The sequence below is a fragment of the Methanolobus sp. genome (assembly GCF_016278385.1).
Classification (GTDB): domain Archaea; phylum Halobacteriota; class Methanosarcinia; order Methanosarcinales; family Methanosarcinaceae; genus Methanolobus.
Genome location: NZ_JADQBY010000002.1, coordinates 73,097 through 130,767 on the forward strand (window position 1 = coordinate 73,097; position 57,671 = coordinate 130,767).

The window sequence follows — 57,671 nt, forward strand, 5'->3', positions numbered from 1 at the left end:
ACTGCCATAGTCAGCATTATCACTGTAACTAAGGGTATCGCCAGTATCAGCATCAATAGCCTCAAGAGTAATGGTGACAGTAGCACCCTCGCTTACAGTAACTGGGCTGATAGTTGAAAGATCAGGAGCTGAATTTACAGTTATTGAACCACCGTCAACAATACTAGGTGTAGAGGTAAACCCGTCTTCAAGGATAACAATATCCTCAAGACCAAGGATTGAGGTACCACCACCAACAGCATCAAAAACTACATCGATAACCGGAACCGAGCCGGAATTAGTGAGATTGGGTAAATCCCTGAGTTCTATCGTAATAGCTTCTACAGACCCACCAGTAATTACAGAGTGACCGGATGCAACACTAGTATTTGGTGAAACGCTAATAAATGATACAACATCGGAATCATACACCAGGATCAAATCCATGCCTGTGACGTTAACACTATCCGTAATAGAAATCTCTACTTGTGCACTATCACTCTGACCTATGGGGTCCAGAACCGAGCTAATAGAAACGGTCTCGGCTGAAGCCGCACTGGCTATGATCATTGGGTTAAAAACCGAAAGAACTATCGAGAGCGATATAAATATTCTAAAATATTTCAATACTATGTTTTGTTGACTGTTTTTTATGAATGGACGCATAACCTACCAACCCTTGAACTACTGTTATCTGAGTCCGATTAATTAAATTAACAGCAAGTATACACGCGAGTATACAACTACTCATACTTGCTTGCAGACATACAGCTCTACTACTGATGCCCCCACATTACTCCAATTATCAATATATCATGATATATTATAAAAGTATTCAATATATGAGGTTTTATAATTTCATATAGATTAATATAGTAATAGATAATATACTAAATCGAGATATATATGGAGATGAATAACAACATCCGAAATAATCTAAATTCAAAAATTATATCTAGCATGTATATGTTAAACTTGCCATTCAGTGTAATTAGAGATGAAACTTTTTGGATGGAAAAACAGTTTTAGGAAAAATCAGGCAAAACCTTTGCCAATGGTTGCAGAACGAATCACTTATATCCAACTCACAGGCACTTGTCATTGGTGTCTTCACTGGCCTAACAATCGTCTTTTATGATAGGCTTATCGAATTTAGCAATCATTCTTTTTTCGGATCGCTACCTGGATCTTCAAGACTTCTAGTAATAATAATTCCGGCATTGGGCGGACTCCTTGTAGGAATAATAACACATGTCTTCATACACGAAAGACGCTATGACATTGAAGAGGTCATCGAGGCGACCGCTCTTCGTGGCGGCATGATGTCACCACGAAAAGCATTCTTAGAAGTCCTTTTGTCCACGATCTCAATCGGCTCCGGAGGATCAGTAGGTAAGGAGGCACCCGTAGTCCTTGCAGGTGCCGGAGTAGGAGCATGGTTCTCACAGAAATTCAACATACATGGCAACAGGGTCAAGATCCTGATAGGATGCGGTGCTGCAGGAGGTTTTGCAGCTGCATTTAATGCACCCCTTGCTGGCGTCGTTTTTGCAGTTGAAGTGATCCTTGGAGAACTTGAGGCAAGTTCTTTCATTCCAATAGTCATAGCAGCTGTCTTTGCAACAATGGTTTCAAGCACACTATTCAACGTTCAAACTTTTGATGTTTCTACATACGAATTCGTTAATCCATTCTATGAATCATTCCTGTACCTATTCCTGGGAATACTGGCAGGCATATTATCAGTGATACTATTACGTTCTCTTTTTGCTACACGAAAAATCTTTGATAATATGAAAATACATCCTGCATTGAAACCCGCTATTGGTGGTCTATTCGTAGGGTTCATAGGCTACTTCTATCCACAAGTATTCGGCGTGGGATACGACGTCATCTCTGGTGCTCTGACCAACGGTCTTGCACTTAAGGTCATGTTGATACTTATCTTTTTGAAAATAATAGCATTCTCTTTTACAATGGGTTCAGGAGGGTCAGGCGGCTCTATTGTACCATCACTTTTTGCAGGTGCAATGCTTGGAGGGGCCTACGGATCAATAGCCCACAGCATGTTCCCGGCAATTACAGCAGAACCCGGAGCATATGCTATGGTAGGCATGGGAGCAGTATTTGCAGGCACAAGCAGGGCACCACTTGCATCAATACTCATTCTTTTTGAACTGACAAGGGAATACAACATGATACTACCAATAATGCTTGCCTGTGTAGTAAGCAATGTGGTATCGAGTTCCATCAACAGTGAATCAATATTCACAGAAGGATTACACAGCAGGGGTTTCACAATCAGAAAAGGCAGGGAAGTCGATATAATGGAATCACTTCTCGTAAGAGATGCAATGAAACAAACCGTTCAGACAGTATCTGAAAACAAAAATGTGGGTGCATTGATCGCTCTCATGCAATCAAGCAGGCACGCAGGATTTCCTGTTCTTGATTCAAACGGTAAACTTTGCGGAATGGTCACACTTAAAGATGTAAGGGACAAGGTAGACCATGACGACCTTGACAAGACAATCAATGAAATATCCAGCAAAAATGTTGAAGTGGCGTATCAGGATGAAAGCCTGAACACCGTACTAAAACGCCTTGCTGCAAAAGATATTGGAAGACTTCCAGTCGTCTCAAAGACAGACCGGACAAAGCTGCTTGGCATAATTACCCGCAGTGATATCGTGAAACTATACGACAAGAAGATACTCGATAAAGTACAGAGACTTCAGAGAGAGCAATCTGTACCGGATCCCGAACTAAATTAAATCAAAAGAGAGAGTAATTACCCCTGACTCACGATCCTTCCAAGAAAATAACCAGGAGTGGTATCGTATATTTGAACACGACATGTTATACCAGGCTGCACTTCACATTCAGGAATAACAACCGGCTTATATGAATCGGTACGTGCCATCATACCCTTCTGTTTTGCAGGTTTTGAAAGAAAAACATCAAGTTCCCTGCCTATCATGCCATCTCTTGAATCAAGTTTTACAGTCTCACAAACATCATGCAACTCATTTGACCTTTTCACTACTATACGGGAATCTATTTTTCGCAGGTCCCAGGCTTTTGTGTGCGGTCTTGGAGTGAAGCGTGAAATATTGACCTTTTCAGGTTTGTACTCTTTCACCCATTCAACAGTCTTTTTGAAATCCTTATCCGTTTCACCTGGATAGCCCACAATGATGTCCGTGAAAAGTGTCATGTCAGGAAAACGAGACCTGAAATTGTCAATAATATTGTTTGCTTCGGATATTGAATGATACCTGTTCATACTGTGCAGAACATCATCTGATGCAGATTGTATCGGCAGGTGCAGCAACTTATATATTTTCTCACTCTCAAAGGCATCAAGCAGGTCGTCAAGAATTGGCGTCACTGAAAATGGATTCATCATTCCCACCCTTATCTTGAACTTCCCGGGAATGCGACATATCATATCCAGCAACTGAGGAAGTAAGATCTCTTTGTCAGTTCCATATTGCCCATTATCTTGTGATGTCAGCCAGATCTCACGGCAGCCTTCGTTGACCGCCCTACTGATATCCTCTACTATTTCTTCCGGCTCAAAAGAGCGCAGACTGCCACGGGCAATGGTCACTATACAATACGCACATGAATAATTACATCCCTGAGACAGCTGACATATATGAATATTAGAATTAAAACGGATTCGTGGGACAACCTGGAAACCCTCTGGATCTTCAAGAAATACTTTTAAGCTACTCTGTGACGAATCAAGGGAATTAAGCATTTGACCCAACCGTGAGATGGAATTAACACCCAATATATGGGCATTGGGATTCTGATGCATAATAACATCAAGCTGTACTTCAGGCATGCAACCTGAAACTATGACCGTCGTTCCCTTCTCACCAAATTCCCGAATCTTGTGGAGAATCTTCTGCTCGGTTGTATACTTCACAGTACAGGTATTGATAACAACTACATCAGCATCTTTCTCAGATACAAGCTCATGTCCACTGTCCCTGACACTTGCCTTCATAATCTCAGCCGATGCCTGGCTTGCCGAACAACCGTAAGTTGAGATATGTACTTTCATTTTAGAGTCAGGAACAATTACACAAACCTGAGAGGAGTTCTTTCCTTGTCGTTTATGTAAATAGTATCTGTGAACTTGACAACACCTGAACTGCCCATTGTAAGACTGTTAACCCTTGAATCACCCTCACCAAAAAGACTTACGCCTTTGAGGAGTAAACCAGGAGTCACACCTGTTGCAGAGAAGATTATGTCTTTGCCAGGAGCCAGTCCTTCTGTATCCAGTATGTCATTGATATTCGCTTCAGTAATACCCATTTTCTCAAGTCTTGGCATTTTCTGTGCCTTTTCCTTTGCAACCTCTTCAGGTGTGCCGCCATTGGCCACTGTTGGAAGCACAAGCCTTGCAAGGATTTTGCCGCCAAGGATCTTAACAGCTGCTGCAGTAAGCACAGCTTCCCCAGAACCACCTGCACCGAGAACCATATGAATGCCCGAACCACGGATCGCAGTTGCTACTCCGGGCATGAGATCGCCATCACTTATCACGTTAACCCTGGCACCTGTTTCCCTGATTTCCTTTATTTTGCCCTTATGTCTTTCCCTGTCAAGGATAACTACAACAAGCTCATCCACTGTCCTGTTGAGAGCCTTCGCAACTACTCGGAGATTGTGAATTACCGGCGCATCAAGATCTATTTTTTCACCAGGATGCTCCCTCTCATACTTTACGACCTCAGAACCGACAACTATCTTGTCCATATATATGTCAGGACCGTGGAACAAGCCGCCCCTCTCTGCCATAGCCATTACAGAAATTGCACCTGGAGTTCCATCTGCTGCCAGGTTGGTTCCTTCCAGAGGATCTACAGCAATGTCTACTTCAAGGTCACCTTTTCCCGTACCTACTTCTTCACCGATAAAAAGCATAGGTGCTTCGTCACGCTCCCCCTCTCCGATCTTGATGATACCTTTCATATTAAGATTGTTCAGCGTTCTGCGCATAGCTTCCACGGAAACCTTATCTGAATAATCTTTATTACCACGGCCCATCTGATAGGAAGCTGCAATTGCTGCTGCTTCTGTGACATGTAATAATCTGGGCAAAAGGGAACGCTCAATAGGTCCCGCACACTTAATCATCTCTTCAGCTGTTTTAGGATGAGGCATAATTATCATTTCCTGATTTATTTCCTGACTATAAAGGATTTAATGACACATGTATTAATGGTTTCTATATTAGAGTTTCGAAGGATGTGATACACTTGCAGACCTACTTTAAAACATCAACCAAAGCTACTCTTTCAAGAACAAGTGCCGGTATCATATCTTCACCGGCTGCTATTATCTCTTTATTTGTTATCGAGAATTGTTCGATTATCCCTGCTCTTTTAGAATCACTGTATTCTATAACATGTGCATCTTCAATGATGGATCTTAATTTCTTAACAGAATTATCTAGATTTTCTTTTTCCCCAAGTAGAACAAATACCACATTCATATGTCCTTCACGGACCCCCATAGAAAATGCTTCTTCAATCTGCCTTTTACCTGAGGCATACCGCATTATCTCTATACCCTTGTCACGTGCCACATTAGAGTTGTTCTCTATTGCGCGCAGCGCTTTGCTTATAGCAAAAAACACATGCTCCTCCCCGGCTATTCGGTCGGCGTTCATTGCCTGTATTGTAGTATCATGGACAGAAGATATAGACCTCACCATATTCAAAAAATCGGGCACCTGTCCTATGTAGACAGATCCACCTGTTATCCTGAATTCCATATACCAAATACGGGATTCCCAGAGAATAAGTATAACGGTCCTAATATGTTAGCAAATGTGCAACTAGTTAACTATATCACACTAGAAACCAATTAGGATATAAAATGGGGGAGCATGAGCAAAATATACGATACCCATAAAGAAAGGAGCTACAAATGTCATAACTGTGGTTATTCCAGAGAAGTTACGATTCCCTGTAATAACTGTGGAGATATGGATGTTTGTTGCCCTTTCTGCGGTGAAGTAATGATGAAAACATGGCAAGGATATAACGAATAGAATATCCATTAAAGCGGCTTTGTCCATAGATATTCACATTTGTTTTCCGTGTGTTTTATGTAGGTTGTTATTTATTACCACATAAAACACTACTGAATAAGCGATTGATGTATCACCTGAAGCTTGCTTGCTAATATTCTCAATGTGTTCCGGCACTAAAGGAGACAAGATAACTGCCTTTCAGGATGAATACGGAAACTTAATATTTGACCTGAATGAGTTTATGTAATGAACTTTTGCGGTTATTTATGTCCGGTGTGAGAGGTGCTAACAATGGAACAGGATTATGATGCACAAAGAATAGAGAACAAATGGCAAAGCCGTTGGAATGAGAGCAGGATATTCGAGCCAGAACCTGATGAAAGGGAAAAATACTTTATAACCATCCCTTACCCATATTTAAACGGCAATTTACACGCCGGGCACACAAGAACCTTCACGATCGGAGATGTCATTGCCAGGCACAAACGGATGCTTGGATACAATGTGCTATACCCTATGGGATTCCACGTAACCGGGACCCCTATAGTAGGACTGGCAGAACTCATTGAGAGTAAAGATCCGCAAACAATGGATGTTTACTCCCGTCTGCACAGGATTCCTGATGATATCCTTGAAACGCTTACAACTCCTGAGAGAATAGTTGAGTATTTTAGCGTTGAAGCAGAAAAAGCTATGCGCTCAATTGGTTATTCGATCGACTGGAGACGCAAGTTCACAACTACCGACGATACTTATAAAAAGTTCATTGAATGGCAGTTCAATCTTCTTCATGACAAAGGGCTTATCGTCAAAGGTGCACACCCTGTTAAATGGTGCCCTAACGACAACAACCCTGTGGAAGACCACGACATTCTTCACGGTGAAGAAGCCACGATAGTTGAGTTCACTCTTATTAAATTCCAGTATGATGGAATAATACTCCCATGTGCAACCCTCAGACCTGAAACAATTTTCGGTGTTACCAACCTCTGGGTGAACCCTGAGATAGAACATGCAAAACTTAAGGTCACAAAGGATGGCCGCGAAGAAATATGGGTGGTAAGCCAGGAAGCTTACAGGAAGCTGACTTTCACTGACAGGACTGTGGAATTCATAGAGAATGTGCCTGGAAAAGACCTGGTTGGTATCAAAGTCACAAATCCACTCTCAGGAAAAGAAGTTATAACACTGCCTGCATCCTTTGTTAAGCCAGGAAACGGCAGTGGCATTGTCATGAGCGTACCGGCACATGCACCTTATGATTACCTGGCGCTTAAGGACCTCTATGACAAAGACATGTCAGAATATGGTATTACAGAGGACCTTAGAGACATAAAACTGATATCACTTATACAGGCTAAGGAATTTGGAGATTTTCCGGCTGTAGAAGCTGTGGAACAGTTTGGTGTTAAAGATCAGAATGATCCAAAGGCTGAAGAAGCCACAAAGATTGTCTACCGCCGTGAGTTCCATGGTGGTGTTCTGAAAGAGAATACAGGCAAATATGCAGGTGTTGCCGTTTCTAAAATCAAGGACATACTTACACGAGACCTGATAGAAGAAGGCATCGGAGAAATATTCTACGAATTCAGTGAACCGGTAGTGTGCCGCTGTGGAACCAAATGTGTTGTAAACATGGTTAAAGGACAATGGTTCCTTAATTATTCTGACCCTGCATGGAAAGACAAGGTCTACAAATGCATAGAAGGTATGGACATTATCCCTGAAGAGATCAGGGTCGAATTCAACAACAAGGTAGACTGGCTGAAAGATAAGGCATGTGCCAGGAAAAAAGGACTTGGTACCAGACTTCCGTTCGATACTAACTGGCTTATTGAGTCACTTGGTGATTCGACAATTTACATGTCATACTACATCACTAACAAATTCTTTGCACAGGGTATCGACGTCGACCAGTTAAAACCATCACTCTTTGATTATGTGCTTCTCGGAAAAGGTTCAGTTCAACAGACAGCAATTGATACAGGACTTCCGGAAACACTTATTGCAAACATTAAATCAGATTTTGACTACTGGTATCCTGTTGACCTGAGATCATCAGGAAAGGACCTTGTGCCAAACCACCTGTTGTTCTTCCTGTTCCACCACGTTGCAATATTTGAAGAGGACAAATGGCCGCGCGCTCTTGCAGTAAACGGATTCGTTTCCCTTGAAGGCCAGAAGATGAGCAAGTCCAAGGGTCCGATACTTACCCTCAGGGAAGCTGTTGACACCTACGGTGCCGATGTATCCCGTATGTATATTCTCTCCAGCGCAGAGCAGACACAAGATGCAGACTGGAGAAACATTGACGTTGAAAGCTCAAAAAAGCAGGTTGAAAGGTTCTACAAACTCGCAAAGGAGATCATTGATTCGGGTGCTACATCCGGAATTGAAGCTGAACTCAAGCTCATTGACCGCTGGATGCTCAGCAGACTTCAGCAGTGTGTTAGGGAAACAAACAATGAGATGACATCCATCAGGACAAGAAGTTCACTCCAGAACGCATTCTTCCTGCTCTACAATGATGTAAAATGGTACCAACGCAGAGGTGGAACCGCACTTCTCTACGATGTACTTGATGTATGGGTACGCCTGATGGCCCCATTCACGCCCCACATTTGTGAGGAGATATGGTCTGAAATGGGCCATGGTGAAGGAGATTTTGTCTCTCAGGCAGCATACCCTATATTCTGCCCCAGATTCGTAGACAATGATGCTGAGCTTGCAGAAGAACTGATGTGTAGCACGCTTTCAGACATTGAGGAAATCATTAAGGTCACGAAGATAAAACCGAAGATGGTAGTCCTCTACACTGCTCCTGACTGGAAGAGCAAAGCATTCAGGATGGCACTTGAGATGAAGAATGAAGAGGACCTTAATCCAGGTAAGCTCATCAAGACACTTATGTCCGATCCTGAGAACCGCAAGTATGGAAAAGAAATTCCAAAATATATTCAGAAGCTTGTACCTGACGTATCCAGCATGAAAACTGAAAGGTTCGAAATGCTGCTTGGAATGACACTGGATGAGATGACAATACTCAAAGAGAATATAGGCTGCCTTTCAAATGAGATAGGCTGCCCAATACAGGTTTATACTGCCGATAATCCGGAGTATGACCCGGAGAGCAAGTCAAGGTTTGCGGCTCCGCTCAGACCTGCCATATATCTCGAGTAATTAATATTGCTGGCACCTGAAGCCAGCCTTTTTTCCATTGTTGCATATTACCCCTGCATATAAACAAATTTGTTACGATAAATATAAATTAGTAGCGAATAAAATAGAATAGAACTAATGCATATTGAATTAATGGAAGAATCATAATTCAAGAACAAAGCAGGATCACAGAAACAAACAGAAGTATTAAAGTCCTTATTGCGGCCATAATACTCAGCTCTTTGATCATTCCCTGTGCACAGGCAAATACCTCTGCAAATGTGGTGAAAGTCGGAGTATATCCAAATGTGCCTCTTGTTTCATTAAATGAGGATGGTATAGCTGAAGGTTTATATATTGAGATACTGCAAAACATTGCTTCAAAAGAAGGATGGGAACTGGAATATATACCAGGTACACGGGAAAAGTCCCTTGAAAGACTTGACAATGGTAGCATAGACATCCTGCCTGCGGTACCATATACACCTGAAATGGATGAACGTTACACTCTGACAACAGAAGCAGTATTTACAGACTGGGGAGTAGTCTACACATATGAAGGCTCAGACGTTCGTTCCATGAGCGACCTTGATGGAAAGAGAGTAGCCTACTACGATGACATCTTTTTTGAAAGCTTCAATGAAAGTCTCGGAAATTCAAATATCAGTTACCTATTTCTAGAGGCTGATAATTACATGGAAGTCTTTGAACTCGTACATGGAAGGGAAGCTGATGCTGGTATAATAGCAAGGTCCTATGGACAGGGTCATGAATCACAATACAATGTCGAAAAGATATCGTTTGTAATATCTCCAACAGATATGGTTTTTGCATTACCGGAAAATGCAGACACGAATATATCCATAATGATAGATGAAAATATTCGCCAGATGGTTAGCCAGAATGGCACCATACATTACATCACCCAGAAAACAGAGGAAACTAATCTGAATACATGGGAAAGTCCTTCGTGGCTTAAATTTTCAGTAGGAATTGGCGGCGGATTACTTTTACTATTTGTTGTACTGAGCCTGACCTTACGTAACAAGGTTGAGGAGAAAACCTATGAACTTAACTCCAAGAACAGGGAACTTGAAGTAGAAATCCGGGAAAGAAAAATTGTTGAGGAAAAATTAAAACAATATTCTTATGATCTAAAACACTCCAACGAATTGAAGGATCTCTTTACAGACATACTCCGGCATGACCTCATAAATCCGGCCACTGTTATTAAAGGATATGTTGAGTACCTCATGGAAGTTGAGGATGATAATCAGAAAATAGATGCAATTAACGCAATTGAAAGGAATAATAAGAAACTTATCAACCTTATCGAAAATGCTGCAAATCTTGCCAAGCTTGAGAACATGGACGAGCTTGATTTTGAAACAATTGATATGAAAGAAATTGTTGAAGAAGTAATTGATAATCTTAAACCAAAAATGGATGAAAAGGGAATGAAAGTGCACTTCAATCCCGCAGGCAAGTATCTGGCAGATGTGAATTCAACCATCGAAGATGTTTTTTCAAACCTGATAGGCAACTCTATAAAGTACAGTTCTTCAGGAACTACAATCACAATAAATATTGATAATCTTGATAATGCATGGGAAGTATCCATAACAGATGAGGGAGAAGGAATACCTGACAAAGATAAACCCCATATCTTTGATAGATTCAAGAGAGCACAAAAACTGAATGTTAAAGGTTCAGGACTTGGACTTGCCATTGTCAAACGCATAATAGAACTGCACGAAGGAAGCGTGGAAGTTAAAGACGGGCCTGATGGAAAAGGAACAACGTTCAAGGTAAATCTGCAAAAGGCAAAGCTTTAGGGAATATACTGACACATCAGTATAGTTCTGGCCTCCTGTCGTCCAATGCAGGAATTATTTCTCTTATTTCAAGAGTCTTTTCAAGTTCAATATTGTGGCAAATCACAGATTCCAAATCATTTGCTTCTGCTTTGACTTCACCAAGGCCATCGATTATTACGGAACCACCGAAAAATGATGAATCAGGGCCATCCCCTACTCTGTTACAAGCAATATGTGGGATCTGATTTTCAATTGCACGGGCTATTGAGAGTGACTTCCATATATGCCCACGCGGCGAAGGGAACTCAGCTATGGTAATAAGGATGTCAGAACCTTCAAGAACAAGTTTCCTTGCAACTTCAGGAAAACGTAATTCATAACATATTTGAAGACCAATTGTCAGGTTCCTTTTTCGTAGCCTGATCGGATGAATCTCACTTCCCGGGGAAAAACATTGTTTTTCCCTTTTAAAAGGATGTGTTTTACGATATGTACCCACTACTTCCCCATCTTCTACGCAGACACCAAGATTATAATATTCAAACCTGCTTACAACAGCTTTTTTTTCGATTACAGAGAAAATCAGTACGCATTTATGTTCTCTTGAGAAATCACACATTTTCTGTACCGTTTCACCATTCTCAGGCTCTGCAGAATGTTCTATCTTTTCATAACAGAATCCAGTTGAGAACACTTCAGGAAATGCGAGTACATCAGCACCTTTTTCCACAGCTTCTTGTGCCATAGCAAGAGCTTTTGAAATGTTCGCTTCTTTTTTGCAATTGAGAATATTCATCTGAATACAGGCACATTTTATGAGAGACATTAAAAACAAAACCTTTTTTAGTCAATTTTATGAATAAATATGTTATTTGATATCAAATACCTAAGTGGAAGTATTATCCGAAATCTCCCAGAGAAGTGGATTTTGTTTTAGGGATCAAACCACCCAGATCAACAGAACTTCGTACTATTTTAAGAAGTATGCAATTAGAATTTTTTATGACATCCGTGTTCACGTTCTTCAGATCATAAGCAGGCTCCCCAGACTGAATTTTTATCTTTGTGATACCTGCAGTATAGTCCTTCGGATTTTTGTCTGTAAGGATAAGATCACAATTTGAAGATGAAAGATATTCTGTAAAGCTCTTGCCACTCAACCCCATTCTGATAAACTCTTCCTTAAATAGTGGCCTGTCAAGTGTTCGTGATAGAACATATGCTGCAACAGGTATCATTAACGCAGAATCCAGAGATTTAATGCCCTCGGCAATAAATGAATATATATCCCCATTATCATTTTGTTCAGATTCCACAATGCTGTAAACCTTGGAGGGAGGAATTTCGACCTCATTCAGTTTCCTGAGGTCTTTCAAGGCCCGCAGGTAGCCTGTCATTACAAGGCGATGCTCATCTATCCCCCTGTCCTTCAGTTCACGTGTGACACCACTGATAGAAAGCTGCCTGCCTTTTAGAATTTGACTTATAAGTAAATAAATATTGTCGGACATGTTAACTGTACCATCATTGATAACAAACCTGATATATTTAGCGGTACTTTTTAAATAAAATACGAAAACATCGTATATACAGGTAGATTTAAAAACAATAATGACGTTATTAAAGTCCTTCATAAGCTGATGGCAACTATATGATCAGTAACTTATCATAATATTAATCAGGCAGATAAAAATAGTCCTCGAAGCATAAAAACATGTAGTCATTTTGAATTTATTCATTCGATTATATGCGATTTTGTTTAGGCCAACATACCCTGCATTCCGAGACATCTGAAAACAATTAATATTACAAAAATCATATACTATATGGCTAAAGTTGGATTTGACCCCACCTTTCGTGATAACTTTAGGAGGATTGAATGCGGATACCCATGTTTACCCTAAACCCCACCCGTCCGGTTGAGATTACAGACAGGTCGGTTAGTGGTTTGATGGAGGCAATGTTATACACAGGATTTCAGGGAAGGAAACTTGCTGAATCTGCGAAAGCATGGGAAAATATGCTTAAAGATGAAAACGTAACAATTTTCATGGGCCTCAGCGGTGCAATGGTACCTGCTGGCATGAGAAAAACCATTACGTACCTCATAGAGAACCGTCTTATAGACTGTCTTGTGAGCACCGGGGCAAATATTTTCCATGACTGTCACGAGGCTCTTGGCCTAAAACATTACGTAGGTTCCCACATGGCAAATGATGAGGAACTCTTTGAGCATGGTGTTGACAGGATATATGATGTCTTTGCATATGAAGAGGAATTTAGGAACACTGATCATTTCATCGCAGAGTTCGCTAAAAAACATGAGGGAAAACAGTATTCATCTCGTGAATTCATCCACCTGCTGGGCAAGGAGATCTCAGAAAAAGGTGACACACAGTCAATTATTGCCAGTGCATACAAGCATAATGTACCAATATTCATACCAGCACTATGTGATAGTTCTATTGGAATAGGACTTACCATTGCCAGAAGATTGGGCTGCAATGTCAATATTGATCAGATTAGAGATGTTGACGAAATAACACAGATGGTCGAGCTTTCAAAAAAGACAGGTGTTGTCTATGTTGGTGGAGGCGTGCCAAAGAACTTCATCCAGCAAACTGAAGTCGTTGCTTCCATAATGGGACACGATGTTGCAGGCCATGAATATGCAATTCAATATACAGCCGATGTCCCCCACTGGGGAGGACTTTCCGGATGTACATTCGATGAAGCTGTTTCCTGGGGAAAGATTGCGAAGGAAGCAAAGAAAATACAGGTATTTGTAGATGCTACAATAGCACTTCCGATTGTAACTCAGACATTGTATGAGACTACAAATAATCAGCTACGTAAGATACCTTCATTCAGCTGGAATGATGGAAAGGCTGAGATCTATTTCGAAACGTTATGAAATCACAACACATTTATTAAGTTAAACCTCCAATATGATAGGTACCAAAATAGATAATACGTGGGCATTGCATGCTCACATGAACGAGAGAAAAAGTTCAAATGTGTCTATTTATACCAGGTCCGTTGACACAGACGAGGTAATAAAATGAGTAAACGAACAAGAATTATTAATGACCCCTCCGAACTCGTACCTCTACTACAGGTTTTTGGATCAAAGAGACACAAAAAAGTATTTGACTCGCTTCTGAACCTCTGGATGACAAAGGATGATCTGGATGATCTTTTGGGTACGGATGTAACCAAAAGTATAAACATACTCAAAAAAAGCGGTTTAATAGAAAGTCAGTGGCATATGCCTGAACCGGGTAAGACACCCGAAAAGGAATACCGCTCATCATATTCTAAAGTCCAGACGAATTTTCAGTGCTCTTTTGAAGATATGAGTGACATCATTATGCTCACTTTTATGCCTTATGAAGAAGTGAAGGATGCCATTGAAGAACTTGAACAACTGGTGGAACAGGGTAACGATTCAATGAGCAGCCTTACAAGAGCGATGAATAAAAGCCCATTATATATCCGCGCAGTTGCCCGTAGATCGGATAAACTTTCAGTCATGGGACAAAGACTCAAAGCCCTTCAGGATGGAGAAGCAGAATGATAGAACTTCTTCATAGTAAAAGTGGTATTACAAAATTTCAGATCCTTATAGAGGTAGCTGCACACCAGCCAAATGTGCGGCAAAAAGAAATTGCTGAAAAAATAGGCGTCACGCCACAAGCTGTTTCTGAATATATAAAAGAGCTTGTTTTAGAAGGCCACATTTATTCTGAAGGAAGAGTTCGCTATAGGATTACAAAACAGGGTGTCGAGTGGGTACTTGAAAATGCAGCAGATATGAAGAGATACGCACGCTATGTAATGAGTGATATAATAAGCCATGTCTCTACCTGGACTGCAATTGCCAGAGAAGACCTTGAAAAAGGAAAAGAAGTCTACCTGCAAATGGAAAATGGTCTGCTCTACGTTAGTACAACTGATGTAACAAATGCAACCGGAACAACAATATCAGATGCAAAGAAAGGTGATGATGTAGGCGTTACCAATCTCATGGGCCTGATTGATCTTGAAAATGCAAGCATCACGGTTTGCAGGATACCAAGGGTTGAACGTGGTGGATCACACAATGTTGATGTGGAGCGTTTAAGATCCCTCGCTAAATCAAAGTCATACATTGCAACGGTAGGAGTTGAGTCACTTATTTCCCTTAGAAGAATTGGTCTTGAACCACATGTCATGTTCGGAGCAAAGGAATCAGTCATAGAAGCAGCATATCATGGAGTGTCTTCACTGGTGCTTGCTATTGATGAAGAGGTCCCCACAATTCTGAGCAGGCTTGAAGCCGAAGATCTCGAATACGAACTTGTGGATCTTAGCATACAGTAATCCAATAACCGAAGTGATACTATGAAACTCATACTGGTGTCTGATACACATCTTGAAACCGACAGCATACCTGCCTTTCTTTCTGATGTTTTTGACCAGTATGACATAATAGTACATGCAGGGGATTTTGATTCGCTTTCATTTTACAAGGCTCTTGAAGCTACAGGAAAACTGAAAGCTGTACACGGCAATTCTGATGAGCCGGCTGTTAAAGAACTACTCCCCGAGAAGCTTATATTTGAGGTTGAAGGAGTGAAGATAGGAGTTATCCACGAGGCTTCACTTTCCATCGTTGATAATACAGCGACAAGATACATGGCTATGGAAATGGGAGTTGATGTTCTTGTCTTTGGACATCTTCACAGACCCATTATAGAAAAGAGTGATGTGCTTATAATCTGTCCGGGATCACCTACAAAAGCAAGGATGTCTGACCCCTGTGCAGTTGAGCTGATAGTAGAGAACGGCTTAATAACAACGAATATAATTCCCATAACAGGCCAATCCTGTGGATATATTGACTTTTCACGCAAACTTGGTGAAAAAAAAGATTGAATGCTTAATTTTGGCCATTTAATGTTTCTGTTTTGAACATAGCACCTGTGCCTTTTAACGTCATCTGGATCTTATCAGAGAATAAGAGAATTTCATCCAGATCTACTTTGTCACCCCAATCATAAACGTAGTCATAATTTCCCTGTACAGGCTGAAACCCAAGGGACATAAGACTCCTGTTAACTTCTGAAGGCATGGCACCGTTGCTGTTGAACCATAGAACCAGATATGTTTTCATAATACTCACAAATTAATCAATGATGGCGTTACTTATGCCACTTTTGGTCGGTAAAAATAAAGGGCAAATATGCCCCAATAACTAAAATCAATAAGTTTCGTTTAAGGACTTCAATGCCTGAGCAACCATTGAGGAATAATGCCTGATGTCAGGATCGTAATATTCTTTCGCCTTCTGTGAATTAGCAGATGTATCATCAAGGGCCTCTATCCTGTCGAGAGTACATTTTGCAGTCTCTATTACCCACATATCCCTCGTCTGTCCATCGACGATATGTAGAGACTCAGGACGCACTGAAGTGAGAACATCACCTTCACCTGTGGTATACGTACTTGGCTTGCCCACAACAGCAACGAATGCAGGAGTTTCGCATTCAGCAAGTATCTGAGCAGCTTCTGGCTGATATTGTCCTGCATATATCAGGAAAGAACCTGTAGGATCAGTCACACGACCACGCCAGTACTCGGAATCCGTACCTATATCTTCTTTTTCGATAAGAGTTCCAACAATAAATACACGATTTACTTTTGCACCTGTAGGAGTCAGAAGATACTGGGGAGCATACTGATCATCACCATCCTTGAAACTTAGATTGGATTCCCTGAACTCCTGGGCAAACACTCTTTTAGCAACTTCCCTTGTATATCCGGCCACTTAGATCACCTCTGCTGCGGCTATAAGCTCATCCAATTCAGATGGATCGTATGAAAATACAGGAGCTATAGAATCTACAAGCAGATATCTCTCAATTTTAGAACCATCTAACTTATAATATTTACCTACAAGTAATTTCTTCATTTGTTCAAGAACAACTCCCTGGTCCAGAGCGTCTGCAGCCATTGCAATTGCATTTTCAAGTGTTATACCGGTAATTTCTTCCACCTGATCTCTTTTCAGTATTGCATCCTGAATGAAAGCACCATCATCCATGACAGCCTTTATACGAAGATCGTATACACCATCCACCTTTCCGTGCTCCATGCAGGCACCTTTTGTCAGCGCCCTGTTACATTCCGGACATCTTTTGATAAGTCCTGAGCCAGACTGTATGTCCACCATAGCACCCATAAAATCGACTGTTGTATTTCCAACCTCGATTTCTTCATCAATGGATTCAATGGAACTGCTCTTATTGACATTTAGCTGGAATTTTCCATTCCATTCATTTACAACCACATTTCTAAACAAGTAACTTTTATTTTCCTCAACACTGGATGCCCCGGAACTTTCCCATATTGTGAATTTGATGGTCCCGGTCTCGTCCCCTATAAGGCCTACCTGTGCTATGGATTCATGGGAATTATCCCATAACTGCACTACTTTACCCCTTATAGTGACCCATTTTCCATCTTCTGCTACATCAGAAATGTTTGCCATAGGGGATTCGGACTGCCCACCTGTATAAAATTCATTCCTGTTAATATTGTGAAATTTCAAAAAGTAGTTGACAACACTTCTTCGTGCTTCTTCCTTTGGGACCTTGAACTTGTTGATCATCTTATCAAGACGTTCTTCAATTTCCTCAATAGGAATCTCCACTCCAAGTTCATTGAACCTGGCATTAATTTCCTGTGCTAATTGTTTCATAATTAAATCCTCAAGCCTCTTGTTTGTTTCTTCTGGAGAGGCAATTATCCTGTATGTTTCAACCATATATAATAGAATTGTAAGCAGGGCGAAAGTAATATATAAAGAATAAAAGTGAGTTTAACTAGGGGCTTAAAACTCACCTGTAAAGAAGATCAGCAACCTCCTTTGCTGCATCATCCTCACCAATAACTGTCACAAGGTCATCATATTCAAGTACAAGGTTTCCGTTAGCAATAAAGGATTTATCACCCCTCCTAATCATAAGCAATAGACTGTTTTCAGGAAGTGTCAGTTCTTTTATAGCCTTGCCAGCAACTTTAGGATTTGTAACCCTTACTTCAAGTATCTCCCCTTCTTCCCCCACCTCACACATAGAGAACATTGAAGGCTTCCCCACCATATTATCTAGAACCAGAGCAGTAGTCATCTGTGGACTCATTGAACGTATAGAGAGATCCCAGAATGCATGTAGATTCTCTACATTATTAACCCTTGCAACAATCTGATCCTCTTTCAGGTTGAACTTGCTCTTTGCAATCTGAGATACTAACAGATTAGTATTATCCTGATCAGTGGTAGTAACTACGTATTTGGCTTTTTCTATGCCTGCAGCTTTGAGAACATTAATATCCTCAGCATCCCCGTGAACCACACGTATCCCTTGTTTCAATAGGCGTTGACATTTTTCTTCAGAATTATCTACCACTACGACATTCTCGCCTCGTTTCTCAAATCTCTCCGCCAGGATTTTCCCGACCTCTCCACCTCCAATAATAAGGATTTCCATTGGTATAACTCCTAAAATATTAGCAATTCTTCTCGCAAAAGTACCGGTCATAATGACTGTGATAATAACAGTAAGAAACACAAGTCCCACAAGCATCTGACCTCCCGCAATATTCATAGAATCCAGTTTAATTGCAAAATACGTTGCAATGGATGCTGGAACAACACCCCTTGGACCTATGAATGATATAAACAATTTTTCATTTGTTTTAAGATATGAATTTACTGTTGAACCGAACACTGCTATTGGACGAACCATAAAGATCAGCAACAGTACTACTATAATCCCGTTTATCCCAATCCCGATGATGTCTTCAAACCTTAGCATAGCTGCAAGAAGGATGAAAATAAGGGACAACATCATCATCACAAGATCGGATTTGAACTCTTTCAAAGCTTGTTTGTGAGGGATGGTAGATGTGCCAGTGACTATACCAAAAACTGCAGCTGCAAGGATGCCTGATTCGTTACCCAATAATTCAGATACAACGTATGAGGACATAACCAGCGTTAAAGTGAAGAATCGAGCAGTCTGGTCGGTCACAAGAGAATCACTTGAAAGGAATCTTTTTAGGATACTCCCGCTTATCAATCCTATTAGAATACCTATAATCAACCTTTGAAGAATAAACGCCACTGCATTGAAACCAGTAAGCTGAGAAACAATCCACTCAAACATGAATGCTGCAAGAATTACACTTGCTGCATCGTTTAAAACACCCTCTATCTCGAGGATTTTACCAACTTTGTGATTTACATGTATATTCCTTACAAGAGGTGTTATCACTGTTGGCCCAGTTGCAGCTACCAAAGATCCAAAGAGCGCTGCAAGCTTTAAGGTAACGTCCAACAGAACATAGGTTAATAGAGTTGCACCGACAAAAGTGATGATAACGCCAATTGTTGTGAGTTTTAAAGCTGTTTTCTGTATAGGCCGAATGCTTTTGAGATCAATATGAAGACCGCCATCAAAAACTATAACAGCAACTGACAGAGACACGATGGCTGTAAGCCCGTCTCCAAACAAAGTCGGATCGATAAAGTTCAGTACTTCAGGACCTACAAGTATCCCCTCAACCAAAAGGAACATAATGACAGGCACTTTGAAATACTTACTAAGTGCCTGGGCAACCATACTCATGAAAAGCACAGAAACTACTATTTCCAGAAAATATATTGAGTCCACAACCAAGCTCCGTGTGTATACATCATAATGATAATGTGATTTAATATTTATAGTATGTGTTTTAATTACCTGATAGAACTATATATATAAAACCCTAATGCAAATAATTAAACAAGAATCTCCGGAATGTTCACAAACTTATTTTCCCAGTTGAGCACCAGAAATATAAGTGTTAAATTTTTGATAGATTTTCCCCTGCACACACAATAATTAAAATAGAAAAACATGATAAAGGTAGGTAGGAAACAAAACACTATTAGATAATATTTTGAACCAGAGTGATTAAAATGGCCTTAATAAAAGAAGAAGACATTAAAGTTCCATTAGATGTGCCGCAGGAAGCACGTGAGACATATATTAAAAATTACCTGGAGATCACCCGGAATACCGGTAAATTGATGCTTTTCGCAGGTGACCAGAAAGTAGAGCACCTTAATGATGACTTTTTCGGAGAAGGCGTGCCTTCTGATGACAATGATCCAGAGCATCTTTTCAAGATAGCTGCAAATTCCAAGATTGGTGTTTTTGCCACACAGCTGGGCCTGATTGCAAGATACGGAATGGATTATCCTGATGTTCCATACCTTGTGAAGATCAACTCCAAATCACACCTTGTGAGAACAAAGGATGATGACCCATTCAGCAACCAGTGGTATGACATGCAGCAGGTGGCTCAGTTCCGTGAAAACAGTGGCCTTAGGATAATGGGTATCGGATACACGATATACCTTGGAAGCAAGTATGAAGCTGAGATGCTCTACCAGGCTGCACAGCTCATCTATGAAGCACACCAGTACGGTATGCTCACAGTGCTCTGGATATATCCAAGAGGTACTGCTGTGGAGAATGAGAAGGACCCTCACCTCATTGCAGGTGCCACAGGTGTTGGAGCATGCCTGAATTCAGACTTTGTGAAGGTCAACTATCCAAAAGCTGAAGGGATGCCCACCGAAGAAGCGTTTAAAGAAGCAGTACTTGCAGCAGGAAGAACAAAGGTCGTTTGTGCAGGTGGTTCCAGCGATGATCCTGAAGCTTTCCTTAAGAAGCTCTACGCACAGATACACGTCAGTGGCGCTGAGGGTAATGCAACCGGCAGGAACATCCATCAGAAGACACTTGAAGAAGCTGTTAAGATGTGCAATGCAATATATGCCATCACTGTTGAAGATGCATCAGTTGAAGATGCACTTAAGATCTACAACAACTAATAATTCAGACTATTAGTGCATGGTTCAACCATGCACTCAATTTCCTATTTTTCCTATTGTTCTTCTGCTTGAAACTATAGCTTTATATGGAATTCTCTATGAATAACGAACTGAAAAAATATAAATTGTGCCTGTTAAAGCAGGCACATAATATTCAATTATTCACAGGAACAGTCAAAATCAAATCCCAATAGGAAAGTACCGGTTCCGTGGACATTTTCAAGTCCCATTTTCTCTTTAAGATACTCATCACTTGGAGGAGAAGGCGATGCCATTACTACATTGCATACCTTATCTACGTTCTCAACCTCTTTGCATGGTTTTGGAGGCATAACAACAATCAAAGGATTGTTTTTGACATCCATTTTTTTAAGGACACTGGTATCATATATGACAATATTTCCAATAACAAGTTTATCCTTGCAGGATTTAAGTTCCTCAAGTTTAGCCTCATCATCAAGATCCTGACCGACCACACAATCATTGTGCATCAGGATAACATTTGGACCTTCAGGCCAGCAAAAATCCATATTTGTAATAAAGGCAAATATCACATCTTTTTTTAGGACTTCCTTTACACCTTTATTGTCGCCTTTACCGAGTCCCATCAAGGTCATCTCATCTGCCTTTTTTTCGAGTTCCCTGACAGTCTCCCTGTCTTCTTCATTAAGCAATAGTGTAGTTCCTACACCTTTCATATCCATGATACTTTTTTTTACGTTATCTATAATTTCATCATGTGCCATGAGTACCCCTTCTTTGATAATGTAAATGTATAACTGAATTACTCTTGAGGAGTAATATTTGTGCATATTTAAGTATGTCGCGTGCAAAAACACATTAGTAAATAAACAAACAAATCTAACGTATCACTTTAAAAAATCCTGCCCTTGGTTCATAAATATGCCCTTTTGAAAGCAGGGATTTTAATGTGGAAGCGGCAATATTCACAGGAATACTGCTTGAAACTGTTTTTTCAATGTAATCCGAATAGTCAAATCCACTGCCATCATCAAGAGATTCCAGAATTGACTCGATTACAGATGTATAATCAGGTTCTTCTTCCTGGCCTGAAGATCTCCTGATCGAACAAAGAGCTTTTTTGACATCTGATTTTAAAGAATCATAGTAGTCTTTATCCTTGTGATAATAATCTAATGAAAGACACATACCACCTGCAAATGTTTCAGGGATATCACACGACAATAAACGATCCATTAATTTCCCTTCCTTGTTGCCTGAAGAGAAGAAACTCTCAAATGCATCCAGACGCCTCAGCGTCATTTCCGCAGTATCCACTATCCACCTGTTACGCACTTGTTCATCAACATAGTTAATCTCCTCCGGGCGAAGGGAAACATAAACAGAACCATCCCCTGGCTCATATGAACGGACTTTGCCAAGTATCATCACATATGAAGGAACCGTTACACTTGAGAGAAAAACTGATGCTTCGGGCTGATAACTTCCTGCATAAACCGTAAAAGCCCCGGTAGGATCTGATATTCGAGCCCTCCATAACTCTTTTTCATTACCGGTTTGATCAGATAAACTATCAACTTCCGTTACTACACCCACTACAAAAATCCTGTTAACTTTCAGTCCTGTAGGACTTATAAGATAATTCGGCGAATATATCTCATGATTCTCCGGCATAGAGGAATTGGAATGTAAGTTGAAACGTGAATCATTGAATTCCTGTGCAAACATCCTATATGCAACTTCCCTCTCAACCATTAATCATCACACTCCTCACCTATTTTACTTAGTAATTTACCTATACGTTCCTGCAGGTCATCCTCCACAGCCCATACTGAACGGGCTACCAATGAAATACCGAATTCATTCTTGGAAGAATTACCCCTAACTGCAAGATACTTACCGGTAAGTACCTTTTTCATATCCTCAAATACCACATCAACAGACAATGAACTTTGGGCCATTTTCTCCGCATCATACATATTTTTCCCATATACAGCCTCTGAAAGTTCACGATTAAGCATCAGATGGACTGCTCCTGTGCCATCATCTAGAATTGCCTTTATCCGCATATCCATTGGGCATTCAACTTCACCATGTGAACGACAGGAGGATTTTTGAGTTACACGGTTGCATACAGGACATCTTTCGATAAGACCCGAACCAGACCTGACAGATATAATATTTCCCTTTACCGTTACATCAAACATCCCTTCTTTTTCAAGGACACTTTCAATATCTACGGGAGAACTTGAGTTACTCACAGACTCCATTGTAAAAGGCAAGCCTTCAGTAGATTCCAGCTTATTAAGAGAAGTGGTATCATTAAAGTTGATTGATGGGAGGCCCCTGAATATCCTTACGGCAGCACCTTCAAAACGAACATAGTCACCTATATCAAGGGCCTCCAAAGGAATCCATGACGTAAAAGGTAGTTTTGCAGTCTCATCTGCAACGACTCCTTCCACAACAGTAAATTCCTGACCCTTAAGCATTATTTCCCTGTGGTACATCTCGACTATAAGCACCACCGAGCTTACAAGTACATCGGCAGGAACGATCTCATCCAGTTTCTTGAGGGTGGAATGGGACATCTGCTCAATATCAGGAAGCTCACCGTCCTGCAAATAGACCAGAGTTGCTTTTTTTCCAAAATAAAGCTCAGGGCGATTATTCCAGAGACGCGTATATGCATTTTTGATCCTTACAGCATCACCTGATCTAAGAGATAGATCATCCCAGCATGTAAAAGAACAGATACCAGTTTCATCACCTAAAGTTCCTGAAAAAATAGACTTCTGTTCTCCCTGTATAGATACCGTTTTTTCAATGATATCAATAATACGACCTGAAATTACAATCCCATTCAACCCAGGAGAAAGATCTTTCACTTTTGTAGTATTTGAGGAGGGAGATGAATATTTGTTCCTGAGAATCCTTTTTGCTTCCCCAAGAGGGACACGATATTTAAGTAATTTTTCAAGTTCGCCTCTTATCTCTTCTTTACTAATGTCACCAAGCGCCATGGTTAATTCGTCTATATGTGGCGCAATTTTTTCGTCCATATGGAATCTCCATCATTAAAAGTACTAATATTGTATTTCCTGATTGGCAATAAAGATAACCTTGTCACAAAGTTATTGACGTTCTCTGCAATACTCAGAAATGTTTATGAACAAGCAAACTAAATAATCTTTAGAACTAATTGTGATGCTTTTAAAAAGCACAGAATGGAGCAGAATAAATAATAAAGGGGAAGTGGAAAATGTCAAAACTTGCAATAGTATATCTTAGTACACAGGGGAGTACAAAAATGATGGCTGAAGCCATTGCGCAAGGTGCACGTGAAAAACACATAGAAGTAGACATAAATAACTTTTATGAATGGGACCCTGCAGATGTTGTTCAGTACGATGCGATCTGTATTGGTTCTTCTACTTTTTATTATACTATGCTTGAACCGATTGCAAAGTTTGTAGACAAATTAATAGAGATAGGTATCGATGGAAAGATTGGTGCTGCATTCGGTTCCTATGGCTGGAGCGGAGAAGCTCCTGTAAAAATAGCTGAGAAACTAAGAAACGCAGGCGTTGATGTCATTGATCCGGTGTTGAGAATACAATACATACCTAATGAGAAAGATCTTGCAGAGTGTATCAGACTCGGAAAGGACCTTGCAATCAAAATGAAAAAGAAGTAATTATAATAGATAAGAGTATAAAACACCCCAGATACGATAAATTGGATTGATTTCGTTGTAGAAATGTATTAAAAAACTATTTATATGGTATTTTGCTAATTAATAGCTTGAATTCAATCAAATTTCAAATATAAGATAGATAAGAGGATATTTATGACAATTATACCATTTGCACCTATAGAGAGAGTAATAAGGAATGCAGGAGCACAAAGAGTAAGTGAATCAGCAGGAATTGCACTTACTGAGATACTGGAAGAATATGGTCTGGAAATAGCCGGGGAAGCTATCAAGCTTGCTGAACATGCCGGAAGAAAGACTGTAAAAGCAGAAGATATTAATCTTGCAAAAGAGATGCTTGGCAAGTAATACCTACTAATATTTCATTTTTCCTTTTTTATAACAACTCTGGCTTCATCAGACGAGACCAAGGAGACTTATTCCTGTCAATGTGACAGCACTTACTATTAATCCTGCTATAAGCACACCTGCAAGTATAGCGGGCATAGCATGTCTGAAGTTAATACCAAAAACAAAAGCTGCTGCACATCCAGTCCACGCACCTGTAACAGGCAGTGGGACTGCGACAAATAGTGTCAGCGCGAGAGTTCCGTATTTTTCAAATCTTTCCGAATGGTTACGATGAGTTCTCTCAAAAAGCCATGAGAAGAATTTATCAAATATTGTGTACCGGCGAAGATACTTTGAAACCGGATCCAGATACAAAAGCAAAGGAACCACAGGGATCATGTTGCCCAGTACAGCAAACACGTATGCAGATATAGGATCCATCTGGTAGGTCCACAAAGCAATAGGAATAGCCCCTCTTAACTCAAATATAGGCACTGCACCGATTATCATCGTTGCAAGCCAGTGAGGGAATGAGGAAAGCAATTCAAGTACAAACGCTTCAAGGCTCACTAATATTCCTTTCCTGATAATACAAAGTGTGCCAGCAGACATTCAAGCTGTATTCTTTCGTTAGCACCTTCTGTCAGCCTGAAATCAATTTCACCTATTACATCTATCAGTTCAACCATTCGCCTTTCAGGAATCTCAAGGCCAAACATTGCCCTGTATATCTGCCCAACCACATCCTCACCCGAAAGACCTTGCTCAAGCAGAAGACTATCAAGATGTTTCCTGGATGCGCTAAAATTACCTGCCAGTGCTGTTTCAATTAGTTCCCTGACCTGCTCAGGGCGGGCTGTTGCAGTAATCTTGTAGATCGCATCCTTGTGGATGGTATCTTCAATCAGAGCTGCAGCCTGAAGGGCATTTATTGCCTTTCTCATGTCGCCCTGCGCAACATATGTGATAGCATTCACACCATCTTCCGCAATATCCAGACCTTCATTCTCTGCCACAAAACGCACACGTGCAGCCACTGATTCGTCAGAGAGAGGACGGAATCTGTAAACAGCACACCTGGACTGGATAGGCTCGATTATCTTGGACGAATAATTACATGATAGAATGAAACGACAGTTGTTGGTATAACGCTCCATGGTACGCCGCAGAGCTGACTGGGCATCTGATGTAAGGGCATCTGCCTCATCAAGGAAAATAATCTTAAAATCTGCCCCCCCTATTGGTGTTGTTTTTGCAAAATTCTTGATCTTTGTCCTTACAACATCAATTCCCCTCTCATCAGAAGCATTAAGCTCTGTGAAGTTCTCACGCCATGAATCTCCAAAAAGTTCACGTGCGATGGACACGGATGTTGCTGTTTTTCCAACACCAGGAGGACCTGAGAATAAAAGATGTGGGAGGTTTTTTGTTTTTATGTACGACTTCAGCCTTTCTACAGCTTCTTTCTGACCAACCACGTCATCGAGCTTAAAGGGCCTATACTTTTCAATCCATATCTCTTCTTTAATTTCAAACCCTCCGCATAAAAGTATGCATACCTGCAATAATAGGAAGATGTAGTTTTTTAAGCTTTCGTAAATAAAAAAGAAAAACAGGATTGATACCTAAATGGTATATCCTGTCCAATTTACTGATTAATCAGTTTGTATGCGTAAGTACCTACAACAGGAATCTTAAGCAGAGCACCTCTGTATGCTATTATGACAAGCACCAGTATGAAGAAGAGTGCACCGAATCCAAGGAAATCTGCTATTATCCAGCCAACATATGGCACCCATCCCACTACAAAGATCAACAATGAAAGAGGGAGGAATATCAGAAGCGACTGCATCGCATGGAACCTAACAAACTTGTTGTCCGGTTCTATAAGCAGGAAAATTATCCCTGTAATCCAGAAACCGACATAGCTAAGTGCAGCTACGATGTTCTCGTTTAGGCCTATCTTTGTTTTATATGTCATATAATCACCTGATAGAAATTGTATTCTGTGGACACTTTTCTACACATATTCCACATGCTGTACATTTTTCCTGGTCTATCTCTGCAAGGAAATTAGTCACAGTAATCGCCTCTTCAGGACAGTTCTTCTCACATATCTTACAACCAATACAACCAACAGTACATGATTCTTTGACAGCCTTACCTTTATCATGTGACATACAAAGCACATGTACCTTTTCAGACTCTTTTGCAAAAACCAGGATGTCATTCGGACATGAAGCAATACAAAGACCACAACTGGTACAAAGATTCTTGTTCACATGAGGCAGACGGTCCGCTCCAATAGAAAGAGCATCAAACGGGCATGCACGTACACAGGTCCCCCTGCCCATACATCCATAATTACAGCCCTTTTCCCCATCTGAGAGCAACATAACAGCTTTACAGTCCTCAAACCCCACGTACTCGAAACGGTCAACACAATTAAGGCCGCCGTTGCACTTGACAAAAGGATATTGTTCTTCGCCTTCTGATACTTCCTGACCGAGTATGCCACCTATTTCTTTGGCAACATCAAAGCCACCAACCGGACAACCATTGAGAGGTGCACCTTCATTCACCACACGTTCTGCAAAGTCAGCACAACCCGCATAGCCACAGGCACCACAGTTCGCGCCAGGGAGAACTTGCAATATTTCATCAACAAGTGGGTTGGTCTCTACCTTGAACTTCTTTGCCGCCACCACAAGCATGACACCAACAGCCAGTCCAAGACCTCCGAGAATTGCCACTGCCTCTATAAGTAAAATACTAAATGATGCACTCATATTGGAATCACCCAGAAATAATTAACAAAAGCCATAGAAAGCATCAGTGCAATAAAAAATGCCTGCGGAAGTCCCCTAATTGCTGAGGGTACATTAACAAATGTTGAACGCTCCCTGATTCCAGCCATCATCAACATGACAACGGTATATCCAAGACCTGCTGAAACACCGAAAACAACACTCTGTATGAAATTATAACCTGCATTCTCATTAAGTAATACAGCACCCAGCACCGCACAGTTTGTAGTGATAAGTGGCAGGTAGATACCAAGTGATCTGTAAAGGGAGGGTATATTTTTCCTTACAACAAATTCTACCAACTGCACAAGTGCTGCTATCACAACAATGAAACTGATAAGATCAAGGAACTGCATATCTGCAGGCACCAGAACGTAAGTATAGATCAGATACGATGCTGTGGATGCCATTGCCATAACGAAGACAACAGCCCCTGACATTCCTGCAGCACTTTTGACATCCTTGGTTACACCCACAAAAGAGCAGAGCCCAAGGAATTGGATAAGCAGGAAATTCTTAATGAAAATACCATCCATAAAGATGGCAAATAATTCTTTTTCCACCATTTTAACCACCTTTTGCTCTCTTCTTTTCTTTCTGATAATTCACAATTGCCATAAGAGATCCTATTGTAAGGAAAGCCCCCGGAGGCAATATCATTGTAGTTACTGATGGATTGATTGGCAAGGTTATCAGAGTGTAATCGAATGTTACTATCTGTCCCGTTCCAAGAAGTTCCCTTATACCGCCAATAAGCATCAATACAAGCAGGAAACCTGTGGAGATGCCAAGACCATCTATGAAAGAATAAAAAACATTGTTCTTGTTAGCATACGCCTCGGCACGGCCGATGATGATGCAGTTTACCACGATAAGAGGTATGAACACTCCTAACGCCGCATACATGGGCGGGAAATACGCCTGCATTATCATCTTTACAATAGACACAAAAGTCGCTATGATGATAATGAATATTGGAAGTCTCACAGCCGAAGGAATCTGTTTCCTCAAAGCTGAAACAAAAATGTTTGAACAAATTAGCACAAATGCAGTGCCTGCAGACATACCTATAGCATTTTCGACTGATGTGGTCACTGCCAGCGTAGGACAGAGGCCCAGCACAAGTCCGAAAATGGGGTTGTCTCTCGTAATACCACGAATATATTCACTTAAAGGGTCCATAATATCACTCCTCTGCCTCTTCAATTTCACCTATTTTTGAATTCAGGGCATCTACAACAGCCTGAGAAGATATCGTTGCGCCTGTAATAGCATCTATTGAACCTCCGGAACTGGAAAGAGCCAGTGAGGCTAATGGAATATTTACAAATTGATTCTGGAAGCTATCTTCGACTATTTTTGCACCCAGACCTGGTGTTTCTTCATGACTCAGGACATCCATTCCACGGAATGTACTAAATGTGGAATCTATGCCTCCGGCAACGACAATTGCTCCCTGGGCACCTGCTTGCTCCCTGAAGAACGCATAACCTATGATGTTACCTGAGGAATCCAAGGCACGATAATAAAGTACATTCGACTCACCATCCTCGTTAACAGTGTCTCCATAAACTGCTTCAAAATTATTATTTGCTTCCGGAATGAGTTCACCCAGAATAGAAGTTTTAGAATTTGCCTCATTAATTTTAAGCTGTGCACTCGTAGGAACATAAGTAATACCCAGCAATAGAGCCGCTACGACTGAGATCAGTACGATTTTCCCTACAACCATGAAAGTATCTTTATTGGATTCACTCATTGTTCATCACCTCAAATTTAAGTGAGGCAGGAATCTTGTCCATTACATTCCTGTACAGCTTCTGAGGGAAGGATTTCGTTCCGAATGATGCAGGCATTGTGTTAATTTCAATGAATGAGGCAACACAGTTTGCAAGAAAGATACCGTATAATGTTCCATCAACGAAGTTCCCAAAGTGACCATAGATAAAAACAAGTACACCGCATGTGATACCATATATAATACGTCCATTCTTTGTAACTGGAGATGTTGATGTGTCAGTAGCAATGAAAAGGATTCCAAAGAAAACGATTCCTATCATTTCATATGGCAATTCTGGACTCATATCCAGGAAGGTAAAAAGCTGTGACATGTACATTAACGGATTCATCACACCTTCATGAACAAGAGCAGTCACACCAGAAATGAATAAAAGTGTCTGTGGCACCACAATCATTGTCGCAAAGAATGCAAGAGGGATTCTCCAGTCAATATACCTCTTGTATATGAGATATATTCCGCCTACAAGTAATATAGGAGAAACACCCACCATAAGACCTGCACCACTCTCAAGTATGAGATCAGAGAACTGACCTACATGAGGAATAGACAAAGGAGTCATGTATGAAACCCAGGCACTTCTGGTAAAGACCCATGCTACCAGAGCAGGGTTGAACATATAAGAACCAATGCCACCAAAAACATGTTTTCCAATGGCAATCGCAAAGAAACCAGCAAAAACAGGTATCCATAAAGGAGCAGATGCAGGGATTAGGAGCGCAAGCACAAGTCCTGTCAGGGCTGCATGACCGTCTGCAATCGTTACTTTTTGCTTGAATATTGTCTGAATCCCAAATTCTGTTGTTACAGCAGCTGCTACAGATGCAATGAGTATTCCAAGTGCCGGAATACCAAAGAAGTATATCGCTGCAAGACATAACGGAAGCAGAGCAATTATTTTGCTTATATTCAATGTCTTGAAATCAAGTCTTGTTTTCTTATGAGGGGGAGCTGAAATAGTATATGTCATTTTTACTCACCTCCACAGCCACAGCCAAGTTTCAAATTGGAGGACTCCTTTGCAGGCAGATCCTCATAGGCCATCTCAATGGCATCCTTTGCATACCTGATAAGCTGTAGAATGTGTATCTTGGACGGACAGACTGCTGCACAGTCACCGCATTCGATACAATTTTCAATATATATTTGCCTGCATTCGTCAAAGCGACCCTGGTCTGCCATAACCGCAAGGCGGCTTGGTATAAGTTCTACAGGACAGACATCCACACAACGTGCACAATGGATGCACTCAATGGACTCATCCCTTATGACCTCTTCTGGCTTCTGTATGGAAATCCTTGTGACCCCTTTTGTCACAGGTACCTGGTCAGTGTACTGGGCAACACCTGTCCTTACACCATTGGCAATTAGCTTGCCAATATCACCGGTAAAACCACATGCTTCAATAACATCCTTAAAAGGAGTACCTATTTTCACCTGCATATATTCAAGGTCAGCAGAGACACCTTCAATGGAAATAACAGTTTCATAAAAAGGCTTTCCTGTATTAAAAGCATTGTAAAAGGCTTTAGCAGATTTGACACCACAAACAGCAACTCCCACATCCGTAGGGTCGCAGCCAACTTTCACTTTTCGTCCTGTTACATTATAAGTAAAGAAATTAAGGATCTTTTTTCCATAAATGTGTTTTTGGGAAACAACAATTATGCCTGAATCCTGTTCCTTGAAATAGTAGCCTATTCTGCGGCCACCTAACAAAGGAGCCACTTTAATCTTTTTATTATCAACTTCAATGCTTTCAAAAGCATTAATTGATTCCTCATCGTCGGTTCTCAATACAATTGCTCCCTTTTTAGCACCTGCCGTTTTCATGAGCAGTTTGAGAGCATTGATCCCATGGGATGCATATTCCTTGGGAGTCTTGAATGTGCCGCCAATCCATTCAGAGGATGTAGCATTGATAAGCACTGTGTCGATATTTTTGCCCTTTGGTTTCAGGACAGTATGAGTAGGCATTCCATAATGCTCTACGATACCTGATTCCTTTATGAGCTCTGCAAGCTCCTCAGATGAAAGATCCTTGCCAGGAGAGAATTCAACTGCCTCATTACTATCTTCAGGCTGGATGATAATACTCATTGCCTTGTTGCCATCTGGATGAGCTGATTCTTCAATAGCAATGACCTCACCACAGACACTGGAGTGAACTGCAGATGAGTAGTATGCATCACTATCGCCAATTTTCTGTCCAACAAGAACCCTGTCGCCTTTCTTCACAAGGGGTTCGCAGACAGCACCCCTGTGCTGCCTGAGTGGAATTATTATTTTTTCCGGTAATTTATCCAATCTTTTGATTTCCACATTATCAACTCCTTAGAATGCAGGCTCCCTTTCTAGCTCAGTAGGCTTTGCACCGGGAATAGTTACCTCTATTGTTTTTGTGGAGAAATCAGTTGCCGGATCCGTTGCTGCGGGATCCTTTTCATATCCCAGTTCAGTCCAGTTGATAGCTGTTGAAGTTGTACCATGGCAGTCTCCACAGACAAGCGGGTCAGCAAGACCTACACTTGAACTTACAATATTGTGGCTTACCTGGTAATACATTTCAACATGCCTGAGGACTGCGCTTGGATAATCCGGAGTGCCATCACTGTTACCATCGTATGAATGTATCTCTTCCTCGCTCACAATACCATCGCCATCTGCATCTGCATTCAGCACCTCAGAAGGAATAATTGGGTTTCCGATGGATGAACTGTTATCCGGATCCACAAGAACTTCCACATCGATTCCCTCGTCCCACCAGATACCTGTGATAACATTGAACGGCTTCAACAGTGAACTGTTGGTCTGTTCCTGAACTGTTGGTAGTATGTCATGATAGACACCTGCTGACCAGGAAATGGTCGGAGTGAATTCGGAATCATATGTTTCATCCTCACGAACACCATTTGCCCAACTGAATGACTTTATGACCGGAGTTTCGATAGTATCACTGCCTGGCAATGCAGGAATATGACATGTTTCACAGCTTACGGTTTCAAGGTGACCATCAACCAATGGACCGTGTGATATGCCTTCATGGCAACCTGAGGAATCACAGTCCAGTACACCACTTTGTACCTCATGGATAGAGTCAGAGTCAAACATATATGCTCTGCCGCCTATCTTGTGCTCTTCTGTTTCATGGCATTCCTGACAGTCAACTGCGTCGTGTACATCATAGGAAGCTGAATCCTCAAGTGTCCAGGCTACTGCAGTCGTTGCGATGTCACCTGTGTGACAGTTACTGCCACATAGTGCCTTGCTCGGAGCACCGTTGACCTCATCATGCACTTCAGTTACAAGAGGAAGAGGTGCCAGAACATCGAGAACATAACTTGCTACATAAAGTGGTTCTTTCTGCAACTCAGCTCTGGATTCTTCAATCGCAGCTTCGTTCGCATTTGCGAAATCACCTGATGCTATGCTTTCTGCACGTGCCTCAAAGTCATATCCTCCAACCTGCTCGTGGCATATCATACAGTCTATATCGACTCCATAGTCTGCCATGTAACCACCGCCTGGGTGAACCTGTCCATAGGTTACAGCCATTGTATCTTCATCGATACTATCAACGGCAACACCGTATTCCATGATAGAGGACCACTCTTTCAAGTCCTGCTCAACATGATATGATTCGGAAACTTCCTCGTAGACACCAACATGACAACCACTACATGAACTGTCAGACCATTTCTGTTCGGTCATATAATGAGTGGATAAGGCTTCATTGCCGCTGTAGCCCATGTAGGCATACACACCGGCAGTTGCGAACATAATGAGGAGGATCCCAATAAGAATAGCATTCATTTTAGCCATGTTTACCTCGCGCTCACTTCTCCGCAACTTCTTCAAGCTGTTTGATTACAACTATAATGTCGTTCCTCAAACTTTGCCCATTTGTTATTTTCATGTCATTTGAAACGTATTTACCAATCTCAAATGACTTTCGCACTACACGTACATTAAAATCGAAGACTTTGTCAAGAAGCCCTTTTTGAGGAGTTATTCCTAAAAAGTCCACATCCATATGGTTACCAAGTACATTGGCTTTAAGTTCAATTTTATCAAGAGAAGACCCTGGTTTCACGTAAATGATATGATGTTTTACAGAACCAAAGTGTTTCTCTATACCTCTCCAACCGTATTCTTCCATTAGCTGATGAAGAGCGACTACAAGATACTTATCCTTGCTTGAACTTGTTCCAGTACCTGAACCTGTGCTGGGATTGCTCATTCTATTACTTCCTTCAGATGAATATAATAACTAATACAGAAGGAAAATCATTTCCTTCTTCTCCGCGGTACATAAGTTTAATATTAATTATCTCTTTTCATACTGCATGAGGTATAAAACTGTTGCCATTGGACTGATAGCGATTTTTACAGTATTATTCGTGATAAATTATGTACCGGAACAAAACTCTGATAACACAGTTGAAATAATAAGCTCCTCACAGACCAGAAGTCTAATGGACACAACTGTTACCATCTCAGTTGTGAGTTCAAATGAAACACATGCTTCAGAGAGTATCAACCGTGCTTTTGAAAGCATGTATTATGTCGATGAGCTAATGAACAACTATGACAATGAAAGTGAGATCAGTACACTTAATGATCAGGGGATGGTACATGATGCGGATCCGGAACTTGTCTACGTAATCAACAGATCAAAATATTACTCATATATAAGCGGAGGAGCTTTTGACATATCCATACAGCCTATTCTTGATCTGTGGGCAAGCAAATACAGCCCCGGGGGAACTTATCAGGACCCGACACCTGATGAAATTAAAGAAACACTAAAACTTGTAAATTATTCTGCCATAAGGATCGAAGAAAATAATATTACCCTTGATGATGGTATGAAGATTACACTTGGAGGTGTTGCAAAGGGATATGCCGTTGACATGGCCATCGAATCAATGATTAATGATGGTATCACTGCAGGTTTTGTGAACGCAGGTGGAGATGGAAAATTCATTGGCAACAAACCGGATGGTAGCAGATGGAGAGTTGGACTCCAAAACCCGGACAAAAGTGAAGAGGCAGTGACAATTGTAGATGTGAGGGATATGGCTGTTACTACAAGCGGCAATTATGAGCGTTATTTTAGTGACGCTGCAAAGGTATCCCATATAGCAGATCCACGAACAGGTTATTCATCAGAAAACCTTATCAGCGCAACTGTTATAGCCGACAATGCAATGGATGCTGATGCATTTGCAACTGCGGTTTTTGTCCTGGGAGAAAAGGATGGAATGATAATGATCGAAAAACTCGATGGCGTAGAATGCCTTATCATTACTACGGACAAGAGAATAATACGCTCCAGCGGATTTTCCAGTTACGAGACTTTGACTGATTAAATACTTAAAATTCACTTAAGGCTTACTTCGTGGAGAGTCTCATAAATGGGACCTTGCGGAGTAAGTGTGCTCTTTTTCAGCTTTACAGTATCAACCTGCATAGTTCCCAGGTCAATATCTTTCAGTTCCTCAAGCAACTCAAGGAATTCGGCCTTTTTCTTTTTTGGAAGGTATTTTATCCTTGCAAGGGTCGCATGGGCACTGAATCCATGAAGAAGCTGCTCAAATTCAAAGGCCGAAAGAGAATTATTTACAGATTCATACAGTTTATCGAAATTACCATCGCAACCCAACCATATTACCTTGGCAAATTTTGGTTTTGGAAAAACACCAAGTCCTTTAACGTGGGCTTCAAATGAATCGCACGTTACAAGATCAAGTGCATTAGATACATCTGAAATCATTACATCGGGAATTTCACCCAGAAACTTCATAGTAATATGCACTATACAAGAATCTACGAATTTGAACTTAAAATCATCGAACTTTGACTGGACATCGACAATTTTATCATGTAACTCCCCAGGGATATCAACCGCAATGAAAGCTCTCACCAAACCTATCACCAATTACCATTTAAATTTGTGACTTATAATAATAACGCTGCTAACGCTGCTGAACAAATTTATTTATAAAAGAGCAATACATAATATACTATGTTTTAGTAGTGTAATCGTTGGTATAAAAACAGAGGGGATAACTTGGACAGTACAGAAGTAGTTGTCAACGCTGCTATCAGGCTTGCAGAAGGGCTGAAATCAACAGCCATAATAGTATCTGGAGACTTCAATATAGATATGATAGAGACGTCTATACCTGTTTATTTTGCAAGCCGTAAACAAAAAAATATAATTGACCATCTAGTGGCAAGCAGCAAAACCAAAGAAGAAAAGTCAAAGGAAATTTTAGACAAAATAAACCAGCAAGCTGCCGGAAAAATCGATCATATCGAAAACATTTCGGCTATTGAGTTCATGATGGAAGAGGTTGAAGAAGGAACTATAGTAGGCATAATTGAAAGCAAGGACTCATATGCAATTGTAATTCATAATCTTTCTGACAATCACATGGTTCAGATAATGAAGGAATGCGAAGAAAGGATATCACCAGAAATACTACGTGCAGCAATGAAAGTGGCTTTTGACATATCCAACACCGGGAGAGAGGGCAAACAGGTCGGGACTGCATTCATTGTAGGCGATGTTGAAGAAGTAATGATACGTTCGCATCAGATGATCCTTAATCCATATACAGGACAGAAAGATGAAGACCGAAATATACTGGACAGGAAAAACTGGGAATCTGTAAAGGAATTTGCCCAGCTTGACGGTGTTTTCGTGATATCGGAAGAAGGAATGATAGAAGCTGCAGGGAGATACCTCGATGTGGACGCAAGGGACATATCCGTAGACAAAGGACTTGGAGGACGTCATGTATCAGCCGCAGCAATCACAAGAGACACAGTATCGATCGCAATAACAGTCTCTGAGTCAGGCGGAGTTATCCACATTTATATGGATGGAAAAGAACTCCTGCACATCGAATCTGCACAAAGAGCTATTCGTCTAAACTGATAATAAAAAAACATCGAATATCCTCAACTTTAAAGACAAACTAAAAACAAAAAAATCAGACCGGAAGAATTCCGGTCATTTTATCTTAAGACTACCAATAATTTAGATTGGCATTTTCATTCCAACTGCGTTCATGACCAGTGCAGTTGCAAGGTAAAGTGATGCAAGACCTGTGATCAGGGTTATTAATCCTGCGATTCCCAGAGGCAGTATTCCGAAGAACACAAGTGCAAGGCTGAAGAATGTGAGGTCCAGCACTATGAAGACCACGGTTATCATCTTTACACCAATCTTAAATGTAGCAATTGTCAGCAAAGTTGCTATGATACCCCATACGAGTGTGAAGAATCCCATCGATGTGGCACTTGCTGCTGCCATTGGTGCATTGAAGAGTCCGGCTGGAGCAAGGTTTATGTATGCAAAACCGAGCCACCAGAAACCAAATATTGTGAATGCTGTTGCACCAAACGTGTCACCTTTCTTAAATAACTGTATACCTGCTAATACTTCTGCCAAGCCACCAAGCGTTATTGCCATTGCGATGACCATAAGTGCATCTGGTATCATTCCCATGTTTAAAAGTCCTGCAAATGTAGCTGCAAACCCAAGACCGTAGAAACCTACTGCTGCTGGGCTTCCTGCAGTTGTGTCTTTAATTGTTACTTCTCCTTCCATAGTTTATCACTTCCCTAATATAAATATTTCATAATTACTAAACAATTTAATAGTTATAACTGTTTATTGCTGACCTTAAAAAAAAACCGTCAGAAAAATTACTTCCATCAATTCTAGTTAATAATGTAACTGCTTGTATACCTCCTCCAAGTGTAACCTATTACACCTCCAGATAATGACTTTAAAGTAGAAGTATATATCATTTTTGATTATTACATATTAGGATAAGATATAATAAGACCTAATTTTAAATTCAAACTTAATATAAGATTACAAAATAGATTTAAAGTTACTAAAAGGCTTTTTTTTAATTAAAACACTAAAAAGAACCTAATAGATGTTAAAACATTATGACTGTAAAAATATATATACTGAACACAGAGCTATTGTGGTCACTGTGCACAATATGTGCAAAACCAGTCCGAAACTTATATAAAGAAGAAAGGATTAGTAACTTACTTTCATTAACACATATAAGACATACGGAATAGGATATACCTAGAAATAACTCATATCTTAAACCGTAGAAGCGCAGCAATCCCACCAAGCGCAAGAAGTTTCTGTCCCGGCTCAAATATTGTACTAAAGACAACTATTTTCCCCTGATTCTTTTCAACATCACGTAAAAACGAGTCGATACTGCCCTTTTCCCGCTCAATCCTTAACATTTCATCTGCCACAAGAAGAGTCTCAATAGAACCATAATTCAATGCCATTTTCACTTCTTCTATACCGTAGGCCACTTTTCCATCGGTGGCAATTTCCTTAAGCAGATCATCCATAAGACGGGATTCACGGGCTATTCGTGACTCCTCCATTATCCGGTCAACTGCGCCGCGTCTTAAAACTTCCTGAAAACCGGACATGCCTATGGAAGAAGTATCTTCAGTAATGACCCTTGAGGCCAGTTCAGGCTCCTTAGACTGTAAGTACTTCAAGAAATCCTCTTTAGTAAATCCCGGACCTGAAACAACAATGGATTCTGACTCTGATGCAGCGTGCACAAGCTGCCCGGTAATTTCCTGGAAGAATACCTCTCTCAACGTACCCTCCCCTTTTCCGGAGGATTGATTGATATGAGAATAAGTTTCTATACCGTAATGACGCACAAGCCCTATATCCGCGTCACCCTCTTCAATGGCAACAATGACTACTTTAGGACGTTTTGATGATTTTTCTGCTTCATCAATACGCTCAAGCTGATCTTTTTTCCAGGTTTTAATGATGGAAATATCAAGCCCTTCCTCCACGTTAAAAGTGTGATAGTGCCCGGTATCCATGCCCTGCTCAATAAGACCATGGATTCTCAGGCGGTTTGAGAACCTGTGAAACTCCAGCTCCTCAACCTTGATACCAAGCCTCACATTTTTTTTCTCCACCTTTTCAGGTCGAAGCTTATCAGAAGCAGTATCTGCTTTCCTTTTGGTCAGGGCAAAAATGAGGTCGTTCTTCTCTATGATATACTTCAGGTGCCACAGGTCATCCAGTGTTTCAGGAACAAGTTTGATCTCACCATCTCTGCCTCTCAAATTCCTTTTTAAAACCCTCATTATAGCACCCCAGATATAGATCTTGTTAATCAATTCAGCATCCTTCAATAAACTCAAGGTATAAAACCCATTAGAGTTATCTTCTGCTGCACTTTACGTATGTATTACTGTCCCTTAATGTCAGATTCACCCGGTGGGAGCATCATTGAAATCTTATCAGGAGAAGCGATCTGCTTTACAAAATTGGGATCACCTAATTTTTCGACATATATTTTGTATATCTTTTTAGCTACATCGTTCTGATTAAATTTCCCCGGAACGATCTCAACAAGATGCTGACCATGCGTATTAACAGCAGATACAGGACCACCTATTACCCGGGTACTACCTTCCAGTTCAAGGGCAACTGCAGCACCCACATGAACATCCCTGAAATAGTTACGCTCACCACGAATTACGAAGGAACCTTTTTTAAGGTACTCTCCGGACTCAGGGGTCTTCGATACCTGCTCAGGTTTTATCCAGTAGCAATCACCGCTGAACTGCCCCGATTTCCATACACTTGAATAGGAAACCACAAACTGCGCTGTTTCCTGAAGTGTCTGCTCCGGCACATCTTTACCCTGGGTTTTAATAACTGTGATAGGAGCACCAGGAACCTGCGTATGAAACACAATGTCCCTCTTTTCCATATATTTTTTAACAATTTCCTCGTTACTGTCAGCATCCCTTCCGGCAACCACAAGGAAACCATCTGAGGACGTGAACCACCTGAAACGTCCGTACCAGTATTTCTTTGCATGGACCTTTCGCTTACCGGATGCTTTCTTCTCTTTCTTTTGCATCGCACTTTTCGTATCCTCTATGGCCTTAAGTGCTCCATCCTTTTTCTTAGTAAGCTTTTTGGCTTTATCATAATAGACCTGTGCGTTCTGAGGAACTGTAAGTTTGATATCCACAGTAGCCATAATCCCATCAAGATCAAGGACAATGTTCCCGACTGCAGAATCAATACTCACAATCCATTTTGCAGCAGGAACACTGTCCTTTGCTTTTTTAAGTATGGACCTGATCTCATCCCATGAATAACCCTTATCACGGGCTTGCAGCAGGACACCAATGATCTCTTCAATATCGACATAATTGGCATAAATCTTTTCCGCAACAAGTGTATACTTATTGGCATCCGTTGTAAATTTATCAATTGCAGCTTCTTGTTTCTGAAGCCTGCGTTCAAAAACATTCACTTTTTCCTTTTTGACTGCAGTAACCTGTTCCTGCACAGATTCAGCAGACATCTTTCCAAAGAAAGCATCAAGAGCAGCATTAAATGTGGGGAAAGATTCTTTTTCGTAATCCTTGTAAATATCAAGTTCAAAAGGAAGCGCATCAAATGACTGCATCTCACCTTTGACATCCTTTTTGACAACACATGGTTTCAGGTTGCCGGAGAGAAGAGGAGAGAAGAGATCTTTTAATGCCGCCATAATAGATGTTATACCATCCGAACCAATGTCCCTTGCAACTTCAGCCTTATTGACACCTGAGCGGGCACAGACCTCTTCAGCAAGTACGCCACCAAGATTGAATCTTGTGGCAATGGTCCTCACCACATCCGCATCTGACAGGGCAAATGCTTTTTCAAGATCCTCAGCTCCTGCTTCAACAGGACTGATCTGGGCTTCCGGATACTGATACACCTCACCACTGCGTATCTTCCTTCCCTTGAAGGACACAGGTTTCATAGGGAGAATTATCTTCCTTTCAGAATCCAGAAGAACGATGTTTCCGGAAGAGAACAATTCAACAACAAGAATTGTATCCACGCCACCACGTACAATACCAATCTCCATTATCCTGTCAAAATCATACTGTTTGACAAATGTGATGCGCCCTGCCATAATGTGCTTTCTTAGCAGCATTGGAAATGACTGCGGAAGCTTTGGACTTGGGCGCAGGTGCTGACTCATGTGCGCCCGCTTACCGGCTTCGATTACAAGATTGTCCCTGCCTTTATTGTAGACAAAAAGATTTATCCTAATTTCATCCGCGGCAGGCTGGTATATTTTCGCAATTTTGGCATCTATTATAGATGTATCACCAGAGCTAAGCTCAAATGTAAGGGCAGCTACATCAGCACTGGTCATTTCTTTCTTCATGCGGGAATTATAATGCGGATGGTGACTATAAGGTTTATGACGCATTAAACAGATTTAGTATCAAATGGGTTCCATAGAGGAGATACAAGCACCATATGAATGAGAGTACAAGACAATATTTAGTATCTGCATTCCAGAATTATTATTCCACCGCAGACATAAGACTCCCGCCCGAATTTACTTCAAGAGAATGGGGATTTATTGAGTTTACCAGCGGTCAGGATACTTTTATGAAAAGACACCGTGCATTTGGTTCAGAAGGTGAACTACATGACTACCTAAGAGGCATAGCTCCGGCACATGCATACTATTCAGTAGCCTACTATGAGTACCCCGGTGCCCCAAAGATGAAAGAGAAGAACTGGCAAAAAGCAGACCTTATATTTGATATTGACTCTGATCACCTGCCCGGTGATATTAATTCATATGCTGAAATGCTTGAAAATGGGAAGAAAGAGACATTAAAACTCCTTGAGTTTCTCATGGACGATTTTGGTTTTAAGGAAAGAGAAGTTCATGCTGTCTTTTCCGGCGGCAGAGGATATCACTTCCATATCAGTGAAGAATCGGTGCTTTCGCTTGGAAGCGCAGAGAGAAGAGAAATTGTAGACTATGTCAGTTCCAGGGGTCTTAATCTTGATAAGATATTCTCCAAGAGAGATATTTCAGGAGATGCCGGAGCAGAAACCGCAAAAATGTCAATACTTCCTTCAGAGGACGAAGGCGGTTGGGGAGGAAGGATCAACCGCTACCTTATAACGTACCTTACGTCCCTGGCCAGAGATGAAGATGCTATTAAAATACTGACAGGATTCAAAGGAATTGGCAAAACTACTGCGGAGAAACTTGTAGAAGTATTCCGGGATGAAGCACGCGTATATGCCTTGAAAAAAGGGAAGATGGATGCACTTGGCGGCATAAAGAAAGAAATACTGGAAAACATTGTGAAGCAGGGGGTTACCCAGATGGCTGCATGTGTTGATGAGCCTGTCACCGCAGATATAAAACGTCTGATACGCCTTCCCGGATCACTTCACGGAAAATCGGGTATGAAAGTCACAGCCTTATCCATCCAGGAACTGGAAACATTCGAACCCTTAAACGATGCAGTAGTATTCAGTGACAAGTCGGTAAAAATAAAAGTGATTAAACCTTTTGCTGTTCAAATGAAAGGAAAGGACCTCACAGTAGAGGAAGGCATACAGGAAGTCCCGGAGTATGCTGCAGTATATCTGATGTGCAGAGGGGTGGCTGAATATGGATCGCACTGAGCTTAAGAACGCACTTAGGGAAGAGAGCAGTTCAACGCTCAGGTCGCTACACCCTGGCTTTTTTCCTGATGTAGAAAAGTACGTTAAGGAACTTGAGGAAGAGATACTTAATGTAAATAACCCACGCTCAGTTGAGTCCAAGATGCTTGAGGATGAACTGCAGAGTGCAATTACCGACATAGAGGTTATATTCATACGCCGCATAAGGAAGATAATAAGCTACGCCACAAACAATGCATTTTCCAGCATGCCGCCTTCCCAGGACATGAGCAAACTTCTGAATGAAGAAAAAGAACTATATGATTCTGTGCTTTCAGCCATCAATTCAGCACGTAAGGAATTGCTTGTACCGATACTTGACCCGCAGGCAACAATAATAAAAATGAAGCCGGCCAAAATAAAAGAGGGAAATACAACTCTGTCTGAGGATAACGTACAGATCGACCATTCTGATGAGCAGCAACGGATGCTTGCCGGACATCAGGATGATACCAGCAATAAAGACGAAATAGGCAAAAGTAATATAAATAAAGAATTCGTTGTTGTGCGAATACTGGAGGACCTGCCTACTTTCAAGGCTATGGATAATCGCAATTACACATTATATGCTGAAGACGTTATCGTTTTACCCACCCTGAACGCAAAGGGGCTGATTAAACGGAACGTGGCACAAAGAATTCCGTAAAATTAATAAACTTATCAAGGTGAAGATAATGAAGATTCCAAAGAGATTCAGAACACACTGCCCTTCATGCAAAAAGCACACAGAGCATGTTGCAGAGAGAGTAAAGAAGGGTAAGGCATCGTCACTTACACGCATCGAAAGACAGAAGAAACGCCAGACTGGTATTGGAAACAGTGGCAAGTTCTCAAAGGTGCCTGGTGGAGACAAACCAACAAAAAGAATATGGCTCAGATACAGGTGCACAGAATGCAATAAGGCACATCAGAGACCATGTTTCAGAGCAAAGAAATTCGATTTTGCGGAGTGATGTAAATGAACAAACCTAAGAGCAGATTTTTACGTGTAAAATGTAATGATTGTGAAAACGAACAGGTGATTTTCGGCAGTGCAAGCCGCAAGGTAACATGCCTTGTATGCGGAAGAACACTCGCAGAGCCTACCGGCGGAAAATCATCAATCACAACACACATACTCGAAGTACTCGAGTAATTCAAAGTGATTTATAATGGATGACAACAGTTGGCCCGAAAGTGGGGATTTTGTTGTTTGTGCCGTAACGAATGTTACCGATTTCGGTGCATACACATCCCTTGAAGAATTCAATGGAAAAGAAGGTTTTATCCACATATCGGAGATTAAGGCCGGATGGGTCAAATATGTAAGAGACCACGTGCGTGAAGGACAGAAAATAGTCTGCAAAGTACTTAATGTAGACTCTTCACGTCGCCACATAGACCTGTCCCTAAAGGATGTTAACGAACACCAGAAGCGTGCAAAGATACAGGACTGGAAGAACGAACAAAAGGCCTTCAAGTGGCTTCAGTTTGTTGCAGAGGAAAATGAGACCAGCGAAGAAGAGATGGATAAGTTAAAGCTCAACTTGCTGGAAAGCTTCGGCAGTCTTTATTCCGTATTTGAAGAAGCAGCCATCAATGCAGAGGATGCTTTCGACGATGTGAAGATGAAGAAGACGCTTGTTTCAAGTATTATCACTGTAGCTCAGAATAACATCAAACTGCCTTTTGTAGACATCGCAGGATTCATAGACCTCAATTGCTATCTCCCTGATGGAATCGAGATCATTAAGCAAGCACTTGATGCTGGCAATGAAATAGAGGAGGAAGGAGTAAACGTGGACATCAGTTATACTGGTGCTCCAAGATATCGCATTAAAGTGATTGCTCCTGATTATAAGAAAGCAGAGGCTGTGTTGAAGAAGTCTGCAAATGCAGCTATCAGCACTATTGAAAAGCTTGGTGGAAAAGGCGAATTCCACAGGCATAATGATACTGTAAAGGCGTGAGATTCCGTTGGGACAAAATATCTTCAAATGCAGGAATTGTGGCAGATATACTATGGAAACTGTCTGCAAGCAATGTAGTTTCAATACTGTTAGGCCACAACCTGCAAAATTTTCCCCAAAGGACCCCTATGGCAGATATCGCAGGATAGCAAGGAAAGAGGGAGATCAATGCAGGAAATAGAAGTAATTCGTACAAAAGAAGATGTTCAACTTAAGGACCCGATACTTATAGTGGGGCTTCCGGGTGTTGGACATGTTGGAAAGCTTGTTGCAGAGCACATTGTCGAAGAACTTGATGCAGAGAAAATAATTGAGATTTATTCCCACCATTTCCCACCTCAGGTTCTTGTGGATGAAAATAGTGAAATTCAACTGGTAAACAATGAATTATTTGTCTGCCACACAGAAAAACACGATATTATTGTACTTATTGGTGACCACCAGAGCTCTTCCACAGAAGGACACTACAAACTATGCACAGTTTACCTCGAACTTGCGCAGGAATTTGGAGTACAGAGGATATACACTCTGGGAGGATTCCCTACAGGACAGCTCACACATTCTAACGAAGTACTCGGAGCAGTAAACAATATAGAACTTATTGAGGAACTTAAAGAGTATGGAGTCACCTTCAAAGAAGGTGAGCCAGGAGGAGGCATTGTTGGTGCTTCCGGACTTTTGCTTGGACTTAGTAAATTCAAGAACATTGATGCAGCATGCCTCATGGGTCTGACCTCAGGCTATCTTGTAGACCCGAAGAGTGCACAATCACTGCTTAAGGTCATCTGCAAGATATTTGAGATCGATATCGATGAAGGACCTCTTGAAGAGCGTGCCAAGGAAATGGAAAAAATTGTTGCAAGACTTAAGGAAGTAGAACAGCAACAAAAAGGGATGCCTGAGATGGGCACCGTAAATGATGAAGACCTCAGATATATTGGCTAAAGTAAAATGTTGATCAATGCCGATCTTCACTTACATTCCAAATATTCAATGGCTTGTTCGAATAAAATGGAATTGCCAGTAATGGCAGAGGAAGCAGCAAAAAAGGGTGTGGATCTGGTTGCAACCGGAGACTGCACCCATCCCGAGTGGTTAAAAAACATCAAAAAGGCAGCTGCCGATGATGAGACCGTAACCATCGGGAAAACTAATTTTATAATAACTACTGAAATAGAGGACAGCAGCCGCGTACATCATCTTCTCCTCTTACCATCCATATCTAAAGCTGAAGAGCTTGCGGAAAGATTATCTAACTTCTGCGACCTCAAAATAGACGGAAGACCCACTGTCCGACTGAATGGATGTGAGATTGCCGAGGTTGCAAAAGACATAGAAGCTCTTATTGGACCCTGTCATGCTTTTACTCCGTGGACCGCACTCTATGCATACCATGATTCTCTTAAGAGCTGTTATGGAGACATGACCGATTATATTTCATTCCTTGAACTTGGACTTAGCGCTGACAGTAACTATGCAGATAGGATTAAAGAACTTCATCGGCTCACTTTCCTTTCAAATTCCGATGCTCATTCTCCTTGGTCCAATAAGCTTGCAAGGGAATTTAACCAGATAAGTGTTCCAGAAGTCACATTTGAAGGACTCAAAAAAGCAATTCTGAGGAAGGATGGATATAGAGTTACCTATAATGCCGGATTCTATCCACAGGAAGGAAAGTACAATGAATCCGCATGTATCAAATGCTATACACACTACACACTTGAACAATGCCTTTCATCTAACTGGAAGTGTATCAATTGTGGAGGACTTATCAAGAAAGGCGTAAAGGACAGGGTAAACGAACTTGCTGATTTCGCCGAAGCAAAACACCCTGAGCACAGACCACCTTACGTTCACCTGATGCCACTGTCAGAGATCATCATGACGGCACTCGGGCATGCCAGTATTAATACCAAAGGCGTACATACTGCATGGAATGACCTGATATCAAGATACGGAAACGAATTGAATGTCCTCCAGAAAGCTGATATCAGTGATATGAACAAACTCGACAGACGTGTTGTAAATGCAATCCTTGCTTTCAGAGAGAAGAAACTTATTATCCACCCTGGTGGTGGTGGACAGTACGGAAGCATCGAGATACCCCCGGAAACCCAGAACATCGAATATGAACACCAGAAGAAGCAGAGCTCACTTTTTGACTTCTAAACCTAATCCTCGATACCTTTTTAAGAGATTAAGACCTTCAAATCCAATGTGCTGAGGTGGCAGAGCGGACTAATCCGTCGGCAAATGCCTCGGAGTCCAAACGCGACCGGCTCGAGACCGGTTTCTCCGGAAGGAGTGCTTGGGTTCGAATCCCAACCTCGGCGTCTTTTTTATAGTTGTATGAAATAAATATATTAACCGCATACTAAGTTCCCATAGTTATTAATAGAATATCATATAAAGAGAAATAAGAATCAAGTACATGGTGGATTCACCTAAATAATTTACATTCATGTCTAAAAGCGCAACTAACTGTTGGTTGGGACAACATAATACAAGCGCTTAATATTAGTACTCATTTTCTGTGCTGTGATTTCAGCCTTCATCAATCAAAAATGGTGAAAAAGGAAGCTGAACGCTCATTACCACCCGAATAGATTAATATAATAAGGAATTTGTGAGTTAATGGAAAATGATAATAAATAATGAGAATCCAACCAATGAAAGTGATGATAGAAACCACCAGCCTACAAAAAAAGAACTGCATCAAAAAATAAAAGAGCTACAATCTCAATTAGAAGTATCACAATCCAGATTACAGGAAACAGAAGAATTTTATTCCGATCGACTGAACAATCTCAACGATGTCCTTTTTGCAGTGGATATCGATGGCTATTTTACATATATCAACCCTGCAATCAAAAACATAACCGGCTACGGTGTTGAAGAAGTCCTTGGCACTCATTTTACAAAACATGTCCATCCTGATGACATTCCAGGTTTACTTGAAGATATTGAGAAAACCGTTGGTGGAGAACATAAACCATACATGTTCAGGATAGTCAAAAAGGATGGAAAAATAAGCTATGTGCACACTACATCCCAACCCATTTTCAAGAATGGAGAGTTCATAGGAATCAACGGCCTTATGATTGATATCGCCAGGTTGAAACATGTGGAATTCAAACTCAAGAAAGAGAGAGATAGAGCACAGAAATACCTTGACATCGCAGGAGTCATCATCCTCGTTACCGATAGAGAAGGTAAAATAAAGCTCATGAACAAAAAAGGATGTGAACTTTTTAATTGCAAGGAGCAAGACATAATTTCTAAAAACTGGTTTGATATCTCCTACCCGGAAAATACCAGGAACAAAATGAAAACAAATTATGCAAAACATATGGAAGGCAAAGCTGAACTACGTCCGTATTTTGAAGAATCGCTCCTGATAAAAAAAGAAGACAGAATCTTTGGATGGCACAATATTCTTCTTGAAGATGAAGACGGAAATATTAAAGGAGTTTTGTCCTCTGGAAACGATATAACAGAACAAAAGCATGCTGAAAAAGCACTTCTCCTTGCCAAACTAATATCAGATAATGCAACCCGTACAAAAAGTGAATTCCTTGCAATCATAAGCCATGAGCTGAGAACACCACTCAATGCCATTTTGGGTTATTCAGATCTTCTTTACGAGGATCATTTTGGCGCCACAAACAATCAGCAGAAACAATATCTTGAAATTATCAAGCGCAGCGGCAATCGCCTGCTTCTTTTAATCAATTCCATGATAGAGCTTTCCGCCGCTGAAGAAGGGAAGATTGAACTTAACATAAAGAAGTTCTCGGTTCCTGTAATTATTAAAGACATAATGAATTCAACAATTCCAATGGCAAAAAATAAGAATATAAATATTGAGTTTGAAGTCGATGATAACATTAAGACCATGCATGCCGACAAGAACAAAATGAAAGTTATCTTTTATAACCTTATAAGTAATGCCATTAAATTTACCCCCGAGTGTGGAGACATCAAGATCAGTATCACTCAAAACGAAGGAATGTTAAATGTGTCAGTAAAAGACAATGGTATTGGAATTGAAAAAAATGATATCGGGAAACTATTCAAGCCTTTTTCTCAATTAGATTCCACACTCACTAGAAGGTTTGAAGGAGTAGGACTTGGACTTATGATAGTAAAGGAATTTGTCAAAATGCATGGAGGAAAAATAGATGTTGAAAGTGAGATCAACAAAGGCAGTAATTTTATCTTTATGATCCCTATGAACCCTGAACAACAATCAGACACTTTTTAATTTAGCTTGCAGTTTTATATGAAAGCGGTTTAGCATGTTATTGTCACAATAATCCTCAGACATACTTCATTTTTTCATCAGTGTAAACACAAAAGTACTTCCCTTATAGGGAGCACTGCTCACCGAAATAGTTCCACCCTGGCCTTCAATAATACCTTTGACAATTGATAGACCAAGACCACTCCCACCAAACTTTCGTGTTGATGTACTATCTATCTGGTAAAATTTATCAAATATATTATCAAGTTCCTCAGGACTCATGCCAATACCATTATCACCAATACTTACCCTTACACTAGAACCTTCATCCATAACATCAATTGTTATTCTGCCATTCCTCTTGCTGAATTTAACGGCATTATTCAGAAGATTAACAAATACCTGTACAAGTTTATCTTTATCAGTATTTACAAATGAAAGGTCCGTTGGCATGTTAAGGGACACTGTCATCCTCTTGTCCTTTAGATACTTGTCAACCATTTCAAGAGAAATATTGATCGTATCTTCAAGGTCAACCAGTTCCCTGTTGAATTTTATACGATTTGATTCAATTCTGGAAATATCGAGAAGATCATCAATCATACGCGCTTGACGATCAATATTACGAATAATAATATCAAGCATCTGACGCCTGATTGAAGAATCACATGAATCATTTTCCAGCAAAAAATCCCCTGATGTTTTTATGGCAGTCAGTGGAGTTTTAAGCTCGTGGGAAACTATAGATAAAAATTCATTCTTTAGCCTGTCAAGCTCCTTAAGTTTCCGGTTTGCTGCTATCAGTGAATCATTCGAGTCTTTAAGCTCCTGGGTTTTTAAATCGACTTCCTTCTCAAGGCTCTTGCTCCAGCTAAAAAGAATAACAACTACAAAAGAACTCACAAATATGATGCAAAGAACCGAAACAATTGACACAATAAGCAGCTTCAAGTAAACTGACACAATTAGCCTGTCAATTTCAGAGGAAGGAGTGTTAATTGCCAGTGACCATTTCTGATTGTACCAGCTAATAGGAGAATAAGACACAAGTCTTTCCTCAACGATAGTACCATTTTCAAGGACAAAATACTTACCATATCCTTCTGCTCCACTTACCTGTTTTGAAATTATATCAACCAGGCCTGAAGAATTTGAAGCCATGAGCTCTGAATAATTGACTCCCCTTTTATAGTCCCATGATTCGTCATATAGCAACCTGCCACTCCCATCAAGCATATATGAATAACTTGATGAGTTAGAACCCACCATATACCTGCTTTTAAGGTCAGACTCCTGAATAATAGCAATAAAAGCTCCCTTGAACTCATCATCTTCATAAACAGGAAGCCAGATGAAGGAACCATAATTTCCTTCCGTGAGCCTCAGAGGATCTGTAATATAAGCTTCACCTGAATCCTTTATCCATTCAAAGGCACTATACTGGTTAGCTTCATACAGGTTTAAACCAACAGGAACATTCTCTTCTGGATAACCTGAAATTATTGTTCCATTCTCTGCCACATATTCAACCACATAGAACATACCAGCAATATCATAGACCCTTTTGAGATTCGATTGGAAGTTATCGGGCGGAATGCCTGCATCAGCTTTTGCAATAACCTCCAGTAGCAATACTTTTTCGTTAAGGGTCCTTTCCAGGCTGTTAGCAATCTGACGTGTCAGCAAAAGTTGTTGATTCTGGTACTGCTCTTCAACAACAGACCTGATCTCTATATTCGTCTTAAGCCACAGGAAAAATATTGAACTTATTAAAAGTAAGACTACTATAGCAAAAAGAACTAGATTCCACCTGCTTTTCCGGTCCCACATGATAAAATTAAAATTTACCCCTGACTTCTTCTCAGAACCATTTTTATGCGTGCTTTCAGTTCTTTCAAGTTGAAGGGTTTGGTTACATAATCATCTGCACCTAATTCGATGCCTTCCACCTTATCAGTTACTTGACCTCGTGCAGTGAGCATAATAATAGGAATATGACTGTACATTGGATCCAATTTAAGATGTTTGCATACTTCAAAGCCATCCATCTCAGGAATCATAAGATCAAGAAGTATTACATCAGGAATCTCTGAATATACTTTTTCTATAGCCTCGTACCCATCTTTTGCTTCTGAAACATTATATCCTTCAGCCTCAAGTGCTATTTTCAGAGAAAGCAAAGCATCCATTTCGTCATCGACAATGAGAACTTTCTGCCTTGTATCAGACATACTTTTCAATGCCTCTTTAACCAGGGATTCGGAAATTGATAAATTTTCAGCGATTTCCTTCGTAGTTATACCGGGGTTTTCCTCAAGAAGAGAAAGAATTTTACCGCTAGTCTTTTCTGTATGCATAATAATTCTACCTGAAACAAGCTTATGAAATATAGAAGTACGATATTATTAAAACCTTTCCAAATATGACAGGGTTTCTGTTTTTGTAAACGACTTATCCAATAAAAGAAAATCTTATAAGCCATAACAGAATATATAATCAAGATAATAAATGGATAACCTGGAAGAGATTTTTGGAAAAACTGCCCAGATGACGGTTCTTAAGAACCTTATAGCGCACAAGGATGAATCGACATATCTTTCAGGAATTGCCGACGAAACCGGACTGTCCCATTCCAGCGTTGCAAGAGTGATTACACCATTAATAAAAAGTAATGTTGTTATTGAAAAGCCCCTTGGCAAGCAAATAAGAACATTTAAATTAAACCTCGAAAATGAAAAAACAAGACTCATACTTGAATTTTATAACAATATTAACAATGTAGAGAGTTAAAATTGTGCATCCGCAATAAAATGTACCTCTTTATGCACAATCTGTTCGGACCCCAACATCTTTTTTGCAAAATTTGCTTCCAGGTATGCAAGCAAATTCAACAAATGCATGGACCCAAGCCCCACAAATGTTCCGGCAATAGATATCATTATTGATTCCAGTAAAGAGTCAGCTGAACCAGTACCAATGACATAAAGAAGTGGATCTATTAGCATTCCCAGACTCAATGCCACAAGGAACAGCATTATTGTAAGTGAGATAATTCCTATCGGGAATTTCAACAGCAGAAATAAAAGAGATTTCCAGGTAACCGGATTCTTTAACCTGAATGAAATTCTTTCAATTATATTTTTTTTGTCAGAGGGAGCTAAATACAGTTCTGGAATATCAATACCAAGTAACCATATAGCCATCTGGCGCTCAAAGGATGCTATCTCCCACCATGCAAGAAAAACAATAATGAGTAATGGAAGACCTATCCACATTAGCAATAAACTGAAACCCAGTGACAAACCAGTTACAAGGAATGCAAAATAAGCCGTACCAAGTGGAAATGAGAATAACAGATATAATAGATTCATATATGTCTGCTTCTCAAAAGCAACATTTGCGAATTCATGTAGAATTGTCCCCATTTCACCCATTATTTTTCCCCTATGTAATCGAATATATGTCTTTAATTTATTAAGTCCGGATTTTACCAGACATATTATACCTAATACCGTTTTTTAGTGTTGGATTCTACTTAATGTAAAGATGGGATTCATGCACCATTGCATCATCAGGAGAAAGTATGCCCATGACTTCCACTGCGTTTTTGTAATCAAAGATAAACGAATCTCCATAATCTATTTTGATTGATACAGCATCACATGACTGTAACCTATAGTCTTGATTTAACCCGTGCACCCACATATTCACAAATCTAAACCGAAAATGGCTCATAACCCATAATATTTAACTGTGATATAACTGCCAAAATCTGTGCCATGAAAGAAGCACTTACCGTTGTTACATGAACTAAATAGCACAATGATTTACTAACACCCTCAATAAATTCCACTTTTGGGAGGTCATTGAGACCTACCATATTCAGCAGGTCTCGTACCCTTACGGAGGAATCAGCTCCCTTCTTTGCGTTGGAATATACCAGCAGCGTTACATTTTCATAGGCGCTTGGACGTGGGATGAGATTGAAGTTATGGAACACAAAACCAATTTCAATACCTCTGAGCTCCTCAAACTCATTACCCGTTATGACGCTGGTATCTCTCCCCATTAGAGTGACCTTGCCCTCGGCCAATCTGTCCAGCCATCCTATCATGTTCATCAGTGTATTTTTTCCTGTTCCAGATGGAATCATGATGGCAACAAGTTTTCCGTTTTTAGTACACAGATCACTTCCATGGAGAATAGGCACTCCTGTACCACCAAGGAGATAGCTCTTTTCCAAACCTGTGATATCAATAACGTTGCCACCATCAAATACACAACTATTGTAAGCTGCCATTTGTACACACATTGTATATTCCAACTTGACGATATATCGTCGGACCAGTCAATGCATCGCAATTACTTAAACGTTTCGATTCATCGACTTATCTGGCGGTGCTTTATGCAACCCTACATACCTTTTTAAAAAAAAGACTTTCATCTGGAAGCAAAATCATTCATGCCGGAGCGCTTCAACAGGATTAAGATTTGCCGCCTTGTTGGCCGGATAGACCCCGGCAACCAGACCGACTATCACAGATATGAAAAATCCAATAAAAATGAGATAAAATGGGAACACTGGCGGAATATCCAGATATACTTCTACAAGATAGGAACCAACAAGACCCATGAGTGTTCCAAGAATACCACCAATCACCCCTACTATAATAGATTCTAAAATGAAAAGCACAAGTATGCCGGATCTGGTGAATCCCAGTGATTTCAAAAGACCGATCTCACGGGTTCTTTCAGTAACTGTAACCAACATTATGTTCATAATACCTATGGAACCAACTATGAGAGCCACAACAGCCACAAGGGTGATCAGTATTGTCAGTGATTGTGCAAGGGCATCCAGCTGATCGATTATTTCAGCCTGGTTGAAAATCCGATATGGTTTAGCATCGTCATTCTCAAGGTCCCTTGTAGGCACACCCAGTGACCTTGCAAGACGTTTGTCCACTTCGTCAGAAACCTCCTTTACAGATTCTGCACTTCCCGTCTTCGCGGAAAAACCTCCATAATCTGTGACATTAAGCATTTCATTCAGTGTTTTTATGGGGGCATATATAGCAACATCGCGATCTGGTCCGCCAGTTACAAAAGTATTATCTTCACTTGCAAGTATGCCTTTCACCCGGAATTTTTGAGTTACACTGGTCCCATCAGCCCTTTTTATGGTTATATCCACATAATTCTTGATAGAGATATCCTTATCAAACTTCTCTTCTGCTACATCTTTTCCCAGAACTGCTACGTATTTGTCCTTATCTGAAAGGAAATTTCCGTCTTCAACATCCAGATTGGATATGTACTGGGCATCCTCGCCCACACCCTGAACATCTATCTGCCGGGTTGCCGACAGGTATGTAACCGCCGCAGTTTGCTGGTTAAAAGGAGAAACCCCATCTATACCCGGAGTATTCCTGATCAGTTCCAGTTCAGTGTCATAAAAGATATTTACATCCTGACTATATATTATAATGAAATTTGAACCGAGGGAGCTAAGCTCATCTGTGAAATATTGATTGAAACTTGCACCAAGGGAAACGTTTGCCACAACTGCAGCAACACCGATGATTATCCCCAGTGCTGTAAGGGTTGAACGCATTTTGGCACTGCCAATACTACCAAGAGCAATAGCAAATGCCTGTTTTAAGTCTATCATGCTTACTCCTTCCTCAAAGCTTCAACCGGATTCATACGCGCAGCTTTCCTTGCAGGATAAACGCCGGCAACCAGCCCTACGACTATTGATACAAAAAAGCCCATGAATATCAGGCTTGTTGGGAAAACATCCGGAACACCCAGGATATTATTTGCTAACAGTGCAATCCCAATGCCCAGGAAAGTACCCAGGATTCCACCGATAAGCCCTACAATAATTGATTCTATTATGAAAAGCGAAAGAATATCCTTTTCATTATACCCCAGTGATTTCAAAAGACCTATTTCACGAGTCCTTTCGGCAACTGTTACAAGCATGATATTCATTATCCCGATGGAACCCACAAGAAGAGATATCAGAGCAACCGATGTAAGAAGTGATGTCAGAGCGGCGGATAGCTGGTTCGTCTGCTCAAGGACCTCCATCTGATCAAATACCACATACGGCTTAGCATCATCATTGTCAAGGTCCCTGCTAGGAACACCCAGACTGCGTGCAAGACGTTTGTCTACCTCATCTGCGACTTCCCTGACTACATCAAGACTTCGGGCTTTTATGAAAAAACCTCCGTAGTCATCCCTGTCGATTATCTCATTCATGGTCTCTATTGGAATAAAGACACGTATCTCTGGCTCTACCCCTGTTTGGGCAAAGGTGGTATTAGGATCCTTAATTACACCCTTGACGATGAAAGTCTGAGTAACCACACCACCATCTTTCCTTCTAAATGTGATATCAATTGGATTTTTGATTGAAATTTTCTTATCAAATTTCTCATAGGCAACATCCGCACCAATTACCGCAACATAGCGATCTTTATCAGTAAGGAATGTCCCCGAATCCATCTCAAAATTTGCCACTTCGTCATAGTCCTGAGTAACCCCTTGAATATCTATCTGTCTGGAAGTGGACATGAAAGTAACTTTTGCCATCTGTTGATTTATAGGAGATACACCCTCAACCCCAGGAGTGTTTTCAATAATTTCCAGCTCTTTATCAAAGAAAACATCTATATTCTGGCTGTAAATTACAATAAAATTAGATCCGACCGCTCCTATCTCATCATTGAAATACTGGTTGAAACTGGCCCCCAGTGAGACATTGGCTATCACGGCTGCAACGCCTATAATAATTCCAAGGGTGGTAAGGGCAGACCTGAGTTTGGAACTGCCGATGCTACCCAGTGAGATCCTGATAGCCTGAGTCAGACTTAGCATAAGAAGTATCCCTTCTTACTCTTTTTCCGTTCTGCGTTTGTAAAGGACGTACGCACCTGCCCCTACTATTATCACAAAGAGGAGTACTACATAAACACCTGCTCCGCCCTCATCTTCAACTACATTATGCTGTAACTGACGAACACTGATCTGCTCAGTATGCTCATTTAAACCGTTTCTGTAGTCTGCATAAATTGTAAGATTAAGAGGGAAAGATACGTCATTTGATTCAGCCTTTGCATTGATCTCAATGGTAAAAAGCTCATCAGAATCCATGGAACCTATAAAGTACTCCGATGGAGAAAACACAATCCCTTCAGCTTCAAGTTGAACACTTACAGACGAAAGAGCGTTGGGATGAATGTTAGCAACATCAAATTCAAGTGCACCTTCACCATTCACAAGGGCTAGTGGTTTTGAAGGAATTACCCTCACAGAGGATGAATCTACCTTTAAAGGAATCCTCCAGTTATTGTTGTATGAATGAGAACTGCCGACTATGGAAAAATCAAGATAGTATGTCCCATCTGGAGTGTTTTCATCTACTTCAACATTATAAGTCAAGTCCACAGATTCCCCGGGACCGATGACACCGTTCCCATAGTAAGTCTCCGTAGTTATTTTAATCCCTTCAACACCTGTAAGGGACGCTGATTGGATCCTGGCATTGGTATCATACTGCTCATCATCAATGGTAATAGAATACTCAGTAGCACTGTTCTGTAGTGTGAATGATATGGTACCTGTGTCCCCGGGCATGAAAACCTCAGGTTCTTTAACAGGTTCTCCTGCAAGTTGTATAGTTCCCTTGCTGTCAAAAGAATCTGAGCCTACCCTTATCTCAAACTCTTTCTTGAACCACGTACCGCCGGCATCCTCTTGATACCATATTTCAAATGTGCCTGTTCCCTGTTTTGCGGCTGAATCCGTATAAAGTCTGAAATCTTTAACAGCCGCATTATCAGGAGATAATATTCCAATATTAACAATTGCATTTTCACTACTATCTATGGAAAACGGATAATCAGGAACTATTTTTATAGACAGGTCGTCTGCCTTTGCATAACCCAGGTTCTCAATCTTGACCCAGACAGTTACATATTCGCCAATCTCTGCAGGAATCGGTTCGTACTTAAGAACACTTGCCTTAAGGTCCGCACCATCTGCAGCAGATGCGTTCATCGGTACAATAAATGATAACAATAATACAACAGCCATTACAATTAGCAGCCTATTTTTATCCAACATATTATTCCCTCAGTTTCCATCAAAATCATTAACAATTGTTCCGTCTTTAAGATGTACAACCCTGTCTGCATATTCTGCCAGCTCCGGATCGTGTGTGATCATAACTATTGTCCTGCCTTTTTTATGTAGATCTGAAAATATCCCCATTATTTCATTTCCTGTAACTGAATCCAGATTCCCTGTAGGTTCATCTGCCAGAATGAGAGAAGGATCATTAATCAGTGCCCTTGCAATTGCAATCCTCTGCTGCTGTCCTCCGGACATTTCAGATGGCTTATAGTTCATGCGATCCTCAAGCCCTACCATTTTTACAAGTTCCTTTGCTTTTTTCCTGGCATCTACACCTGCTTTTTTATTAGCATATGTTGGCAGTTCAACATTCTGAAGGGTTGTAAGTCTTGGAACAAGATTAAAATTCTGAAAAATAAAACCTATTTCCAGCCCGCGCAATTTTGCAAGTTCAGGATCAGAGAGTGTGTTCACATCTTTACCCATAACAAGTACCTGGCCACAATTCGGCCTGTCCAGGCAGCCTATCATATTCATCAATGTGCTTTTACCCGACCCTGAAGGACCCATGATAGCAACAAACTCACCCTGCCTTACCCTAATATCTACACTTTTGAGTATAGGCACGTCCATGTCCCCTACATGATAACTCTTACAAAGATTAACAAGTTCAATTACTGGAATATCATCCATTATGTCCGTAATGATTTGTTTATCCTCAACCATGGTAGCCTCCTCATAACGTGTTTACCGGTAAACCGACATATACAACTAATGAAAATACCATCTTTTTATCAGGAGTAATTCTGGCCTTAACTTATAAAAAGGTTCTTTGAGTGTTTGCGAATTTAGATAATTTCCAAGGATAGAGAATTACCCTCATTATTAAATTGAAAAACTATAAATATTTTTAAAGCTTGATGAATTTACCTCATAAACAGATTTTATTGTATACGCATTTGCACATAGACTGTCAATAAAATGGAAGTGGAATGAATGCTGGAAGTACTAACTAATCCGAATTCTTTTTTTAAAAGAAAAATTAAGGAAGATATAGAGTGGAAAACTCCGCTTATGATTATAGGTATATTAGCAGTTATCGCCGCAATAAGTGCTTATATAGTTACAATGACAATAATGGAGCTCCTACCGGCAGAAGCAGCTGCTTTTGCAGGAATCGGGAC

General features: G+C 40.6%; 60 protein-coding genes and 1 tRNA gene (1 of these 61 cut by a window edge). 25 read left to right on the forward strand and 36 right to left on the reverse strand.

What is annotated here, in order from left to right:
- The coding region (locus tag QZZ23_RS00700; protein WP_292466273.1) for a hypothetical protein at positions 1 to 549 on the reverse strand (549 nt) is incomplete at its 3' end.
- Between the two features lie 437 nt (positions 550 to 986).
- Between QZZ23_RS00700 and QZZ23_RS00705 the strand changes: the two genes are divergently transcribed.
- The gene (locus QZZ23_RS00705) at positions 987 to 2,753 is read left to right on the forward strand and encodes a chloride channel protein (RefSeq protein ID WP_292466274.1); all 1,767 of its coding nucleotides are present in this window, start codon (positions 987 to 989) and stop codon (positions 2,751 to 2,753) included.
- Between the two features lie 17 nt (positions 2,754 to 2,770).
- Here QZZ23_RS00705 and QZZ23_RS00710 read toward each other — a convergent pair whose 3' ends face one another.
- From QZZ23_RS00710 to cgi121, 3 genes are all read right to left on the reverse strand, one after another.
- The gene (locus QZZ23_RS00710) at positions 2,771 to 4,054 is read right to left on the reverse strand and encodes a tRNA (N(6)-L-threonylcarbamoyladenosine(37)-C(2))-methylthiotransferase (protein ID WP_292466275.1); all 1,284 of its coding nucleotides are present in this window, start codon (positions 4,052 to 4,054) and stop codon (positions 2,771 to 2,773) included.
- Positions 4,055 to 4,071: 17 nt separating this feature from the next.
- Complete coding sequence (glpX, locus tag QZZ23_RS00715) at positions 4,072 to 5,163, reverse strand: class II fructose-bisphosphatase (protein ID WP_292466426.1); 1,092 nt, start codon at positions 5,161 to 5,163, stop codon at positions 4,072 to 4,074.
- Positions 5,164 to 5,266: 103 nt separating this feature from the next.
- Positions 5,267 to 5,776 (reverse strand): KEOPS complex subunit Cgi121, encoded by a 510-nt coding sequence (gene cgi121, locus QZZ23_RS00720; RefSeq protein ID WP_292466276.1) that lies wholly within the window; start codon positions 5,774 to 5,776, stop codon positions 5,267 to 5,269.
- A 114-nt stretch (positions 5,777 to 5,890) separates the two neighbouring features.
- Here cgi121 and QZZ23_RS00725 point away from each other — a divergent pair, with 114 nt between their 5' ends.
- The 3 genes from QZZ23_RS00725 (at position 5,891) to QZZ23_RS00735 (ending at position 11,031) form a co-directional block, all read left to right on the forward strand.
- On the forward strand, positions 5,891 to 6,055 hold the full coding sequence (locus QZZ23_RS00725; RefSeq protein ID WP_292466277.1) for a hypothetical protein: 165 nt from the start codon (positions 5,891 to 5,893) through the stop codon (positions 6,053 to 6,055).
- 273 nt (positions 6,056 to 6,328) lie between these two features.
- Positions 6,329 to 9,217: a leucine--tRNA ligase gene (gene leuS / locus QZZ23_RS00730; protein ID WP_292466278.1), complete on the forward strand. Its 2,889-nt coding sequence runs from the start codon at positions 6,329 to 6,331 to the stop codon at positions 9,215 to 9,217.
- A 221-nt stretch (positions 9,218 to 9,438) separates the two neighbouring features.
- Positions 9,439 to 11,031 carry an ATP-binding protein gene (locus QZZ23_RS00735; protein WP_292466279.1) on the forward strand — a complete coding sequence of 531 codons (1,593 nt, stop codon included), beginning with the start codon at positions 9,439 to 9,441 and terminating at the stop codon, positions 11,029 to 11,031.
- Positions 11,032 to 11,047: 16 nt separating this feature from the next.
- On the opposite strand, the gene QZZ23_RS00740 is transcribed toward QZZ23_RS00735, so the two are convergent.
- Together QZZ23_RS00740 and QZZ23_RS00745 are read right to left on the reverse strand one after the other, a co-directional pair.
- Positions 11,048 to 11,839 carry a nitrilase-related carbon-nitrogen hydrolase gene (locus QZZ23_RS00740; protein ID WP_292466280.1) on the reverse strand — a complete coding sequence of 264 codons (792 nt, stop codon included), beginning with the start codon at positions 11,837 to 11,839 and terminating at the stop codon, positions 11,048 to 11,050.
- Between the two features lie 73 nt (positions 11,840 to 11,912).
- On the reverse strand, positions 11,913 to 12,524 hold the full coding sequence (locus QZZ23_RS00745; protein ID WP_292466281.1) for a hypothetical protein: 612 nt from the start codon (positions 12,522 to 12,524) through the stop codon (positions 11,913 to 11,915).
- Positions 12,525 to 12,892: 368 nt separating this feature from the next.
- Between QZZ23_RS00745 and QZZ23_RS00750 the strand changes: the two genes are divergently transcribed.
- The 4 genes from QZZ23_RS00750 to QZZ23_RS00765 all read left to right on the forward strand — a co-directional run bounded on the left by QZZ23_RS00750 (position 12,893) and on the right by QZZ23_RS00765 (position 15,930).
- A complete protein-coding gene (locus QZZ23_RS00750; RefSeq protein WP_292466282.1) occupies positions 12,893 to 13,927 on the forward strand; it encodes a deoxyhypusine synthase in 1,035 nt (344 codons plus the stop codon).
- 147 nt (positions 13,928 to 14,074) lie between these two features.
- A complete protein-coding gene (locus QZZ23_RS00755) occupies positions 14,075 to 14,590 on the forward strand; it encodes an ArsR family transcriptional regulator (RefSeq protein ID WP_292466283.1) in 516 nt (171 codons plus the stop codon).
- Positions 14,587 to 15,375, forward strand: coding sequence for a MarR family transcriptional regulator (locus tag QZZ23_RS00760; RefSeq protein WP_292466284.1), 789 nt, complete (start codon positions 14,587 to 14,589; stop codon positions 15,373 to 15,375). The genes QZZ23_RS00755 and QZZ23_RS00760 overlap by 4 nt, the downstream gene beginning before the upstream one ends.
- Before the next feature lie 21 nt (positions 15,376 to 15,396).
- On the forward strand, positions 15,397 to 15,930 hold the full coding sequence (locus tag QZZ23_RS00765) for a metallophosphoesterase (protein ID WP_292466285.1): 534 nt from the start codon (positions 15,397 to 15,399) through the stop codon (positions 15,928 to 15,930).
- A gap of 4 nt (positions 15,931 to 15,934) precedes the next feature.
- Here the strand turns inward: QZZ23_RS00765 and QZZ23_RS00770 are convergent, their stop codons facing one another.
- The 4 genes from QZZ23_RS00770 to QZZ23_RS00785 all read right to left on the reverse strand — a co-directional run bounded on the left by QZZ23_RS00770 (position 15,935) and on the right by QZZ23_RS00785 (position 19,730).
- Positions 15,935 to 16,168 (reverse strand): hypothetical protein, encoded by a 234-nt coding sequence (locus QZZ23_RS00770; RefSeq protein WP_292466286.1) that lies wholly within the window; start codon positions 16,166 to 16,168, stop codon positions 15,935 to 15,937.
- Positions 16,169 to 16,255: 87 nt separating this feature from the next.
- Positions 16,256 to 16,822 carry an RPA family protein gene (locus QZZ23_RS00775; RefSeq protein ID WP_292466287.1) on the reverse strand — a complete coding sequence of 189 codons (567 nt, stop codon included), beginning with the start codon at positions 16,820 to 16,822 and terminating at the stop codon, positions 16,256 to 16,258.
- The gene (locus QZZ23_RS00780) at positions 16,823 to 17,755 is read right to left on the reverse strand and encodes a replication factor A (protein ID WP_292466288.1); all 933 of its coding nucleotides are present in this window, start codon (positions 17,753 to 17,755) and stop codon (positions 16,823 to 16,825) included. It lies immediately after the preceding gene.
- Positions 17,756 to 17,894: 139 nt separating this feature from the next.
- Positions 17,895 to 19,730 carry a cation:proton antiporter gene (locus QZZ23_RS00785; RefSeq protein ID WP_292466289.1) on the reverse strand — a complete coding sequence of 612 codons (1,836 nt, stop codon included), beginning with the start codon at positions 19,728 to 19,730 and terminating at the stop codon, positions 17,895 to 17,897.
- A 287-nt stretch (positions 19,731 to 20,017) separates the two neighbouring features.
- On the opposite strand from QZZ23_RS00785, the gene QZZ23_RS00790 reads away from it, so the two are divergent.
- Positions 20,018 to 20,938, forward strand: coding sequence for an aldolase (locus QZZ23_RS00790; RefSeq protein WP_292466290.1), 921 nt, complete (start codon positions 20,018 to 20,020; stop codon positions 20,936 to 20,938).
- Positions 20,939 to 21,096: 158 nt separating this feature from the next.
- On the opposite strand, the gene QZZ23_RS00795 is transcribed toward QZZ23_RS00790, so the two are convergent.
- The 3 genes from QZZ23_RS00795 to QZZ23_RS00805 form a co-directional block, all read right to left on the reverse strand.
- On the reverse strand, positions 21,097 to 21,684 hold the full coding sequence (locus QZZ23_RS00795; protein WP_292466291.1) for a hypothetical protein: 588 nt from the start codon (positions 21,682 to 21,684) through the stop codon (positions 21,097 to 21,099).
- A 115-nt stretch (positions 21,685 to 21,799) separates the two neighbouring features.
- Positions 21,800 to 22,675 carry a DNA-binding protein gene (locus QZZ23_RS00800; protein ID WP_292466292.1) on the reverse strand — a complete coding sequence of 292 codons (876 nt, stop codon included), beginning with the start codon at positions 22,673 to 22,675 and terminating at the stop codon, positions 21,800 to 21,802.
- Positions 22,675 to 23,982 (reverse strand): Single-stranded DNA binding protein, encoded by a 1,308-nt coding sequence (locus QZZ23_RS00805; protein WP_292466293.1) that lies wholly within the window; start codon positions 23,980 to 23,982, stop codon positions 22,675 to 22,677. Before QZZ23_RS00805 ends, QZZ23_RS00800 begins: the two co-directional genes overlap by 1 nt.
- A 200-nt stretch (positions 23,983 to 24,182) precedes the next feature.
- Here QZZ23_RS00805 and QZZ23_RS00810 point away from each other — a divergent pair, with 200 nt between their 5' ends.
- The gene (locus tag QZZ23_RS00810) at positions 24,183 to 24,617 is read left to right on the forward strand and encodes a flavodoxin domain-containing protein (protein ID WP_292466294.1); all 435 of its coding nucleotides are present in this window, start codon (positions 24,183 to 24,185) and stop codon (positions 24,615 to 24,617) included.
- Between the two features lie 153 nt (positions 24,618 to 24,770).
- Positions 24,771 to 24,983: a histone family protein gene (locus tag QZZ23_RS00815; RefSeq protein ID WP_292466295.1), complete on the forward strand. Its 213-nt coding sequence runs from the start codon at positions 24,771 to 24,773 to the stop codon at positions 24,981 to 24,983.
- Positions 24,984 to 25,031: 48 nt separating this feature from the next.
- Here QZZ23_RS00815 and QZZ23_RS00820 read toward each other — a convergent pair whose 3' ends face one another.
- From QZZ23_RS00820 to QZZ23_RS00870, 11 genes are all read right to left on the reverse strand, one after another.
- A complete protein-coding gene (locus QZZ23_RS00820) occupies positions 25,032 to 25,535 on the reverse strand; it encodes a small multi-drug export protein (RefSeq protein ID WP_292466296.1) in 504 nt (167 codons plus the stop codon).
- Positions 25,535 to 26,494 (reverse strand): replication factor C small subunit, encoded by a 960-nt coding sequence (locus tag QZZ23_RS00825; RefSeq protein ID WP_292466427.1) that lies wholly within the window; start codon positions 26,492 to 26,494, stop codon positions 25,535 to 25,537. The genes QZZ23_RS00820 and QZZ23_RS00825 overlap by 1 nt, the downstream gene beginning before the upstream one ends.
- A gap of 119 nt (positions 26,495 to 26,613) precedes the next feature.
- Positions 26,614 to 26,946 carry a hypothetical protein gene (locus QZZ23_RS00830; protein WP_292466297.1) on the reverse strand — a complete coding sequence of 111 codons (333 nt, stop codon included), beginning with the start codon at positions 26,944 to 26,946 and terminating at the stop codon, positions 26,614 to 26,616.
- A 4-nt stretch (positions 26,947 to 26,950) separates the two neighbouring features.
- Positions 26,951 to 27,754 (reverse strand): Rnf electron transport complex subunit RnfB, encoded by an 804-nt coding sequence (gene rnfB, locus QZZ23_RS00835; protein ID WP_292466298.1) that lies wholly within the window; start codon positions 27,752 to 27,754, stop codon positions 26,951 to 26,953.
- Positions 27,751 to 28,338, reverse strand: a complete 588-nt coding sequence (rnfA, locus tag QZZ23_RS00840) for an Rnf electron transport complex subunit RnfA (RefSeq protein ID WP_292466299.1) — start codon at positions 28,336 to 28,338, stop codon at positions 27,751 to 27,753. Before rnfA ends, rnfB begins: the two co-directional genes overlap by 4 nt.
- Position 28,339: 1 nt before the next feature.
- Positions 28,340 to 28,954 carry an Rnf electron transport complex subunit RnfE gene (gene rnfE / locus QZZ23_RS00845; protein WP_292466300.1) on the reverse strand — a complete coding sequence of 205 codons (615 nt, stop codon included), beginning with the start codon at positions 28,952 to 28,954 and terminating at the stop codon, positions 28,340 to 28,342.
- A 4-nt stretch (positions 28,955 to 28,958) separates the two neighbouring features.
- On the reverse strand, positions 28,959 to 29,531 hold the full coding sequence (gene rnfG / locus QZZ23_RS00850) for an Rnf electron transport complex subunit RnfG (RefSeq protein WP_292466301.1): 573 nt from the start codon (positions 29,529 to 29,531) through the stop codon (positions 28,959 to 28,961).
- Positions 29,524 to 30,540 (reverse strand): Rnf electron transport complex subunit RnfD, encoded by a 1,017-nt coding sequence (rnfD, locus tag QZZ23_RS00855; protein WP_292466302.1) that lies wholly within the window; start codon positions 30,538 to 30,540, stop codon positions 29,524 to 29,526. Before rnfD ends, rnfG begins: the two co-directional genes overlap by 8 nt.
- A 2-nt stretch (positions 30,541 to 30,542) precedes the next feature.
- Positions 30,543 to 31,892 (reverse strand): Rnf electron transport complex subunit RnfC, encoded by a 1,350-nt coding sequence (rnfC, locus tag QZZ23_RS00860; RefSeq protein ID WP_292466303.1) that lies wholly within the window; start codon positions 31,890 to 31,892, stop codon positions 30,543 to 30,545.
- Positions 31,893 to 31,904: 12 nt separating this feature from the next.
- Complete coding sequence (gene mmcA, locus QZZ23_RS00865) at positions 31,905 to 33,392, reverse strand: methanogenesis multiheme c-type cytochrome (RefSeq protein WP_292466304.1); 1,488 nt, start codon at positions 33,390 to 33,392, stop codon at positions 31,905 to 31,907.
- A gap of 13 nt (positions 33,393 to 33,405) precedes the next feature.
- Positions 33,406 to 33,810, reverse strand: coding sequence for a hypothetical protein (locus QZZ23_RS00870; protein ID WP_292466305.1), 405 nt, complete (start codon positions 33,808 to 33,810; stop codon positions 33,406 to 33,408).
- Between the two features lie 106 nt (positions 33,811 to 33,916).
- Here QZZ23_RS00870 and QZZ23_RS00875 point away from each other — a divergent pair, with 106 nt between their 5' ends.
- Complete coding sequence (locus QZZ23_RS00875; protein ID WP_292466306.1) at positions 33,917 to 34,942, forward strand: FAD:protein FMN transferase; 1,026 nt, start codon at positions 33,917 to 33,919, stop codon at positions 34,940 to 34,942.
- A gap of 11 nt (positions 34,943 to 34,953) precedes the next feature.
- On the opposite strand, the gene thpR is transcribed toward QZZ23_RS00875, so the two are convergent.
- A complete protein-coding gene (thpR, locus tag QZZ23_RS00880; RefSeq protein ID WP_366931286.1) occupies positions 34,954 to 35,496 on the reverse strand; it encodes an RNA 2',3'-cyclic phosphodiesterase in 543 nt (180 codons plus the stop codon).
- A 147-nt stretch (positions 35,497 to 35,643) separates the two neighbouring features.
- Here thpR and QZZ23_RS00885 point away from each other — a divergent pair, with 147 nt between their 5' ends.
- Entirely contained in the window at positions 35,644 to 36,516 is an 873-nt protein-coding gene (locus QZZ23_RS00885; protein WP_292466307.1) for a diadenylate cyclase, read from the forward strand.
- Positions 36,517 to 36,618: 102 nt separating this feature from the next.
- Here the strand turns inward: QZZ23_RS00885 and QZZ23_RS00890 are convergent, their stop codons facing one another.
- The 3 genes from QZZ23_RS00890 to rqcH all read right to left on the reverse strand — a co-directional run bounded on the left by QZZ23_RS00890 (position 36,619) and on the right by rqcH (position 40,840).
- A complete protein-coding gene (locus tag QZZ23_RS00890) occupies positions 36,619 to 37,191 on the reverse strand; it encodes an acetate uptake transporter (RefSeq protein ID WP_292466308.1) in 573 nt (190 codons plus the stop codon).
- A gap of 509 nt (positions 37,192 to 37,700) precedes the next feature.
- On the reverse strand, positions 37,701 to 38,741 hold the full coding sequence (locus QZZ23_RS00895) for an mRNA surveillance protein pelota (protein ID WP_292466309.1): 1,041 nt from the start codon (positions 38,739 to 38,741) through the stop codon (positions 37,701 to 37,703).
- A 104-nt stretch (positions 38,742 to 38,845) separates the two neighbouring features.
- Complete coding sequence (gene rqcH, locus QZZ23_RS00900) at positions 38,846 to 40,840, reverse strand: ribosome rescue protein RqcH (protein ID WP_292466310.1); 1,995 nt, start codon at positions 40,838 to 40,840, stop codon at positions 38,846 to 38,848.
- A 95-nt stretch (positions 40,841 to 40,935) separates the two neighbouring features.
- On the opposite strand from rqcH, the gene priS reads away from it, so the two are divergent.
- From priS to QZZ23_RS00950, 10 genes are all read left to right on the forward strand, one after another.
- A complete protein-coding gene (priS, locus tag QZZ23_RS00905) occupies positions 40,936 to 42,111 on the forward strand; it encodes a DNA primase catalytic subunit PriS (RefSeq protein ID WP_292466311.1) in 1,176 nt (391 codons plus the stop codon).
- Positions 42,098 to 42,796: a hypothetical protein gene (locus tag QZZ23_RS00910; protein ID WP_292466312.1), complete on the forward strand. Its 699-nt coding sequence runs from the start codon at positions 42,098 to 42,100 to the stop codon at positions 42,794 to 42,796. Before priS ends, QZZ23_RS00910 begins: the two co-directional genes overlap by 14 nt.
- A 28-nt stretch (positions 42,797 to 42,824) precedes the next feature.
- The gene (locus tag QZZ23_RS00915; RefSeq protein ID WP_292466313.1) at positions 42,825 to 43,103 is read left to right on the forward strand and encodes a 50S ribosomal protein L44e; all 279 of its coding nucleotides are present in this window, start codon (positions 42,825 to 42,827) and stop codon (positions 43,101 to 43,103) included.
- Between the two features lie 5 nt (positions 43,104 to 43,108).
- Positions 43,109 to 43,285, forward strand: a complete 177-nt coding sequence (locus QZZ23_RS00920) for a 30S ribosomal protein S27e (protein WP_091937808.1) — start codon at positions 43,109 to 43,111, stop codon at positions 43,283 to 43,285.
- A 16-nt stretch (positions 43,286 to 43,301) separates the two neighbouring features.
- The gene (locus QZZ23_RS00925; RefSeq protein WP_292466314.1) at positions 43,302 to 44,099 is read left to right on the forward strand and encodes a translation initiation factor IF-2 subunit alpha; all 798 of its coding nucleotides are present in this window, start codon (positions 43,302 to 43,304) and stop codon (positions 44,097 to 44,099) included.
- 7 nt (positions 44,100 to 44,106) lie between these two features.
- Positions 44,107 to 44,280 carry a nucleolar RNA-binding Nop10p family protein gene (locus QZZ23_RS00930; protein WP_292466315.1) on the forward strand — a complete coding sequence of 58 codons (174 nt, stop codon included), beginning with the start codon at positions 44,107 to 44,109 and terminating at the stop codon, positions 44,278 to 44,280.
- Positions 44,268 to 45,044 (forward strand): proteasome assembly chaperone family protein, encoded by a 777-nt coding sequence (locus tag QZZ23_RS00935; protein WP_292466316.1) that lies wholly within the window; start codon positions 44,268 to 44,270, stop codon positions 45,042 to 45,044. Before QZZ23_RS00930 ends, QZZ23_RS00935 begins: the two co-directional genes overlap by 13 nt.
- A 6-nt stretch (positions 45,045 to 45,050) precedes the next feature.
- Positions 45,051 to 46,268 carry a TIGR00375 family protein gene (locus QZZ23_RS00940; protein WP_292466317.1) on the forward strand — a complete coding sequence of 406 codons (1,218 nt, stop codon included), beginning with the start codon at positions 45,051 to 45,053 and terminating at the stop codon, positions 46,266 to 46,268.
- Between the two features lie 50 nt (positions 46,269 to 46,318).
- Positions 46,319 to 46,432 (forward strand) — tRNA-Ser (locus QZZ23_RS00945).
- A 308-nt stretch (positions 46,433 to 46,740) separates the two neighbouring features.
- Complete coding sequence (locus QZZ23_RS00950; RefSeq protein WP_292466318.1) at positions 46,741 to 48,363, forward strand: PAS domain-containing sensor histidine kinase; 1,623 nt, start codon at positions 46,741 to 46,743, stop codon at positions 48,361 to 48,363.
- A gap of 66 nt (positions 48,364 to 48,429) precedes the next feature.
- Here QZZ23_RS00950 and QZZ23_RS00955 read toward each other — a convergent pair whose 3' ends face one another.
- Positions 48,430 to 50,172, reverse strand: coding sequence for a sensor histidine kinase (locus QZZ23_RS00955; protein WP_292466319.1), 1,743 nt, complete (start codon positions 50,170 to 50,172; stop codon positions 48,430 to 48,432).
- A 14-nt stretch (positions 50,173 to 50,186) separates the two neighbouring features.
- On the reverse strand, positions 50,187 to 50,699 hold the full coding sequence (locus QZZ23_RS00960) for a response regulator (protein ID WP_292466320.1): 513 nt from the start codon (positions 50,697 to 50,699) through the stop codon (positions 50,187 to 50,189).
- 151 nt (positions 50,700 to 50,850) lie between these two features.
- On the opposite strand from QZZ23_RS00960, the gene QZZ23_RS00965 reads away from it, so the two are divergent.
- On the forward strand, positions 50,851 to 51,132 hold the full coding sequence (locus QZZ23_RS00965) for a MarR family transcriptional regulator (protein ID WP_292466321.1): 282 nt from the start codon (positions 50,851 to 50,853) through the stop codon (positions 51,130 to 51,132).
- Here QZZ23_RS00965 and QZZ23_RS00970 read toward each other — a convergent pair.
- The 6 genes from QZZ23_RS00970 to QZZ23_RS00995 all read right to left on the reverse strand — a co-directional run bounded on the left by QZZ23_RS00970 (position 51,129) and on the right by QZZ23_RS00995 (position 57,213).
- The gene (locus QZZ23_RS00970; RefSeq protein ID WP_292466322.1) at positions 51,129 to 51,776 is read right to left on the reverse strand and encodes a sensor domain-containing protein; all 648 of its coding nucleotides are present in this window, start codon (positions 51,774 to 51,776) and stop codon (positions 51,129 to 51,131) included. The genes QZZ23_RS00965 and QZZ23_RS00970 overlap by 4 nt on opposite strands.
- Positions 51,777 to 52,057: 281 nt before the next feature.
- Positions 52,058 to 52,642, reverse strand: a complete 585-nt coding sequence (locus QZZ23_RS00975; protein ID WP_292466323.1) for an ATP-binding cassette domain-containing protein — start codon at positions 52,640 to 52,642, stop codon at positions 52,058 to 52,060.
- 156 nt (positions 52,643 to 52,798) lie between these two features.
- Positions 52,799 to 54,013 (reverse strand): ABC transporter permease, encoded by a 1,215-nt coding sequence (locus QZZ23_RS00980; RefSeq protein ID WP_292466324.1) that lies wholly within the window; start codon positions 54,011 to 54,013, stop codon positions 52,799 to 52,801.
- A 2-nt stretch (positions 54,014 to 54,015) separates the two neighbouring features.
- Entirely contained in the window at positions 54,016 to 55,230 is a 1,215-nt protein-coding gene (locus tag QZZ23_RS00985; protein WP_292466325.1) for an ABC transporter permease, read from the reverse strand.
- Positions 55,231 to 55,245: 15 nt separating this feature from the next.
- Positions 55,246 to 56,478: a COG1361 S-layer family protein gene (locus QZZ23_RS00990; protein ID WP_292466326.1), complete on the reverse strand. Its 1,233-nt coding sequence runs from the start codon at positions 56,476 to 56,478 to the stop codon at positions 55,246 to 55,248.
- A 9-nt stretch (positions 56,479 to 56,487) separates the two neighbouring features.
- The gene (locus tag QZZ23_RS00995) at positions 56,488 to 57,213 is read right to left on the reverse strand and encodes an ABC transporter ATP-binding protein (protein WP_292466327.1); all 726 of its coding nucleotides are present in this window, start codon (positions 57,211 to 57,213) and stop codon (positions 56,488 to 56,490) included.
- 270 nt (positions 57,214 to 57,483) lie between these two features.
- On the opposite strand from QZZ23_RS00995, the gene QZZ23_RS01000 reads away from it, so the two are divergent.
- Positions 57,484 to 57,671: the start of a YIP1 family protein gene (locus QZZ23_RS01000; RefSeq protein WP_292466328.1), read on the forward strand. 433 nt of this gene lie beyond the right edge of the window; only the first 188 of its 621 coding nucleotides appear in the window; the start codon lies at positions 57,484 to 57,486; its stop codon lies off the right edge, out of view.

Coding starts and splice junctions, on each gene's coding strand:
- QZZ23_RS00745 (WP_292466281.1), bottom strand. CDS start 12,524: ATGTCCGACAATATTTATTTACTTATAAGTCAAATTCTAAAAGGCAGG.
- QZZ23_RS00995 (WP_292466327.1), bottom strand. CDS start 57,213: ATGGTTGAGGATAAACAAATCATTACGGACATAATGGATGATATTCCA.
- glpX (WP_292466426.1), bottom strand. CDS start 5,163: ATGCCTCATCCTAAAACAGCTGAAGAGATGATTAAGTGTGCGGGACCT.
- QZZ23_RS00985 (WP_292466325.1), bottom strand. CDS start 55,230: ATGCTAAGTCTGACTCAGGCTATCAGGATCTCACTGGGTAGCATCGGC.
- QZZ23_RS00980 (WP_292466324.1), bottom strand. CDS start 54,013: ATGATAGACTTAAAACAGGCATTTGCTATTGCTCTTGGTAGTATTGGC.
- cgi121 (WP_292466276.1), bottom strand. CDS start 5,776: ATGGAATTCAGGATAACAGGTGGATCTGTCTACATAGGACAGGTGCCC.
- QZZ23_RS00870 (WP_292466305.1), bottom strand. CDS start 33,810: ATGAGCAATCCCAGCACAGGTTCAGGTACTGGAACAAGTTCAAGCAAG.
- QZZ23_RS00990 (WP_292466326.1), bottom strand. CDS start 56,478: ATGTTGGATAAAAATAGGCTGCTAATTGTAATGGCTGTTGTATTATTG.
- QZZ23_RS00770 (WP_292466286.1), bottom strand. CDS start 16,168: ATGAAAACATATCTGGTTCTATGGTTCAACAGCAACGGTGCCATGCCT.
- QZZ23_RS00790 (WP_292466290.1), top strand. CDS start 20,018: ATGGCCTTAATAAAAGAAGAAGACATTAAAGTTCCATTAGATGTGCCG.
- QZZ23_RS00975 (WP_292466323.1), bottom strand. CDS start 52,642: ATGGCAGCTTACAATAGTTGTGTATTTGATGGTGGCAACGTTATTGAT.
- QZZ23_RS00935 (WP_292466316.1), top strand. CDS start 44,268: ATGCAGGAAATAGAAGTAATTCGTACAAAAGAAGATGTTCAACTTAAG.
- QZZ23_RS00750 (WP_292466282.1), top strand. CDS start 12,893: ATGCGGATACCCATGTTTACCCTAAACCCCACCCGTCCGGTTGAGATT.
- QZZ23_RS00960 (WP_292466320.1), bottom strand. CDS start 50,699: ATGCATACAGAAAAGACTAGCGGTAAAATTCTTTCTCTTCTTGAGGAA.
- QZZ23_RS00915 (WP_292466313.1), top strand. CDS start 42,825: ATGAAGATTCCAAAGAGATTCAGAACACACTGCCCTTCATGCAAAAAG.
- QZZ23_RS00895 (WP_292466309.1), bottom strand. CDS start 38,741: ATGAGGGTTTTAAAAAGGAATTTGAGAGGCAGAGATGGTGAGATCAAA.
- rnfE (WP_292466300.1), bottom strand. CDS start 28,954: ATGGACCCTTTAAGTGAATATATTCGTGGTATTACGAGAGACAACCCC.
- rqcH (WP_292466310.1), bottom strand. CDS start 40,840: ATGAAGAAAGAAATGACCAGTGCTGATGTAGCTGCCCTTACATTTGAG.
- rnfB (WP_292466298.1), bottom strand. CDS start 27,754: ATGAGTGCATCATTTAGTATTTTACTTATAGAGGCAGTGGCAATTCTC.
- QZZ23_RS00810 (WP_292466294.1), top strand. CDS start 24,183: ATGTCAAAACTTGCAATAGTATATCTTAGTACACAGGGGAGTACAAAA.
- QZZ23_RS00965 (WP_292466321.1), top strand. CDS start 50,851: ATGGATAACCTGGAAGAGATTTTTGGAAAAACTGCCCAGATGACGGTT.
- QZZ23_RS00890 (WP_292466308.1), bottom strand. CDS start 37,191: ATGGAAGGAGAAGTAACAATTAAAGACACAACTGCAGGAAGCCCAGCA.
- QZZ23_RS00760 (WP_292466284.1), top strand. CDS start 14,587: ATGATAGAACTTCTTCATAGTAAAAGTGGTATTACAAAATTTCAGATC.
- leuS (WP_292466278.1), top strand. CDS start 6,329: ATGGAACAGGATTATGATGCACAAAGAATAGAGAACAAATGGCAAAGC.
- QZZ23_RS00780 (WP_292466288.1), bottom strand. CDS start 17,755: ATGAAACAATTAGCACAGGAAATTAATGCCAGGTTCAATGAACTTGGA.
- QZZ23_RS00740 (WP_292466280.1), bottom strand. CDS start 11,839: ATGTCTCTCATAAAATGTGCCTGTATTCAGATGAATATTCTCAATTGC.
- QZZ23_RS00940 (WP_292466317.1), top strand. CDS start 45,051: ATGTTGATCAATGCCGATCTTCACTTACATTCCAAATATTCAATGGCT.
- QZZ23_RS00830 (WP_292466297.1), bottom strand. CDS start 26,946: ATGACATATAAAACAAAGATAGGCCTAAACGAGAACATCGTAGCTGCA.
- QZZ23_RS00765 (WP_292466285.1), top strand. CDS start 15,397: ATGAAACTCATACTGGTGTCTGATACACATCTTGAAACCGACAGCATA.
- QZZ23_RS00950 (WP_292466318.1), top strand. CDS start 46,741: ATGATAATAAATAATGAGAATCCAACCAATGAAAGTGATGATAGAAAC.
- QZZ23_RS00815 (WP_292466295.1), top strand. CDS start 24,771: ATGACAATTATACCATTTGCACCTATAGAGAGAGTAATAAGGAATGCA.
- QZZ23_RS00875 (WP_292466306.1), top strand. CDS start 33,917: ATGAGGTATAAAACTGTTGCCATTGGACTGATAGCGATTTTTACAGTA.
- QZZ23_RS00805 (WP_292466293.1), bottom strand. CDS start 23,982: ATGGACGAAAAAATTGCGCCACATATAGACGAATTAACCATGGCGCTT.
- mmcA (WP_292466304.1), bottom strand. CDS start 33,392: ATGGCTAAAATGAATGCTATTCTTATTGGGATCCTCCTCATTATGTTC.
- QZZ23_RS00755 (WP_292466283.1), top strand. CDS start 14,075: ATGAGTAAACGAACAAGAATTATTAATGACCCCTCCGAACTCGTACCT.
- rnfD (WP_292466302.1), bottom strand. CDS start 30,540: ATGACATATACTATTTCAGCTCCCCCTCATAAGAAAACAAGACTTGAT.
- rnfG (WP_292466301.1), bottom strand. CDS start 29,531: ATGAGTGAATCCAATAAAGATACTTTCATGGTTGTAGGGAAAATCGTA.
- rnfA (WP_292466299.1), bottom strand. CDS start 28,338: ATGGTGGAAAAAGAATTATTTGCCATCTTTATGGATGGTATTTTCATT.
- QZZ23_RS00970 (WP_292466322.1), bottom strand. CDS start 51,776: ATGGGTGAAATGGGGACAATTCTACATGAATTCGCAAATGTTGCTTTT.
- QZZ23_RS00795 (WP_292466291.1), bottom strand. CDS start 21,684: ATGGCACATGATGAAATTATAGATAACGTAAAAAAAAGTATCATGGAT.
- QZZ23_RS00925 (WP_292466314.1), top strand. CDS start 43,302: ATGGATGACAACAGTTGGCCCGAAAGTGGGGATTTTGTTGTTTGTGCC.
- QZZ23_RS00710 (WP_292466275.1), bottom strand. CDS start 4,054: ATGAAAGTACATATCTCAACTTACGGTTGTTCGGCAAGCCAGGCATCG.
- QZZ23_RS00800 (WP_292466292.1), bottom strand. CDS start 22,675: ATGGTTGAGAGGGAAGTTGCATATAGGATGTTTGCACAGGAATTCAAT.
- QZZ23_RS00955 (WP_292466319.1), bottom strand. CDS start 50,172: ATGTGGGACCGGAAAAGCAGGTGGAATCTAGTTCTTTTTGCTATAGTA.
- QZZ23_RS00910 (WP_292466312.1), top strand. CDS start 42,098: ATGGATCGCACTGAGCTTAAGAACGCACTTAGGGAAGAGAGCAGTTCA.
- QZZ23_RS00920 (WP_091937808.1), top strand. CDS start 43,109: ATGAACAAACCTAAGAGCAGATTTTTACGTGTAAAATGTAATGATTGT.
- QZZ23_RS00725 (WP_292466277.1), top strand. CDS start 5,891: ATGAGCAAAATATACGATACCCATAAAGAAAGGAGCTACAAATGTCAT.
- priS (WP_292466311.1), top strand. CDS start 40,936: ATGAATGAGAGTACAAGACAATATTTAGTATCTGCATTCCAGAATTAT.